Origin of the sequence: Chryseobacterium geocarposphaerae (genome assembly GCF_002797535.1) — a bacterium.
In the GTDB taxonomy this organism is placed as follows: Bacteria; Bacteroidota; Bacteroidia; order Flavobacteriales; family Weeksellaceae; genus Chryseobacterium; species Chryseobacterium geocarposphaerae.
Map to the genome: position 1 here is coordinate 344330 of NZ_PGFD01000002.1, position 57671 is coordinate 402000.

The window sequence follows — 57671 nt, forward strand, 5'->3', positions numbered from 1 at the left end:
TCTTTTACTTTAGCCTTACTTTTACCCCCTTAATGTCTTAAAGTTTTCTTAAATGAGCCAATTATTCTATCTAAAAGAATGCTCTTCTACTAATGACGAAATATCAAAGTTTTTACTTTATGATCACTCAGATTTTATTTCGGTGCACACCTATAATCAGACTCAGGGTCGCGGACAGTACGGAAATACATGGGCTGCGACTGCAGGGAAAAATTTAGCTTATACACTGGCGGTAAAGATCCAAAACATTTTGGTTTCAGATTTTATGTTCAATTATTATACCGCAATTATCATTAGAGATTTTCTTGCCAATCTGACTGAAAATAAAGTAGAGATAAAATGGCCAAACGATATCATCCTTAAAAATAAAAAAATCGTTGGAATTTTAATAGAAAAGAAAAAAATTAATCAAAATAATTATTTCATCATTGGGGCCGGATTCAATATCCTGCAGGAAAAATTTGACGAAATATCCAATGCAGGCTCCCTTTTAACGCAGACAGGAAAGCATTTTGATATTAATCAATTTACTTTAAACTTACATGATTTTTTGGTTGAAAAACTTCAAAACATTCCTTCAGAACAAGAAATTTTGAATCAATTCAACGACTATTTGTTCCGAAAGGATCAGATTTCGGTTTTCGAGCTCGACCAGAAAAGACAAAATGGCATTATAAGACACGCCGATGAAAAAGGCGAACTCTGGATTGAACTTGAAAGCGGATTACAATCTTTTTACCACAAAGAAATAAAGCTTCTTTACTGATTAGCTCTTTTAAGATATAAATAGGCAGCAAGAGGGAAAAAGACAATATTGGGAAACCACATTGCCAGAATCGGCGACATACTTTTATTTTCAGACACCACTTTTAACGCTTCAAAGGAAAAAACAAAAACAAAGGCTAAAGAAATCCCGACGGCCAGGTTAATTCCTAACCCTCCTCTTTTTTTCTGGGAAGATAATGAAAGCGCTAAAAACGTAAGAATAATAATAGAAACAGGCATTGAAGTCCTCTGATAGAGCTCATTTAAATGGGTATTTAAATTACTGTTTCCTTTTTCTTTCTCTCTGGCAATAAATTTCAGAAGCTCAGGAGTTGTCTTATTCTGTCCTAAAAGTTCATTCGGAAAGAGCTCTTCCGGGCTATGTCCATAGCTTTTTCTTAATTCAGCACCATTTCCAAGCTTTTCTGAATTGTCTTTATTTATTGTTTTTTCAAGATAACTATTAAGAACAAACTGCTTTTTATCCTTATCCCAATATACATCTGAAGCTTTTAGTTCGTAAATCATTTTTCTGTCCTTATCGAACTTTTGAAAAATAAATCCGGAACCTCTTTGCTCTCTTTTATTCCAGGAATTAACGAAAATATATTCCGTACGGCTTATTTGTGCCGAAGCAGGTGCCGTTCCCAATACTTTTTCCTTATTTCTGGCATTGTAAGTATAAGCTTCGAGCTCATTTTTCTTAATATTTGCCCAGGGTAGTACGAAATGATTAATCACAAGGGAAATCCCTGCAATGAAAACAGAGGTCAATAAATAGGGTCTTGCAAAACGGTGAAAACTAGCCCCACTGCTTATTACGGCAACAATCTCTGTATTATTTGCCATTCTTGAGGTAAAGTAAATCACTGAAATAAAGACCAGAATAGACAGAAACGTCATGACCAGATTGATAATCCAGAACGGATAGAAATGGATCAAAAAATAAGTCACGTTTAGTTTAGGATCCAGTTCTGTCGCAGTCTGTATCCTGGGAATCTTTGACTGAACATCGATTACCAATACAACTATAGACAACAATATCAGCATGAAACTGAATGTCCCAAGATATTTTTTGATAATATATTTATCTATAATTGTAATCATCTCTCTTATAGTCTTTGTCTAAGAACCGGAACTACAGATTTTTTCCACTCATAGAAATCTCCGGCAATAATGTGTTCTCTGGCGACTTTTACCAGATCCAAATAAAATGCTAAGTTATGAATTGAGGCAATCTGTTTCCCTAAATATTCTTTAGAAACAAATAAATGTCTCACATATGATTTTGAATATTCTCTGTCTACGAAGCTGGTTCCGAACTCATCTAAAGGTGAAAAGTCTTTTTTCCACTTTTCATTTTTCATATTCATTACCCCTTTCCAGGTGAAAAGCATGGCATTTCTTGCATTTCGGGTAGGCATTACGCAATCCATCATATCAATCCCCAAGCCTATAGATTCCAAAATATTCCACGGAGTTCCTACTCCCATTAAATATCTTGGTTTTTCTTTGGGTAAAATATCAGTAACCTCATCGGTAATTCTGTACATTTCCTCTTCAGGTTCTCCTACAGAAAGTCCGCCAATTGCATTTCCTTCTGCCCCTGCTTCAGCAATAACTTCAGCAGAGATTTTTCTTAAATCTGAATAGGTAGAACCCTGGACAATTGGAAAAAGTCTTTGTTTGTGCCCGTACAATTCAGGATTATTTTCCGTCCATTCAATGCATCTTTTCAGCCAACGGTGCGTAAGCTCCATAGAGGTTTTTGCCTGGTTGTATTCGCAAGGATACGCAACACATTCATCAAAAGCCATGAAAATATCAGCTCCTATCTGTCTTTGGATTTCCATAGATTTTTCAGGAGAGAACATATGATAACTTCCGTCGATATGGGATTTAAACCTGGCTCCTTCCTCAGTCATTTTTCTGCTGCTCGCCAAAGAAAACACCTGAAACCCACCTGAATCAGTAAGAATGGGAAGATCCCAGTTCATGAATTTATGTAAACCTCCCGCTTCCTGCATAGTCTCCATTCCGGGGCGCAGGTATAAATGGTATGTGTTTCCCAAAATAATCTGGGCTTTTATATCTTCTTTTAATTCTCTTTGGTGAACTGTTTTTACACTAGCAACTGTTCCAACAGGCATGAAAATAGGAGTTTGAATTGTACCGTGATCTGTGGTAATTTCTCCCGCTCTTGCCTTCCCTTCCGAGGTTTTTTCTATATTAAAAAACTTTTGCATCTTAAACTATCTTGATAAAGTCGGAACATTCTGAGGATTTCCGTTTTTCTTCAATTTATCTTTTATGTATTGATCTGCTTTCGGATCTTTTTTTAATAAAATTCCCTGAGCATCTTCAGTTATTCCCTGCATCTTTTGCTTTACGACGTAATACTTAAAGCTTTCAACAAAATCTTCTGATTTCACATGATGTGATTTCAGAATATATCTTGTGCCTGCTTCCAGGTTGGTATTCGGGTACATATAAGTTGCCTGGTCATTAATCGCCAGATCCGCAATAATCTCCGCCATCTGGTCTTTGGGAATCAGATTCTTAGGTTTATCAATATAATCCTGACATGAAAACAGGCACATCAAAATAAAAATGAAGACTGCTTTTTTCATAATCTGCCGATAATTGATTTCCATTTTAAGTTTAAAACACCAAAAACCGCTTCATGAATAATTCCTCCATTCATTTTACTTTCGCCTAAAATTCTGTTGGTAAAAATAATAGGAACTTCTACAATTTTGAATCCTTTTTTGAAGGTTCTGAATTTCATTTCAATCTGAAACCCATATCCTTTCAATCTTACATTATCAACACCTATTTCTTCCAATACTTTTCTTGAAAAACAAACAAAACCTGCTGTTGTATCATGAATGGGAAGTCCCAAAACAAATCTTACATATTTTGAGGCAAAATAAGAAAGCAAAACTCTTCCCATTGGCCAATTGACCACATTTACTCCTTTCGAATACCGGGAACCGATGGCCATATCTGCATTTAAACAAGCTTCAAAAAGTTTTGGCAAATCGTTTGGGTTGTGGGAGAAATCAGCATCCATTTCGAAAATATAGTCATAATTATTCTCAATCGCCCATTTAAACCCATGAATGTATGCTTTTCCCAAACCATCTTTCACCTTTCGGACTGAGAGGTGCAAATAGTGTGGGAATTCTTTTTGTAAATCCTTTACGATCTCTGCAGTTCCATCTGGAGACGAATCATCCACAACCAAAATATGAAAGTCATCCTCCAATGCAAAAACCGCGGAAATAATATCTTGAATATTTTCCTTTTCGTTATAAGTTGGAATTATGACCAGTTTTTTCATTTCAGTTTGCAAAGATAGTTTATTTAACCTTTTTATTTTATACAAAATAATCTATAATTTTGCAAAAAACATTCCGTTGTTATTATCACAAAATTTTATAAACCATGTAAGAATACCTGAGAACAACGATTGGGTAATTTTTATATTGCTGGGCTGCATCTTTTTATTTATTTTTATGATGAATGTCATAGAAAGGGACGCCAATTTAAAGGATTTTCTGCTTCAGAAATATTTTGATGCCAGTAACAATTTACCCAGTTGGGTCATTACTTCATGCGTAACCGCACTCACTTTGTCGGTTTTAGCATCTCAATATATCCCAGTTGTTCCTAAATTTGTTTCCGATCTCCAGATTTTGGGATATCAACTCAATAAATTCGGATTTACTTTCATTGCCATCATACTTTTTTATGCTGTTAAATCTGTTTTAGGCTTTTTATTTTACCAAAGTATAGGTGATGGAAAAAAATGGTCAGTTTTTTATTTTACTGCCACAAAATTCTACTTTGTTTTATCATTTTTATTAATAATTCTCTGTGTTACCCACTATTATTTCCCGATAGACAGAAATAAATCTTTTTTGTATTATTTATACTTCTTTTGTTTTGTCTTTATTTTCAAGGTTTTTTTCTATTTATTTCACAGAAACAACGTTTTGCCGGAAAAATGGTATTATAAATTTTTGTATATTTGCACCCTCCAAATCGCACCAATATTATTGCTTTGGAAGGTATTATTTTTATAAACAGTCAATGATGAGAATAAAGTCTATATTGGTTTCACAACCTGCGCCTAGTGAATCTTCTCCATACTTGGATATAGCGAAGAAGGAAAAAATAAAAATAGATTTCCGACCTTTCATCCACGTCGAAGGAGTTGACAACAAAGAATTAAGAACACAAAAGATAGATCTAACGCAATATACCGGTATTATCTTTACCAGTAAAAATGCAATAGACCACTACTTCAGACTTGCCGAGGAACTTCGTTTTTCGGTCCCAGATACGATGAGATATATCTGTCAATCTGAAGCGATTGCCAATTATCTTCAAAAGCATATTGTCTATAGAAAAAGAAAGATCAGTTTCGGAGAGAAGAATTTCTCGGATCTTGCTCCTCTTTTCAAAAAATTCCCAACAGAAAAATACCTTTTGCCATCTTCGGATGTACTAAGTCCGGATATTGTAAAAACACTGGATGCGGCGAATATTGACTGGACAAGAGCCATCATGTACAGAACGGTTTGCAGTGATCTTACAGATATCAACATTAAAGATTATGAAATGTTGATTTTCTTCAGCCCGCAAGGAATTAAATCTTTACAGCAGAATTTCCCGGATTTCAAGCAAGATGAAACAAAAATCGGAGTATTCGGAAATACAACTTTGGCTGCAGCAGAAGAGGCAGGACTGAGGGTAGATTTAATGGCACCTACAAAAGAAACTCCTTCCATGACTATGGCATTGGAAAAATATATTAAAACACTTCACAAATAGTTTTTAATATCAAAAATAAATCAGCCGTCTTTTCATACAAGGAAAGATGGTTTTTTTTTAATTACATTTGAACAAGAATTAATATTGAATGGAAGCTCCACAGGCAAAAAAAATAGAAAAAATATTAGAAATACACGGCGACAAAAGAATAGACAACTATTTCTGGCTTAATGAAAGGGAAAATCCCGAAGTTATACAATATCTGGAAGAAGAAAATGCTTACGCAGATTTCATCATGAAGGATACGGAAAAACTGCAGGAAGATCTTTTTGAAGAGATGAAAGCCCGTTACAAAAAAGACGACGAATCCCTGCCTTATTTTTTTAATGAGTACTGGTATATCGTTCGTTATGAAGAAGGAAAAGAATATCCCATTTTTTGCCGAAAGTATAAAAGTTTAGAGAACGAAGAAGAAATCATTCTTGATGTTAATATTTTAGCAGAAGGCGAAAGCTATTTTGAAGTAGGAAGCGTTGCGGTTTCCCCGAATAATAAACTTGCGTCTTTCTCCACGGATAATGTAAGCAGAAGAATCTACTCTATCAACTTTAAAGATTTACAAACAGGAGAAATTCTTGCTGATAAAATCCCAAATACAACAGGAAAAGCCGTTTGGGCAAATGATAACGAGCACATTTTTTACATCAGAAAAGACGACAGCTTACGTGCGTTTCAGGTATACAGACACAAGCTGGGAACCGATACCTCAGAAGATGTTTTAATTTTCCATGAAAAAGATGATACGTTTGATGTGAATGTTTTTAAAACGAAATCTTTAGAATACATTTTTATCGCAAGTTCGAGTACGATTTCTGATGAGCACAGATTTATTCCTTCTGACAATGTTTTTGCAGACTGGACTATTATTCAGCCAAGAATTGATGATTTAGAATATTCTGTCGAGCATTATGAAGATGAGTTCTATATCATTACCAATGCAGACGATGCTATCAATTTCAAAATTGTAAAAACAAAGATTGACAATTGTGGAATGGAAAACTGGATAGATGTTATTCCCCATCGCGAAAAAGTTTTGCTGGAAGGTTTTGAAATCTTTAAAAACTATCTGGTTCTGGAAGAACGGGAAGAAGGTTTACTGCAAATAAAGATTATTGATGAAAAAACTCAGGAGTCTCATTATTTACCTTTCTCTGATCCTACTTATACTGCCTATATAGGAATCAATTTAGAATTTGATACAGAAGTTTTACGTTACGGTTATACTTCACTCACACAGCCGGGTTCCACATACGAGTATAATATGAAAGGGAAGACCACCAAACTTCTGAAACAGCAGGAAGTATTAGGCGGAAAATTCTTTGCTGAAAATTACATTTCTGAAAGAATCTGGGCAGAGTCAAGAGATGGGGAAGCGAAAGTTCCGATTTCTTTGGTTTACCATAAAGACACGAAAAAATCAACGGACACTCCCCTGCTTTTATACGGTTATGGAAGTTATGGTCATACGGTTGACGCCAGTTTCTCGAATGTAAGATTATCTCTTCTGGACAGAGGGTTTATCTATGCAATTGCCCACATCAGAGGTGGTGAATACTTAGGAAGAGAGTGGTATGAAGACGGAAAAATGCTTTTTAAGAAAAATACGTTCTTCGACTTTATTGATGCAGGGAAATTTTTGATCAAAGAAAACTATACCTCATCAAAGCATTTATATGCAATGGGGGGAAGCGCAGGAGGCTTGCTTGTTGGAGCAGTTGTAAATTACGAGCCTAATTTATTCAACGGAATTGTAGCACAGGTTCCTTTTGTAGATGTCGTTTCAACGATGTTGGATGAAACCATTCCTTTGACAACCGGGGAATACGACGAGTGGGGAAATCCTAATGATGAAGAATATTATCATTACATGAAATCTTACTCTCCTTACGATAATGTAGAAGCGAAAGATTATCCGAATATGCTCATAACAACCGGACTACACGATTCTCAGGTTCAATATTGGGAGCCAGCAAAATGGACCGCTAAATTGAGAGAATTGAAAACGGATCATAACATTTTGATTTTCAAAACAGACATGAGCGCAGGACACGGAGGTGCAAGCGGAAGATTTGAATCATTAAAAGAAGACGCGTTGGAATATGCCTTCTTATTAAAACTAGAAAACAAAAATGATTAACGAAGCAGAATATTGGCAAAAGATAGAACAATTTTTCATTGAAAATTTTGACACTGAAAAAAATGCTCCGATTGAAACTTATTTGTTTTTAATTGGACTCCAGGAATTGGGAAGCGGCCAGCAAAAATACACTAAAGACGATAAAGTAAATTTAATCCATATTGCAGTTTGCAGATTATTAGAACCTTTTGGATATTATAAATTTTCACATTATGACGATGACGGATATCCGCACTTTGAAAAACTGGAAGAGCTTCCGGAACTGAAACCAAATGAGCAGCAGATTCTCATGAAAAAAGCAATCATCCAATATTTCCAGGATGAAGAATTGATATAAATAAAGCTTGGAGTCTTCCAAGCTTTTTTATTTAAATTTAATTCCGACTTTGAAATTAGTCGAGAATTTCCTCCAATTGGTTCAGTCCTGTTTTAAAACCTTCTTCAAAGCCCATTTCTAGCAGTTGCTTTAAAGCGTCCTGCGAGGCAAAGTGAATATTAACGGTTACTTTCGTGCCCTCCTCTACTCCGGTAAAACCAAGCAGCCATTTTGCCTGGGGAAAATCTTCATTAATTGTTCCGTTTTCATCACAAAAAGCATCCATACCGTCAAAACTCCTGTGTTCTCTAATTTCCCCGTACTTCAATAAGGAATAATGTCTTTCTCCTTCCGGACCCACCATTGAGTACAGCCACGTTCCCCCCTCTTTAAAGTCCTGATTTTTAGTCTCACATTTCCAAGGCTTTGGAGCCCACCATTGATCCAAGAGTTCGGATTTGGTAAAATAATCCCACACTTTTGACACCTCTGCGTTGTAAATTTTCATGACATAAACAGAGTTTGAATCAAAATCTTCGTTAAAAGTGATCATAGATTTCATAATAATATTTTGGTTTAAACAAAGCTAGTTTTTTTATGGTCAACCGGAAACCAATTCTATAAAAATGATTAAATATTTATAAATAAATGTTAAAAAACGCTCTTTTAAGAAAAATTATACAATTTTTTGGCTCGTATTTTGTTTATCAAATCTTAAAATGATTAATTTTAACATTCACAATTATAAAAAACTATTAAAATTAAATAATGAATAACAAATTCATCCCAATAATTTCAGTGTTTATGACGATTTCACTGATCGTTTTTGTCACACTCCAATTTTATTGGCTGAAAGGTTATTATGGAGCCTTAGAACAGGAATTCACCAATAAAGTCTATTCTGCTCTGGAAAGTACCTCAAAAACTATTGGCGAAATTGAAGTTGAAAAATATCTGAATGAAGATTTTAAAAATTTCAGAAAAAATATTTTAGCCAACAGCGACCAACCTTCTTTAACAACAATACAGCAAGTAGAAGATTCCGGAACACAACGGCAGATCATCTACTCTAAAAATATTATTGAAAAAACGCAATTGCCCATTTCTCCAAAAGGCGACTCCATTAAACTTACTACTTTATACACTGATGAGGCAGCATACAAGCTGAAAAGAGACACCACCAACCGGGAGCCTCTTACCGCGGATATCAATCAGGATATTGAAACGGGTGATTATTCTATGAAAGAATATGTAAAAGTCTATGGAAATAATCTTCCGATTACGAAAAGAGTAGATCAAAAAGTTCTTGACTCTGTGATTACCAAAGAGCTTAAAATCAGAGGGATCACTGCTAGTTTTGGGTACGGAATCGTAGACAAAAACAACAAACTAACGAGTATCGCCAACAAAATATATAAAGAGAAAAAAGACAATAATTTCTACAACTACCCTCTTTTCACCGATAAAAAGGACAGAACCATTTATGGCTTAACTTTAGTTTTCCCGAAAAAGGAATATTCTTTAGCCATGAACAACTGGCCGATGCTTTTAGGAACCTTTCTTTCACTGCTAACGATTTTAGGAATTTATATTATTTCCATCAATTATATGATGAGGCAGAAAAAACTGGCAGAAGTGAAAACGGACTTCATCAACAATATGTCTCATGAGTTTAAAACTCCATTGGCAACGATTTCGGTGGCAACAGATTCATTAGCTAATGATAAAATTGCGACCAATCCTGATAAGGTAAAATACTATTCTGAATTGATCAAACAGGAGAACCTGAGGATGAAAAAGCAGGTGGAAAATGTCTTGAATATGTCGAAGCTTGAACGGAATGAAGTCAAATTATTCTTAAAGGAAACCAATGTAAGAGAGCTGATTAAAAAGACAACAGAATCTTTCAACCTGATCGTTCAGCAAAGAAACGGAACCCTTAATCAAGAATTTAATGCTACAAACTACACGTTTAAAATAGATGAATTCCACATTTCCAATATGCTGGTGAACCTTTTGGATAATGCCAATAAATACTCACCGGAGACGCCGGAAATTACAATTAAAACAAGAAACGAGGGACATTTCTATGTGATTGAAGTTTCAGACAAAGGAATGGGAATGGAAACCCAGAATAAAACGAAGATTTTCGAAAAGTTCTTCAGAGAAGAAACCGGAAATATTCATAATGTGAAAGGACAAGGTTTGGGACTTTCTTATGTAAAGAAAATTGTAGAGCTTCATAAAGGACAAATCATTGTAGATTCTCACAAAGGAAGCGGAAGTACATTTACCATTAAACTTCCGATGAGCTAAAAAGAAAAGATTTAATAAATATAAACCAAATAACAAATTATAAGAAGAGAAGAGTGACCCGTTCATTCTTAAATATTAATTATTAATTATTTTAAAACTATGAGCAACAGAATATTATTAGTAGAGGACGATCAGAGTTTCGGGGCAGTGTTGAAGGATTATTTGACAATAAATAATTTCGAAGTTACTCTTGCCACAGATGGTGAACAAGGCTTGAAAGAATTTACAGAAAACGAATTCGACATCTGTATCTTCGACGTGATGATGCCTAAAAAAGACGGTTTTTCATTGGCGGAAGACGTTAAAAAGATAGATAAAAATACCCCGATCATTTTCCTGACTGCAAGAAATATGAGAGAAGATATTTTAAAAGGATACCAATTGGGAGCTGATGATTATATTACAAAACCATTTGATACCGAACTTCTTTTATACAAAATCAAAGCTATCCTTCAAAGAAGCTCTACGCTAGAAAATGAAGAGCAGGAACAGTTTAAGATCAGCAATATTTTCTTTGATTCTATGTTGAGACAGCTAAGAGTTGGAGATAATGAATATAAACTATCTCCAAAAGAGAACGAGCTTCTGAAACTTCTTTGCCTTCACAGAAATGATTTCATGCCAAGAGATCTTGCCTTGAGAAAAATCTGGAAAAAAGAGAACTACTTCACGGCAAGAAGTATGGACGTTTATATTGCAAAGCTTCGTAAACTTTTAAAAGATGACGAAGGATTGGAAATTATCAACGTACATGGGGAAGGATTTAGACTACTGGTAAAAAACTAGAAGTTTTTTAACCCAAAACAATATACCCTTCAAATTAGCAAGACATTTCAAAATGTTTTGCTAATTTTGTTTTAAACGATTGAATTTGATATGAGAAATTTACTTTTAGGACTTACAGTGACCGGATTTTTAATCATCTCTTGCAAAAAAGATGAAAGGCCTACTTATATAAAAGACGAAAATGGCAGCCAGCCAGTTTCTACTGTAAATAACACTCCAAAAGCATCTCTAATGGCACAAGCCGGAATTCAAACCGCTCAACCCAACCAAATGGTTACTGCCCCGGGAATGAATCCTCCTCACGGACAGCCGGGACACCGTTGTGATATTCCTGTAGGGCAGCCTTTAAACGCTGCACCAACTCAAAATGCACAGCCCGGAGCTCAAAATATTACCGTAAATACCAACCAAGGTCAAACTATTCAGATTGATCCTAATTCATTAAAACAAGTCAACAACGCTAATAAACCGGGGAAGACCGCTCCGGGAATGAATCCTCCGCACGGAGAGCCGGGTCACAGATGTGATATCCCGGTAGGTCAGCCTTTGAATAGTAAACCTGCAGCTGCCCAGCAATCCGTTCAGACAATTGCCCAAAATACACCGGCTCCGGCTCCAGCTCCTGCACCAACAGGGCCAAAACCGGAATTAAACCCTCCTCACGGAGAACCTTGGCATGACTGTGCTAAAAAAGTAGGAGATCCTCTTTAATTTTTTGTAAATTTGCTGTTGTGAAATGGAGTCAGATTATAGCAATTATTTTCTGTTTGGGAATTTTTCTAATTCCTAAAGATAATTTCTATGCTCAAATTTCACAGGAAAACTGTTGCAAATCCGAATCAGGAATGGATTGCTGCAAAAATGATCATCAACAACATTCTCGAGATGACCATAACAAAAAAGAGCAAAAATCTTCCTGCACTGACAATTGCTGCTCAACTTGTTTAGCTTGTTACACTTATATAGAGACTCCCTTTTCAAAGAGTTTACAGCTAGAATATTCATATTACAAATCCAATAAAAATTTACAGTTCGAATATTCTGATCCGTATATTTCAGACCGTTTAAAAGAAATTTGGCAACCGCCGAAAATAGCTTAATTCAATCAGCAGAAGTTCATTATCACTTTAATGAACCGTTTTTTAATTAATCTAAATTTTAAACAAAATGAAATCATATATTTCCAGGATTATTCTTGGTGTATTCTTACTATCTACACAATTTATATTTGCTCAACATCTTTCTAAAAGCCAGTTTAAAGTTAAAGGAAACTGTGATATGTGCAAGGAAAGAATTGAAACCACCGCCAGAAAAGCCGGTGCTAAAACAGCAGTATATTCTATTGATCTTCAGACATTAACCTTAGAGACAGATAATACCGCTTCCACTGACAACATCATAAAAAAAGTAGCTGAGGCAGGTCATGACAATGAAAAATTTAAAGCCACAGATGCTACATATGAAGCACTCCCCGGATGTTGCCATTACGAAAGAGATTTACATGCAAAACCGCTTGAAAATCACGATCATCATTCAAAAAAAGAGAATGAATTCTATGTAAAAGGAAACTGCGAATCATGCAAAGCAAGAATTGAAAAAGCAGCGAAAGACGCAGGAGCAGACTCTGCCGAATGGAATGCAGAAACACAAACTGTTATTTTGAATTTTAATTCTGAAAAAACTTCCTCAGATACAATTTTAAAGAAAATTGCAGAAGTTGGCCACGATAATGAAAAGTATAAATCCAACGACAATACCTACAAAAATCTGCCTGCGTGTTGCCTTTATGACAGAAACATTCCTTTTGGAGAAACGAACCCGAAGGTTCACACAGAAGAAGGTACAGCATCTGAGCATGCCGATCACAACCAGAATAATATCACAAACGAGAATCATGACAATCAAGAAAAACAGATCGAAGGAGTTATCGTTACCGGATCAAAAGCAGCAACTTCTTTAAGCAAAAAAGAAGCTGGATTGGTTTTTAATATTGATAAAAAAGAATTATTAAAAGCCGCTTGCTGTAATTTATCCGAAAGCTTTGAAACCAATGCTACCGTTGATGTTTCTTTCAGCAACGCTGTGACCGGAACAAAACAATTGAAAATGTTAGGTTTAGATCAAAAATACACGAGCCTAACGAAAGAATTATTACCCGAAATCAGAGGGCTAGCTTCTGCTTACGGATTGAATTTCATCCCCGGAAGATGGATTGAAAGCATTCAGCTTACCAAAGGCGGAAGTACAGTAACCAACGGCTACGAAAGCATTACAGGACAAATCAATACAGAGTTGTTGAAAAATGCAGAAAAACCCGAGACTTCATTAAATCTTTTTGCCGATTTCAACGGAAGAGCAGAAGCCAACATCACAAGCGTTTCACCCATCAACGATAAATGGTCACAAACATTCCTGCTTCACGGAAACGGAACTTTCGGAGATACAGACATGAATGACGATGGATTTCTGGACAGACCCAAAGGAACTCAATTAAATGCAGCTTATTTATTAAATTACAATGATTTAGAGAAATCAGGTTTAGGTTCGCATTTTGGAATTAATTTCATTAAAGACGAAAGAACTTCCGGGCAAATAGGGTTTGACAAAAAAATCCCTCAAGAAAAACAATCGCTTTATGGTGTTGGAATCGATATTTCAAGATTTCAGGTTTGGAATAAAACAGGATATGTTTTTAAAGGAAAACCTTACCAAAGTTTAGGCTGGATGAACCAATATACGTATCATCAGCAAGACAGCTTCTTTGGATTAAGAAACTACTCAGGAAAGCAGCACACATATTATTCAAACTTGATTTTTGAAAGTATTTTAGGAAATACGAACCATAAATATAAAGCCGGAGCAAGTTTTCTATACGATGGTTACGATGAAACGTATTTAACCAACAATTTTAAAAGAAACGAAATCGTTCCCGGAGCTTTTGCAGAATATACGTTGACAGGCTTAAAATATACTTTGGTAGCAGGAGCAAGAATTGATTTCCACAATCTGGCGGGAACACAATTCACACCCAGATTGAATTTTAAATATGATTTTACCCCTCAAACTATTTTGAGGCTTTCTGCGGGAAGAGGCTTCAGAACAGCAAATATTTTTGCGGAAAGCCAGCAATATTTTGCATCAAACAGAAACATTCAGATTTTACAGAATGGCGGAAATATTTACGGTTTAAAGCCGGAAATTGCCTGGAATTACGGAGCGAGTTTACAACAGGAATTTAAAATCTTCGGAAGAAAATCTACAATTGTGGCAGACTTTTTCAGAACCGATTTCCAGGATCAGGTGATGGTGGATTTGGATCGTTCGCCTCAGCAATTAACTTTTTATAATTTAGATGGAAAATCTTTCGCCAATTCGTTTCAGACGCAGTGGGATTTTACACCCTTTAAGAATTTTGATGTAAGATTAGCTTATAAATATTATGATGTTCAGGCTGATTATATAGACGGGAGACGCGAAGTTCCGTTCATGGCAAAACACAGAGGTTTTGTGAATCTGGCGTATTCAACCAACAAAAATAACAACGGTGGATTCTGGAGCTTTGATACAACATTAAACTGGGTTGGAAAGCAAAGGCTTCCAAATACCTCATCAAATCCTGAAGAGTTTCAGTTACCCTCCTATTCTGAATCCTATGCTGTTTTAAATGCACAGATTTCAAGGAATTTCAATAAAAAAATCAGAGCATATTTAGGTGGCGAGAACCTGACATCTTACTATCAAAAAAATGCGATTGTCGATTTTAAAAATCCTTTCGGGAATTATTTTGATGGCGGAATGGTGTATGCTCCGATTATGAAGGCAAATTTTTACGTCGGACTTGACGTAACATTTTAATCAAAATTAATTTCCCTCAGATTTTCACAGATTGCACGGATTTCCTGTGAGATTTGTGAAATCTGCGGGAAAATAAACAAGCATGGTTTCAATAATTTAATCATTAAGAAGCCATGCTTTTTTGTACCTTTATCTTAAAGAAAATCTATGTCACAGACACTTATCTTTGAAGACAACTACAAGAAGCTGGGTTTCGAAACTTTTTCCGAACATAATCTGCAAACGTTTAAAGACTCCAACTATAAATCTGAAATTAAAGTCTTCTATGTTCCTTCCGGCTACGAACTGACAGTAGATTTTAAACATTATGCAACAGAGAATCCCGTTTTATTTTTTTTGACCAACCAACATTTGAACGTTGAAAGTGGTATAGAAGAATCTCATCTTTTATATTACAACCGCGATTTCTACTGTATCCAGATTCATGACAAGGAAGTAGCCTGCGACGGAATTCTTTTTCACAATGTCTTTGAAATCCCTTTTGTTGAGTTGGATGAAAATGAAAACTTCATCATTCAAAATCTATTTCAAAACATTAAAGACGAACTGGAATGGAAAGATTCTTCTGCGGAAGAAATGATCCGGACTTACGTTAAACAAATTATCATCCGTGCCACCAGAAAATGGAAAAAGCAAAATCTTGATAACAACGAAATAAAAATTCCGAGCAACGAATTGGATGTGTTCCGTGATTTCAGCCGACATCTGGAAATTCATTTCAGGAAAAAACACAATGTAGCTGATTATGCAGATTTACTGCACATCGCACCGAAAACATTAACTCACAAATTCAAAAATTTAAACCTTGAATCTCCGAACCAGTTTATCATTAACAGGATTCTGTTGGAAGCCAAAAGACTTTTATTTTATACCGATAAACCCGTGAAAGAGATTGCCTATGATTTAGGCTATGAAGATCCGGCTTATTTTAATCGTCTTTTTACCAATAAAATCGGAAGCACTCCGGCAAACTTTAAGAAAAATTACACTTCGGGAAAAAAGTACAATATTTAAGTCGATTTGTGTATTTATCTGCAAGAATATCTCCTATATCTTTGTAACATCAAAAAATAACAATATTTAAAACAACAAAAAACAATTATTATGAGACGTAACGCAACAGCCGTTTGGAACGGTACCATCAAAGAAGGAAACGGACACATCACTACTCAAAGTACAACATTAAACCAAACTCAATATTCTTTCAACAGCCGTTTTGCTGACGGCGTGGGAACAAATCCTGAAGAATTATTGGCTGCAGCTCACGCAGGGTGTTTCACCATGAAATTGAGCGCAGAACTTTCTCAGGCAGGTTACACTCCTGAAGAATTGACTACAAAATCAGTCATCACTTTAGATCCGAATATCGGAAAAATCACAAAATCTGAATTGACCTTAACTGCAAAAGTTCCGGGAATTTCTGAAGAAGAATTCCAGAAATATGCTAAAATTGCAGAGGAAGGTTGTCCTGTAAGTGCGGCTTTCAACTTTGAAATTACTTTGGAAGCTACTTTGGCAAACTAAGATAATAAAGTTTAAGGCACAGAGTTTAATTTCAACATCAATAGGAACGGGCTTCAGCCCGTTTTCTCTTTTAAAACAATTATACGGCTTCAGCCAAAACTCAAAATTAAAGATTAATCTTGATTTCCTTAAATAAAATCTTAATATTTTAATTGATAGATTAAGCACACAACCTATAATTTTAAAATAAAATATACCCATCGGTATATTTTCGTATATTTGCATCATAATCAGTTGAAAATGTCAAAAGCAGAAAAGACCAAACAATTCATTATTGAAAAAACGGCATCTTTGTTTAACACCAAAGGCTATACTTCTACGTCCCTTTCGGATATCACGGAAGCAACGGGATTAACAAAAGGAAGCATTTATGGCAATTTCGAAAACAAGGATGAGGTAGCATTGGAAGTGTATAAATACAATGCAAATGTGCTGAAGAAAAATATGTCCCGTTCTTTCGGAGAAGAATTTCCGACGACAGTAGACAAACTGCATGCTTTTGTAGCCTTTTACAGGAAAAATTGGCGTTCGGTATTCTTAAACGGGGGTTGTCCCCTGATGAATGCAGCCACTGAAGCTGATGATACCTTCCCAAATTTAAAAAAACAAGTTACCCAATCTTTTGGAGAATGGATCTCTAAAATTTCACAGGTTATTGTCCAAGGTCAGAAAAATGGAGAGTTGAATGAAAAAGCTGACGCAGAAGAATATGCTTCCTTGTTTATTATGCTGATTGAAGGTGGAATCTTATTATCAAAAACTACCGGGAATCAGAAATTTTTAAATCAGGCTTTAGACAAGGTTCTCAATATTATAGACAACGAACTAAACAAACTTCCATCATAAACTTCACAATATGGAAACAAAAAAAGTGGCAATTGTAGGATATAACAGAATTCCGTTTGCCAGAATCAATACAGCATATGCAGACAAAGGAAATCAGGACTTACTGGTTTCAGCTTTGAATGGCCTTATCAATCGTTATAACCTTAAAGGGAAACTCTTGGGCGAAGTTGCCGGAGGTGCGGTGATTAAACATATATCTGAAAGCAACCTTATCAGAGAATCCGTTATGGAAACTTTTCTTGATCCTGCAACTCCTGCATGCGATCTTCAACAAGCTTGTGATACAGGAATTGAAGCGGCGGTCTATATCGGAAATAAGATTGCTTTAGGCCAGATTGAGAGCGGAATTGCTTGCGGTGTTGAAGCGATGAGCAACATTCCTTTTGAATCTTCTCCGAGATTGAGAAAAGCTTTATTAAAAGCCAATAAAGAAAAATCTGCCTTCGGAAAAATCAAGCAATTATTAAGTCCGAAACTGAAAGACTGGATGCCGATTCCTTACAAAGGTCAGGAGCCGAAAACCGGTTTGGTCATGGGCGGTCACACAGAAATTACCGCAAAATATTATGAAATTTCTCGCGAAGATCAGGATGAATTGGCATTTAAAAGTCACCAAAATATGGCAAAAGCCTATGACGAAGGCTTCTTCAATGATATGATTACACCTGCTTTTGGTTTAAATACGGACAATAACCTTCGCCGTGATACCAGCTTGGAAAAACTGGCTTCATTAAAACCAGCTTTTGACAAACAAAACGGAACGTTGACAGCCGGAAACTCAACGCCTTTTACCGATGGAGCTTCTGCGGTTTTATTGGCAAGCGAAGAATGGGCAAAGGAGAATAATTTACCAATTTTAGCCTATATCACCTTTTCGGAAGTTGCCGGAATTGAATATGTTGAGAATAAACAAAACCTTCTTCTTGCTCCAATTTTCGCAGCCGACAGAATGTTGAAAAAAGCAGGAATGAGCCTGGAAGATTTTGATTATTATGAAATTCATGAAGCGTTTGCGGCGCAGGTTTTGGCCACCTTAAAAATCTGGGAAAATGATGATCTGGCTAAAAAATTCGGACTGGAAAAAGCATTAGGTAAAATCGACAGAAATAAATTAAACGTAAAGGGCGGAAGCTTGGCTGTAGCCCACCCTTTCGCAGCAACAGGAGGAAGAATCATCGGGACATTGGCAAAATTACTCCATGAAAAAGGCAGCGGAAAAGGTTTTATTTCGATCTGTGCCGCTCGTGGACAGGGAGTAACAATGATCTTAGAAAAATAAAATATGGACAGAGTAGCACAATTAAAACAATTCATCGGAAAAGAATTTACAGCGTCCCCTTCTCCATTTATGAGGTGGCTTAATCCAATCGTGATTTCTGCCGAAGAAGGACAACTGGAATTTCAGTATACGGTAAGACCGGAATGGCTAAATCCAATGGGAAATCTTCACGGTGGAGTTACTGCGGCAATTTTTGATGATGTAATAGGCGCCACCATGTTTTCTTTAAATGAAAAAAACTTTATTGTAACCATAAATAACAGCATCGATTATTTTTCAACAGCAAAAGAAAATGATAATATTGTAGCTGAAACTAAAATCATCAAAAGAGGGAAGCAATTTGTAAACGCGCAGTGCGAAATATGGAACGCAGACAAAACGCGCTTAATTGCAAGAGGAACCTCTAATTTATTCAAAATCAGTAATTAAATGAAAAGAGTTGTCATTACAGGTCTTGGCGCAGTGACGCCTTTAGGAAATAATGTCGAAGAATTCTGGCAAAACAGTATCAACGGAGTAAGCGGGGCCAACAAAATCACCCATTTCGATACAGGAAAATTTAAAGTACACTTTGCTTGTGAGGTTAAAAATTTTGATCCGAAAGATCATTTAACACACCACGAAATCAAAAGAAGCGATCTTTTTTCACAATACGCTATGTATTCAACAGCGGAAGCACTGAAAGATTCAGGTCTTGAACTGGAAAACATGGATCCGTTTGACACAGGAGTAATCTGGGGAACAGGGCAAGGAGGAATGTGGACTTTTGAGAGTGAAGTGATGGAATTTACCAAAGGAGACGGAACACCACGTTTTAACCCTTTTTTCGTTCCTAAATTTATAGCCAACATGGCTTCGGGAATGATTTCCATGAAATTCGGACTTCAGGGAATCAATTACACAACAATTTCAGCTTGTGCTACAGGAAATACGGCATTAATGGATGCTTTCAACTATATCAGATTAGGAAAAGCAAAAGTGATTGTAAGCGGTGGTTCTGAAGCGGCCATTACACCTGCTTCAATCGGAGGTTTCTCCATTATGAAAGCAATGTCAACAAGAAATGATGATTTCTCAACAGCGAGTCGTCCTTATGATGCAGAAAGAGACGGATTCGTAATGGGAGAAGGCGCAGGAGCTTTAATCTTGGAAGAGTATGAACACGCCAAAGCAAGAGGCGCAAAAATCTATGCAGAACTGGTAGGAGCAGCAATGACTGCAGACGCCTATCATATGACAGCACCTCATCCGGACGGAGTTGGAGCCATAAAAGCGATGCAACTGGCATTACAGGAAGCGGGAATCAATACAGAAGATATTGATTATATTAATCCTCACGCAACTTCCACTCCAATGGGAGATCTGGTAGAATTGAACGGTATCAATAAACTATTTAAAGGAAGCAAGAACCTTGACATCAGTGCTACAAAATCAATGACGGGGCATTTATTGGGTGCAGCCGGAGCGGCGGAAGCTATTCTTTCGATTAAAGCCATTGAAAACGGAATTATTCCGCCAACAATTAATCTTCATAAGATCGATGAAAATATTCCGAAAGATATCAATATTGTTTTTGGGGAAGCTAAGGAGAAGAATATTAATTATGCACTAAGCAATGCTTTTGGATTTGGAGGACATAATGCAACGTTGATCTTTAAAAAGTTTTCATAATTTTTAAGATAAATCTCTTATAGATTTGGCAGATGGTGCAGATTTTTTTAAACGCAAACATCTGCTAAATTTTCTTAATCTGTGAGAGAAAAATTTAATCCTTGTGTTTTTAAGGCGCAGGGATTTTTTATGTAGTAAAGTTTTCGTATGTTAGCATTTACACTACAAAATATTTTCATGAAGAAACTACACTACATTTTATTAATTTTTATTTCCAGTTTCATTTATTCCCAAAATAATTTTGAGATTGATCTTACTTCTGATCCATATGTTAATGACAGTCTTATTCTGGGAGCTCCGATGACGAGAAAAGGATTTGGAGATCTGTACACATTCGATATAAAACCAAATAAAAATATTTCAAAATTTGGGTCGGATCATTCCCTGTATTTTATAAAAGTTAAAAAAGAAAATCTTATCAATGGCTTTATAGAATATCCTCAACCGGTAGCTTTTGTTTATCTGGATAAAAAGAATAAATCTGCTTTGGGAACAAAAATATTTTTTCTGGAAAAAGGAAAATATAAAATTGATGTGCCACAAGATATCAATTTCTTAGACTTAACTATAAACACTCCTACCAATAGAGAATATAGAGTTTTGCAGAAAGCATTGGAAAAATTTTATATAAAATCAAACAATCCCTATCAACAAGATAGTCTAACAAGTCTGGACAAAAAGCAGGAATTTCTTGCACAATACATCAAGAAAAATCCAAATTCGTATGTTGCGTTATGGGAAATTGTAAATGATTATACTCAGTACAATTATCACCCTGATTATTTGAAAAACATGAATTTATTTTCAGTAAAATTCAAACAAAACAAATTATACAAGGGCGTCGAATCTCATTTAAAGGCAGAGCAATCCACTTCTATCGGACAAAAGATTCCTGATATTTATTTTGATAAACAGAATAAACTGACTTCTGAAGATTTCAAGAAACATAAATTAACTTTTATCGATTATTGGTCTACCACCTGTGCTCCATGCATAAAAGGAATGCCAGAAATTGTCAATTTATACAATGATTATAAAGATAAAAACGTAAACTTCATTACCATTACGGACGAAAGCACCACCAAAAGAATGGAATTGGCTATATCTATTTTAAAGAAGAACAATGCCAATTGGGTCAATTTCTTTGATGTGAATAAAGACTTTCAAAAGAAGTTAAATGCAACAGGTTATCCTCTTCATTTAATTATTGACGAAAACGGAAAAATAATTGCAAGGATCAGAAACAATATTGAAGAAGCCAGAAGTATCATTAAAGAATATCTACAGTAGTATTTAAAATAAAAAAGCAGTCCCGTAACAGACTGCTTTTGTTTTATGCTTTCAACCATTCCGATTTGGAAAGGTAATTCTGATCAGGATAATAGATAAAGAGAAGATTCCTTCCTTTTATCGTATTAATGATCGGTTGAGTCAGATCTCTTGGAACAGCGGGGCACCCCCAGCTTCTTCCGATTCTTTTGTGCATTGCTGCAAATTCATCACTTACATAATCTGCACCGTGCATTACGATCGCCCTTCTGTAAGCCGCATCATTGAACCCTTTATCCATTCCCAGCAATCTCAGAGAAAACCCGTTGTCTCCGTTATACGTTGCATCGGTAATGTAAAATCCTAAGCTGCTTTGAAGCGAACTTTCCGTATTGGAAAAGTTCGTTGCAAACTCTTCACCCGTGTTTTTTCCGTGGGCAACCAGCGAATTGAATAATACTTTCTTTTCATTAATATCAATTACCCAAAGTCTTTTTGTATTGGAGGACATAGAAAAATCGCATACTGTAAGTAAATGCGACTCCGAATTAAGCAAACCAGCTTTCTTCAAATTCTCAAAACCTGTTAAAGCTTTAAAGAAAACTTCTTCGTTAAGTTCATGCCCTTGCTCAAATGATATAGACTTGTATAATTCTTCTGATGAAGATACTGCTTTTTCAACAGTTTTCTCAGATTTCGTGGCTACTCTTTCAATTTTTTTTGTACTTATTTCATTCTTTACAATTGCCTTTCTTGGAGACAAATAGAATGAAGTAGTTACCATGTAAACAATACTTAATAAACTAAAAAATCCTTTCATTCAATATTATGTTAAATCCAAATTAGTCAGCAAATGTATTAAAACATAATTACTTAACAGGAATAACTCCACAAAGTTTAACTCAATTTAAGAAAATTTAACTTCCTGATTCTGTGAATAAAAGCCTCTTATTTTTCAGAATCAGGAACAAATTCCAGACTTATAGAATTCATGCAATAGCGTAGTCCTGTAGGTTTCGGGCCATCATCAAATATATGTCCCAAATGCGAATCGCATCTCTTGCAAAGCACCTCTACTCGATCCATACCATACGTTAAATCTCTTTTATAATATACCCCTTCCTTATCAGCTTCAAAGAAACTCGGCCATCCGCAGCTGCTTGAAAATTTCGTCGTCGAACGGAATAAATGATTTCCGCAAACTGCACAATAATATTCTCCCAATTCATCAAAATCGTTGTATTTTCCGGTAAAAGCTCTTTCTGTTGCCGCTTCTCTTGAGATTGCGTATAAATCCGGAGCAAGGATCTTTTTCCATTCTTCATTGGGAATATCGAGTTTCGCAGTCTCGGTTCTGGAATAGTATGGATTGTTTTTTGCTTGGTTTTCCATAGGATTATTTTAACTGTTTTTGAAATTTAAATTAAACCACAAAAGTCACAGAAGCTTTAAGCCTTTTTAAAAGAAAAATCAAAGATTTAAAAAAAATGTATTTGATCTTTTGTGACTTTTGTGGTGAGAATAAATCATAAGTTCACAACCAAATTTACTAAATTTGAGCATATGAATGATGAAGCCAAAAGAAAACAATTAAGGAAATATAAAGCATTTGCCACCGGATTATTTCTTCTGATGGCGGTAATTTTCATTATAACCACTCTTTTACAGAAGACCATCGATTCTCATTGGATCGGCTATGTCAGAGCATTTTCCGAAGCCGCAATGGTTGGTGCTTTAGCAGACTGGTTTGCCGTTACTGCATTATTCCGCCATCCGCTCGGTTTACCCATTCCACATACCAACCTGATTGAAAACAGCAAACAGAGATTGGGTGACAACCTGGGAAGCTTTGTAGTCAATAATTTTCTATCGCCTCAAAATATCCGTCCTTACATCCAGAAATTAAAAATTTCGGGTTTTGTAGGTGAATGGCTGGTAAAGGAAAAAAATCAGGAGATTCTCATTAAAAATTTTTCGGATATTGTTCTAGATATTTTGAACAAACTAGATGATTCTGAAGTGAGTCATTTCATCAGCAAAAAGGTTTCAGAAATGACAGATACGATTAAACTAAATGTCATTCTCGGAAACGGGATCACTTATCTTTTGGACAAAAATGATCATCAGAAAATGATCACCAATCTTTCTTCTCAGATTAAGAATTATATCCTTGAAAATGATGAAATGATCCAGGAACGTGTAAAAAAGGGAAGTTATTCCTTTATTCCTGCTTTTGTTGACAATAAAATTGCTGATAAAATTGCAAGTGGACTTTCAGATTTTTTCAAAGAAGTTGAAGAAGACGCCAACCACGAAATCAGAGCTTTGGTTACCCGGAAAATTTATGAGTTCTCCAACGAACTAAAACAGGATCCGAAATGGGAAGATGAATTTAAAAATATTAAAAATGATCTTTTAAAGGGTAATAAACTTGATGAATATTCAAGTGATATCTGGATTTCCATAAAAAATACATTGAAAAAAGAATTACAGGAAGATCAGTCTTCTTTAAAAAATTATATTTCAAAAAACCTGAACGAATTTTCACAAAACCTGAAAACCGATGAAGTCCTTCAACATAAAATTGATCACTGGATTCGCGTAACGGCTTATAAGTATATCCTGAAAAACACCCATCAGTTCGGAAACCTTATTAGTTCAACCGTTGGAAACTGGCAGGGAAAAGAATTAAGCGAAAAACTGGAACTGGAGGTGGGGAAAGACCTTCAATTCATCAGAGTTAACGGAACTTTGGTCGGTGGATTGGTAGGGTTGATTATTTATACTATTTCCCATTTTTTCCTTTAAAAAAGAATATCTGTTTTTGTAACAATATGACTTGTCATTCTGAATATAAACTGAAGGTTTACGAACGATGTTCAGAAGTGTAATGAAGAATCTATTAATAATGACTTAGATTTCTCCTTTCATCGAAATGACAATCTCTAACGTTTTTGCAATAAAAAAGAGAGTAAAAACCCTCTTCTGATTTATTTTGGTAAACGACTTGCTCTCGTTAAAATCGCTTTATTAATATTATTAATCAATTCAGGACCTTCGTAGATAAAACCTGTATACAACTGAACCAAAGTTGCTCCCGCATCCAGTTTCTCCAACGCATCTTTTGCAGAATGAATTCCCCCGACTCCGATGATCGGGAACGCTCTGTTACTTTTATCCGAAAGATATTTGATCATTTTTGTACTTCGTTCACGGATGGGTTTTCCGCTTAAACCTCCATTTCCGATTTGTGCTAAAACTTCAGGAGAAGTTTTCAGCCCTTCTCTGTTAACTGATGTATTGGAAACTACAATTCCGTCGATCTTTGTTTCAGCAATCAATTCAATAATTTCATCAAGCTGATTGTTATTCAAATCCGGAGCAATTTTCAATAAAATTGGTTTTTGCACAGCTTTTAACTGGTTGATTTTCTTAACTTCAGTAATCAGTTCACGAAGATATTCCACATCTTCCAGTTTGGCGTGGCTTCCTACATTCGGACAGCTCACATTCAGTACAAAATAATCTACATAGGGATGCAGTCCTTCAAAACAGTCAAGATAATCCTGCGTGTAGTTTTCCGGAGCGGTATCTGTATTTTTCCCGATGTTTCCACCGATGATTATTTTTCCTTTATTACATTTCAGTTTTTCGATGGCAGCTTGTAGCCCATCATTGTTGAAGCCCATTCTGTTGATAATTCCACCATCTTCAATGAGTCTGAACAATCTTTTCTTTGGATTTCCTGCTTGAGCTCTTGGAGTTACCGTTCCGATTTCTACAAACCCGAAACCTAAATCTCCCAATTCGTTAAATAAAACTGCATTTTTATCAAAACCGGCAGCCAATCCTACAGGATTTTTAAATTTTAATCCGAAAACTTCCCTTTCCAGACGTTTGTCTTGAATAGGTTTTGGGAAAAATAATTTAGTGAGAAATCCAAAATTCTTTAGCATTGAAAAAGTAAAGTGATGTACTTCTTCAGGATCGAATTTGAAAAGAATTGGACGAATGAGCGATTTGTACATTGAAAAAAAGTTTTACAAAAATACTCATTTTAAAATTAATGTTTGGTTACTACATGATATTTTATGGAAAAATGTATTATAAATACTGTCTATATTCCAATATAATTGATTACCTAATCATTTGTAAAGGAAGACTTTGTTTAAACGCAAAGGCCGCAAAGATTTTTTTGACTACTATTCGTTTTTAAGTTCGCAAAGGCGTTTCACTTAACTAAGATCTCAGAGGAAGAATTAAGAATATGCGCTTAAATCTAAATTCAAAATGTTCCCTACTCTTTTGAATTCGTCATCAATAGTAGCATTTACAGTAATTCTTTCATTAGAAATCGGATGATTAAAAATCAATTGATGAGCATGAAGTGTCATTTTGTTAATCCCAAATGTTTGAAGCCACAATTTGTTTTGTTTATTACAGCCATGTTTTCGACATCCTAAAATCGGATGTAAGATATGTTTAAAATGTTTTCTCAACTGATGAAACCGCCCTGTTTCAGGAATCGCTTCTACCAGACAATACCTTGAAGTCTGATGCTTTAAAAAAGGTAAATCGATTTCCGAAGTCTGTAAACGATGATAATATGTAACGGCGTTTTGTTTGACTTCATTTTCGTTAACTAAATCGTAATCGATTGTTTCTTCTTCTTTTGCCCAACCTCTGAGAATGGCGATGTATTTCTTTTCAACTACCTTTTCCTCAAATTGAGAACTCATCATTCTCAGTGTGTCTTTATCTAAAGTAAACAATAATACGCCCGAAGTTTTTCTATCTAACCGATGTACAGGATAAACTTTTTGTCCAATCTGCTTTTTCAACTCCTGAATTGCGTAAGTATCTGCATCTCCCGAATAAAAAGACTTGTGAACCAACAATCCGCTGGGTTTGTTGATGGCAATAAGATGTTCGTCTCGATAAAGAATTTCTAACATGGGGCAAAAGTAGAGATTTTTCAGTTGATATTTTTAGCTCTGATTGAATGGCATGTTTGAGTTCATTTCTTTGATTTGGTTGCGGCGGCGGAGCCGCCGCAACCAAATCATAAAAATAGCGAGTAGCGAAAGCAGGTTCCCAGCTCCTGGGAATTTAAATTTTAGATTTCAACTAAAATTCTTTACATTGGTAAATACAAGAAAGTTAAAATTATGAAAGAATATTCTAATTTTTTCACAGCATTAATAATTATTTCGATTGTTATGGCTACCATCACATTGGCAGTCACAGATCCAAAAAAACATAAAATAATAAGAATAACTTTACTTGTCATTGCTGCTGTTTTTTTGATCGCCGGATTAAACGGGTATTTTTTAATAATGGTATCTAATGTAGGTTCTTCCTGAGATTCATATTTTCCCGATAAAAAACATTATTTTTGCACTTTAGACGATTAAAAAATTATGGCAAAGCAAGAAGATGTTTTCAAGAAAGTGATTTCTCACGCGAAAGAATATGGTTTTATTTTTCCTTCGAGTGAGATCTATGACGGTTTATCGGCTGTTTATGATTATGGACAAAACGGTGCTGAATTAAAAAATAATATCAAACAATATTGGTGGAAAGCGATGGTACAGCTTAACGAAAATATTGTCGGCATTGATTCAGCAATTCTGATGCACCCCACAACATGGAAGGCATCGGGCCATGTAGACGCTTTCAACGATCCTCTGATTGATAATAAAGATTCTAAAAAACGTTTCAGAGCAGACGTTTTGGTGGAAGATTACTGTGCTAAAATTGAAGATAAAGAGAACAAGGAAATCGAAAAGGCAGCAAAAAGATTCGGAGAGTCTTTTGATAAAGATCAGTTTGTTGCGACGAATCCAAAAGTATTGGAATACAGAGCAAAAAGAGAAGCTATTCTTTCAAGGCTGGCAAAATCTCTGGAAAATGAAGATCTTGCTGATGTAAAAGCTTTAATTGAAGAATTGGAAATTGCTGATCCGGATACGGGCTCTAAAAACTGGACAGAAGTAAGACAATTCAATTTGATGTTCGGAACTAAACTGGGAGCCTCTGCAGATTCGGCGATGGATCTTTATTTAAGACCGGAAACCGCTCAGGGGATTTTCGTTAATTTTTTGAATGTTCAGAAAACTTCACGTCATAGGCTTCCTTTTGGTATTGCCCAAATCGGAAAAGCATTTAGAAATGAGATCGTTGCAAGACAATTCATTTTCAGAATGCGTGAATTTGAACAAATGGAAATGCAGTTTTTCGTTGCTCCGGGAACAGAGTTGGAATTCTACGAACAGTGGAAACAAAAACGTCTCAACTGGCACTTGGCTTTAGGTTTAGGTAATGAAAATTACAGATTCCATGATCATGAGAAACTGGCTCACTATGCCAATGCTGCAGCAGATATTGAATTTAATTTCCCATTCGGATTTAAAGAACTGGAAGGTATTCACTCAAGAACGGATTTCGATTTAAAAGCTCACGAAGAATTTTCGGGAAGAAAACTTCAGTTCTTTGATCCTGAAAGAAATGAAAATTATGTTCCTTATGTTGTGGAAACTTCGGTTGGTTTAGACCGATTATTCCTTGCTATATTCTCTCATTGTTTAAGAGACGAAGTATTGGAAGACGGTTCAGAAAGAACAGTTTTATCTTTACCACCGGCTTTAGCGCCCATAAAAGCTGCCATTCTTCCATTAATGAAGAAAGACGGTTTAGCAGAATATGCAGAGCAAATCTTCAACGACCTGAAATACGATTTCAACTTATTCTACGAAGAAAAAGACGCGATCGGAAAACGCTACAGAAGACAGGATGCGATCGGTACGCCTTACTGTATCACCATAGATCACGATTCTTTAACAGACCACACCGTGACGATCAGAGACAGAGACACGATGGAACAGGAAAGAGTTCCGGTTTCTGAACTGAGAAGAATCATCGACGAGAAAACGAATTTCAGAAATTTACTTTCAAAAATATAAATGTATAAAGCCCTGATTTCTCAGGGCTTTACTTTTTATCGCCTATGTCTTATTTTGTTATTCTCATGTAATTTGAATCATAACCATAATTCTAAAAACAGATAAAACAAAAATTTGAATTTGGAACCCTTAGAAAATAAATCATTTCATTCCATGTTTTTAAAATTATTTTAAATTTGTTAAAGATCAAATGATATGATAATCTTCTTCTACTTCATTACGGGTATTATTGCTTTGGTAGGCATCATGTACCTTTCAGGGTATGCCTATCTTTTTAACGGGATTTCAAAAACCTATCTGCGCGGGAAATCCAGTGCCAATATTGATGATGGTAAGTTATTCTCCAGTAACCCCGTCACTACGCAAATGCCCAAACTCTGGGAAGAAGCTGCTGAATATAATAAAACAGAATTACCGAAAAATATAGTTGATGATTTAACTCAGTCCAATACCGCTTCTTTTCTTGTTGTAAAAAACGGAAAACTGGTTCATGAACAATACTGGAACGGCTATAATCAACTCTCAAAAACCAATTCTTTTTCTATGGCAAAGGCGGTTACCGTAATGCTTTTGGGAAAGGCTCTGGAAGAAGGTAAAATAAAAAGTATTGATGATAAATTTTCCGATTATTTTGAAGAATTTAAGAATAAAGAATTCGGAAATCAATTGACACTTAGAAATTTAGCGCAGATGGAAGCCGGCCTGAACTGGGATGAAGACTATAAAAATCCTTTTTTACCCAATGCAAAAGCGTATTATGGAAAAAGCCTTATCGACGCTACTTTTTCAAGGAAATTCAAAGAAAATCCAGGTGAAAGGTTTGAGTACCAAAGCGGATCTACACAGCTCCTCGGTTTTGCTGTGAGAAAAGCCATCGGTCAATCATTAGCAAGCTATTTATCAGAAAAATTCTGGATTCCTTTGGGAATGGAACAACATGCGGAATGGAGCACCGATGAAAGCGGGATGGAAAAAACATACTGCTGTATTCATTCTAATGCACGAGATTTTGCCAAACTGGGACAATTATTTTTGGATGACGGAAAAGCAGATAACCAGCAGATTTTGAATCTTGATTTCATTAATCAGATGAGAACACCAACTAAAAAATCTGAGGATATTTACGGAATGGGGTTCTGGATCAATAATGATAATCCCATAAAACATTATTATTTCCTAGGACTTCAAGGACAATACATTATCATGATCCCTGAGCACAATATGGTCATCGTAAGAACAGGAAGCTACAACAATCTTCCAAAAACAGACAGGGGAAGACCGGATCAGGTGAAATTTCTCGTGAATGAAACCGTATCATTATTTCAGTAGTATCTATGGAAAAATACAATACAAAAGTCGATGAATATATTGAGAAATCCCAGGATTTTGCAAAACCTATTTTAAACTATATCCGGGAAACCGTTCATGAGGCATGCCCTCATACGGAAGAAGCCATCAAATGGAAGTTCCCCACTTTTATGTATCAAAATAAAATCCTTTGTTCGATGGTTTCATTTAAGCAGTATTGCAGCCTGGGATTTTGGCTGCATGACTCCATGAAAACACTTAAGAACATTGAAACCGATGTCGAAAAAACCAATATGTTCAGCTTGGGAAAAATCACTAAAGTGGAAGATCTCCCTGCAAAATCTCTACTGAAAGAAATGATTTTGGAAGCCATGGAACTTACGGATATGGGAGTTACCCTGAAAAAGGCACCTCCTTCCAAAACGGAAACCGAAGTTCCTGATTACTTCCAGGCTGCCCTGAAACAAAATAAAAAAGCTTTAGAAGTATTTACAAAAGGTTCACCGTCTTTCCGTAAAGAATACATCAACTGGCTCACAGAGGCTAAAACGGAGGCTACCAGAAATAAGCGAATGGAGCAGGCTATAGAATGGCTTTCTGAGGGAAAAGCAAGAAACTGGAAGTATATGAAAAAATAATTTAGGAAAGTAAATAGAACCATTCATATAATATCTCAAAACACGAATCTCGCATTTCTCTAACTAAATTCTTAGTGGAACCTAAAATTCGCTTCAGGAAGGGTATTATTTTTTAAAAATGCTTCATACTCCGGAGATAATTTTGCACGTCCGAAAGTATTTTGTCCGCTCATGCTTCCGAGGCGTACTTTATCTTTTCCGAATTTTTTATTCATCGCATCCATTGCTTTCATTACCGGCAAATGCTGATTTTGGGTATCCTCTTCAAAAAAACTGATCTGCCTTTGATCTTCAGGAACAAAATCATTGACAAAAACTCCCGCTCTTTTGTAATGAAAACCTTCTTTATAAATGGCTTCAAATAATTCATTCACCACTCTCCCTATCAGAATTGATGAATTTGTAGGATTAGGAAGAATTTGGGTCATAGCCTTTCTATATTCGGGGAGGTCTTTCCTGAAACGGTTGGTTTGCACAAAAACCGTTACCATTTTACAGCAGGTATTTTGTTTTCTTAAACGTTCCGAACAATACATTCCAAAAGTTTCTACACGCTCCCGAACCTCTTCTTTTGTTGTCAGCATTTCCATAAAACTTCTGGTCACTGCAATTGATTTTTTCGGAGATGGAACATCCAGCTCTAATTGACGGATTCCTTTTAGTTCATTCACCATTCTTACACCATGGATTCCCATAATTTTACGAACCCACATTTCCGGTTTCTGTAATAAATCCCAGGCTTTGAAAACTCCATTGTCCTGCATTTTTACAGCCAATCGTCTTCCGATTCCCCAAACATCTCCTATATTAAGCCATTTTAAAGCTTTTTCAATTTTTTCAGGAGTATCTAAAGCAAAAACTCCATTAAATCTTTCAGGATCTTTCTTCACAATTCTATTGGCGACCTTACAAAGTGTTTTTGTAGGAGCAATTCCAATACTTACAGGAATTTTTTCTTTATCATAAATTTCATTTTTTATGTCAATACAGTAGTCGTAAATATTAATGTATTTAAAACTTTTAAGATCCAGAAACAGCTCATCGATAGAATACACTTCAAAATCAGTTTTGTCAACATACGCTTTCGAAATTTCAATAACACGCTGGCTTTTAAAATTATACAACTCAAATTTTGCAGAAAAACACTGTACATCATGCTTTTTGAAGAGTTCTTTATATTTAAAAGCAGGAGCCGCCATTGGAATTCCCAGGTCTTTTGCTTCTTTACTTCTGGATACAACACATCCGTCGTTGTTGGAAAGTACCACAACGGGTTTATTATTGAGTTCCGGATTCAAGGTTCTCTCACATGAAACAAAAAAATTGTTGCAATCGACTAAAGCATACATGATTCAAAACTGCATTTCAATACACAAAATTATGATTTTTAAAACAGAAAAACTGTAATTATTTAAAATTTTAAAACTAAATTAAACAACTGATTTACAAAATATTAATTTATTTTAAACACGTCAAGTTTTGTCGCTATACAGGCTTAATTTTGTTTTCCAAAAACGCTAAAAATTTGATACTATGGATAAAGTAACGCTACAGAGGATTGAAAAACTTCACCCCTACGTAAGAGATGAAGTGAAACAAATTATTAAGGAATGTGGTGAAGCCTTAACCGGAAGGGCCAAAGTAAGAATTACACAGGGCTTAAGAAGCTTTGAAGAACAGGAAAAGCTATATGCTATCGGAAGAATTACCTCTGGGAAAAAAGTGACCAATGCCAAAGCCGGTCAAAGTATTCACAATTATGGGCTTGCTGTTGATATCTGTCTGATCATCGACGGAAAAATCGCAAGTTGGGACACCGTAAAAGACTGGGATAATGATCGGGTCGCGGACTGGTACGAATGTGTGAAAATTTTTGCAAAACACGGCTGGGATTGGGGCGGAAACTGGAAGACCTTTAAAGACCTTCCTCATTTTGAAAAGAAGAATATTCCCACCAAGAAAGGACTGGTGAAAACAAACTGGAGAACATTAATGAAAATGCCTATTGATAAAGAAAATTATGTGATTTTTTAAGTCTATTTTATTTTAAATTATTTTTAATACGACACGTTCTGTCGCCTTCCCGAACTATTTTTACTGTATAGAAAAACAACAAAATATCCTTGTATAATAAGTTAAAACCAATAATTATTTTTAAAAAAGTTATTGGTTTTACTTGCCTAAAGGACAAAAGTGTTTCTAGAAAAAGTAAAAAATCATATGAAAAAGACAACCATTCTTTCTTTAGACGGCGGCGGAATCAGAGGAATTGTCACCTGTATTATTCTGCGCTACATGGAAGAACAGCTGCAATTGCTTGACCATCCCACTGCAAAGCTCGGCGATTATTTCGATCTTGTTGCGGGAAGCAGTACCGGAGGATTAATTGCATCCATTATTCTATGTCCCGATGAACACCGGAAGGCAAAATATTCTATCCAAAAAGGACTGGAATTATATGCTGAAAAAGGGGGAGACATATTTCAGGTATCTTTTTGGGAGCGTTTAGTAAATCCTTTCGGATTACTGAATGAAAAAATATCGCAGGAAGCCCTTGAAAAGAATTTAAATGACTTTTTTGGAAATCTAGAACTTAAAGAATTGATAAAACCCTGCTTAATCACAAGTTATGATATCGAAAACAGAAGGGCAAAATTATTTAACTCGTGGAACGCCTATTTAAGCACCGATAATTTTTATGTAAAAGATGTCTGCAGGGCTACTTCTGCAGCACCGACTTATTTTACGCCGGTTCAGATCAGATCCATGTACGGACAGATCTTCAGCCTTATCGATGGAGGAATGTTTGCCAATAATCCGGCACTTTGCGCGTATGCCGAAGCGAGAAAAATTCCTTTTGCGGAAGTGTTGAAAAATCATCAGAAAGCCAATCACCCGACTGTAAATGATATGATTATTGTTTCGATCGGGACCGGAATTGAATCAAAGTCTTATTCTTTCAAAAAGCTTCAAAAAGCCGGCAAAATCGGTTGGGTAAATCCTATTATTGATATCCTAATGTCAGCAAATGCTGAAACTGTAGATTATCAGCTTTGTCAGATGTTTCAAACATTAGGATCAAGAAATCAGAAAAATTATTATAGAATTAATCCGTCTTTAAAAAATGCTTCTCCGGCAATGGATAATGTAAGAAGATCCAATATTGAAAACCTGATACAAGCGGGACTAAGCTATATTGACGACAACAGAGATATTTTAAATCAAATTGTTCAGAAATTAATTAAAAGCAAAACATAAGCTTTTTAGCTTATAAAATATTAATATAAGCTATTTTGATTATATTTATTACAGTAGCTTATATATTTTATTCTGATTTAGAAGCACTTAAAAAAGATAATTATTTTTTCTCAAATATTTAATCACGTCAAGTTTTGTCGCTTCTCACCTCTACTTTTGAGGTATAAATAAAAACACAAAAATTCATTATTAAAAACTAAAACATAACTTTTTGAATTCAACATTCCCTAATGATGAACAGCCAAAATTCTGTTCAAACCTTAATGAAAAGCTCAAACAACAAGGCATGGAAATATCAAAATCTGATTCGCATATCTCTTTAGATGAAAATCTTTACACCATAGAATGGAACGACATTGAAAATATGGAGATCGATTACGACAATTATCTTAATGACATCGAAAACTTTTTCCGAGAAGATTTTGAGAAAGATATCCTTGAAGAAGATATGTAAATCTTGTTTTTAAAGCACAGTTCAGAAGCTTCCAACAATTTCTTTTGATACTTACGTAGTACACCAATCCATTCAATAATATCTCAAATACCCTTTGAATTAACCATTCACACCATGTTGGACAGCCTGAACTGTGTTTAAAATCAAACTAAAAGAATACCATGAAACAAAAACTATAAATAAAGTGGATGTCAAACCACTCAAGAAATAGAAGTGATCTTAATGAACAAGACCCTCAATATTAACTTTTAAAACCCAAAAATTACAAAATGGCAGAAAACGAAACTCCTGCAACGCCGATTGCAGAAAACACACCAACACAAACTCTTTTCAGATTTGTAAGTTTGAGAAGTCCGCAACTTTCTGATGATAAGGAGCAAGACAAAAGATTTATTTTAATTCCGGATGCTTTAAAAACAGATAACCATTTTTACATCCCCGTTACAACAGGAACAGGAGCTAAAAAAGATCTTTTAAAGAGATATGCAGCAGATTACAAAGTGACATCTGAATGTATCAATGATGTAAATTATCTAAAAAATGACTTTGGTGATCTTTACAATTTTGCCACATGGTTGGCAAGAAATAAAAGTACCTCTACTTATGCAAAATTTGTTGCCAAGAAAGAAGAAATATTCCCTCCTATTTATGCACTTCCAGAGCTCACTCAACTGTGGAATAATTTAATCTATCAGGTGGTTACCCAGAAAGATTTCTACATTAAGGAAGTTGTTATGCAAATGTTATTGGCTCTGCATACTTTATCTGTAACTAATGAAGCAGATTTCAAATTGGCCGTAACGGCAAGAGTAGTCCTTCCAAAAGAACTAATGGTAGATGAAAGTCCTTCTTTATCTCCAATTGCTTCAAGAATTGCTGACGGTGCAGTAAAAGAAAGCTTTCCAACTGAGGAAATGAAGCAACAACAGGCAATTTCAGCTGCGAAAACAAAACTTAGCAGGATTGAAGGCTTAAAAAGGAATCTTACTACTGTTGAAAAGCAATATCAAAAAGAATATCAGGCAGAGTATAAAATCCAAAATGAAGCCCATCAAACAAGAATAGAACCTCTTATTCAGGAATATAATGAAGCTGTTGAAGCAGCAAGGGCAGAATATTGCGGAGTAAGACCGCCCGGAACAGAATACAATCCGGAAGACCCTTGCCAACAACCGAGAGAAATCCCATTCCCTAAACTTCCAACCTTTGAATTTAATTTCAGAGATGAAGTTGCTGCAGAATCTTTAGCCAACTCATTAAAACCGGAAAATATTGAATCATTACTGGATGTCTTAGGCTATAAATTTGAGCAAACAGCATCACCTACCGAACGTTCTTCAGAGCAGGATATTGCTGATCTTGAGGCATCATTGGAAGGCAGAAATACATTTGCAGAAATCACTTCAGCAATCAATGAAGCTGTAGAAAAGCTTAACAATACAATCCTTGAAAATACACAAGGAAGTGAAGAAACCTACACAAGTATCGGAGGTATAATTGTTCCTGTCGCAAGAACAATTTCTGTTCCTTTCACCTATCAGGTTTGTCCAAAATTTGTTTATAAAGCGTATACTCAAGACTTAGCTTTAACTGTTCCTGATTCATCGTGGGATGTAAGCTACATTTCTTATAATTTGATTCCCAAGAATTCACCAACAAGTATTGATAGCGATTACTTTGTGAAATCAAGAAGCGGAAATACCATTTTCTTAAGTGATATGCATTACCCTGGTGTAGATTTTTACAGTATTCAGGATGCTACTTTGAGAGTAAAAATTGTTTTTTCTAACGGGAGAAGTACAGAAATTCTAGTTCCAGGAATTCAGGCAAGAGCATGTAGCTCAGGCTCATTTGAACTAGAGGTTGAGGAAGGACAACCACCAGTAGCTATTGAGGATGAAAATACTTTCATTCCTTCCGGATTTGGATTCAAAAATATTGGGGTTGCAGATTATTTGAAAGTCGAACAAAGTACTCATGCTTACGTAGAGGGTGAAGTTGCCCATATCGAAAACGTAATGGCCAGAGAATATCGCGAGAAATCAACCAGAAGATTACGAAGAAGTGAAAATACTACAACCTCATCTACCGATACGGAAAGAGAACAACTTACCGATACAACGACTGCCAATCGTTTCGAAATGCAAAGTGAGGTTTCAAAAATTTTACAAGAATCAAAAGATGTCAATGTACAGGCTCATTTCGATGCCAGCTGGAAAACAGGGGCTGGTCCTATGGCCGCAAATATAAATACAGGCATAGCCGGAGGTTATTCCAGTCATTCATCAAAAGAAGAAAGCACAAGACAAGCAGTTACACAAGCTCAGGATATTACTTCTAGAGCAATGGACAGAATCGTTACAAAAGTTCACGAAGAAAGGATTGAAAAAATCATTGATGAATTTGAAGAAACAAATTCTCATGGCCTAGACAACAGAAAAGGAGATAAACATGTAGTAGGCGTTTACAGATGGGTTGATAAGTTGATGAAAAATCAGATTTATAACTATGGTAAACGTATGATGTTTGAATTCATGATTCCCGAGCCTGCCAAGCTTCATTTGCTAGGAATGGATAACATTAAAAGTACTGATCAAACAGACTTGATAAAACCTATCGATCCACGTGCTGCCGGAAATATGCAAATTAATAATTACAGTGAATTAACTGAAATAAAGTTAAAATACTGGGTAGGAAAATATAATGTTGAATTGGATGAAAAACAGGCTGATGTTTATTATTTAAGTAAATCATTTAGCGATAGAGATCCTTCATTTGGAGGTTCTGATGATAGTAAAATTCAAATTGTCTCAGGTGCTGGCGAAATGGAAATCCCTCAAGGATATGAAGTTCAAGAAGTTGATTACAAATTCAACACATATCCTCACGGTTTTAACGGAAGCCACCAAGCATTTATGACAATTGCTGGAAAAAGTACTTCTTGGATTACTTCTATCTACAGCACACAAATTGGGGGAACTTTAAAAGACTTTAATGTCAGAGAAAAACTTGCTTATTCTTTCACAACTGGTGAAAGTCCAATTATAAACGGTAGTATCAATGCTAAATGTGTATTAACTCCTGAAGCTAAAACAGCTTGGCTACAAAAAGCATTCAATGCAATTATTAATGCATATGAAGAAGCTCTTGTTGAATATAACAATGCTATTTCCGAAGAAAATAACAAAGCTGTACAAATCAAAGATTCAAATCCTAATTTCTACAGACAGCTTGAAAATACTGTATTGCGTAAAAACTGTATTTCGTATATGGCAGACAGAGCCACAGATTCTACGCATGGCTATGGTTTATCGGGATTAACCCAAGGAAGTACTTTTAAAGACTATGAAACTAAACTTTCGTCAAACTTAGATAAATATACTGCTTTCGTAAAATTTATGGAACAGGCTTTTGAATGGGATAATCTTTCTTATTACCTGTATCCTTATTATTGGGGAAACAAACAAAACTGGACAGATCTTTACCAGGCGGAAAATACAGATCCTTTATTCAGAGCTTTTTTACAAAGTGGAATGGCAAGAGTGATTGTAACGGTTCGTCCGGGGTTTGAAGATGTCGTACAGTTCTATTTAGCAACCGGAAAAATCTGGAACGGTGGTGAAGTTCCTGTAATCGGTGATGAACTTTATCTTTCAATCGTTGACGAAATGAAGCAGCCAAAAGGAGAAAAACAAGGAAAAGCCTGGTTAACAAGACTTCCTACAACATTGAATATCCTTCAGGCAGAAAGTATCGGATTGAAAGTAGCACATGCATTACCATTTACAGCCGAAAATCCGGATGATTTTGAAGTTCCTTCTGAAGTCATTACTGAAGAAAAATTCAATTTTGATACGAATGAGAATCTTTTGGGAGGTGAAAACGGTGGAGATGAGAAAATCATTTCAGGAGACTGGATCTAATTATCAATAATCTTTTAAAAGGCAGAGCCTTAACTCTGCCGTTATTAAAAAATTCATTAACACAAAAAAATAAAAATATGTCCGATATAGGAAGAATTATAAGAGTAAATGCATTGCCTCCTGCCGGAGCAAGAGAAACAAATGTTATTTATCAGGTAGCTGCAGTTGGAGGAGCTACTTATACAGACTACGCCATTGATGCCAATGGAGATTTAAAAGTACATGCAGTCGTTGACGGATCAATTCCGGTAGAAATTTCTGATGATCATGTAAACATTTCTGACCTTGATCTTATCTCAGAGGGAATTTCAACTCAAGCAGAATACAATTCATCCAGCCGAGAAAAAATTAATCAAAAATTAGATAAACCAACTAATGACGGGAATGTTCAGGATTACAACAAAATTGTGGGCCTAAATGCGAATGGTGAAGTTGCAAAATTACCAGCAGGAGATCTGGGAAAAAATGTCGCCAATTCATCTTTAACATCGATTGGCGGAGCAGGACTTACATTAGGAGATGACTGGGAAATGAAAACTGCCGGTAAAAGCTATATTATTTCTGGATTGTCTGATGTTTCTAACAACCCATCTTTCAACACTTTTTTATCACAAAATGCAGAAGGAAAAATTGGCAAAACCAATGGAAAACAACCTTTTTTAAGTTTACCATCAACACTTTCCAATGCAGAAAAGACAGCATGGAAAACTTCCATGAATGGAGGATGGACAACAAATACAATGAGTGTAGGGATAATTACTCCACCAATTGTAGACAAACAAGATAAAAATTATTGGCTTTCTTTAAAAGGAGCAAATCTAAATCTGGAACCAACTTCTTTTTCCATAGATATTATGGCTATAGATGGTGTCACTAAACTAGCTACTATTCCTAATTCACAAGTTCAGCTGTATAGCAATGGTGTTGATTTAAGTTTTTATTATAATTTTAAAAATCTACCGACAGGACAATACAAACTAAGATTATGGAATGGAATAGCTTATTATGTGACTCCAATGACTATAAAAGTAGTTGATGTTCTGAATAACTATAACCTAAACAATCTTACTTGGGAAACAAAACTTTACACTCCGGGAACCCCCAATATAGTAACAGTTTCCGGAGGCACAATGAATTATAACGCAAGTGCAGCCAATAAACCTTTTGCAAGAGAAAGCACAGTAGTTGCAGCTTTAAAAAGTAGTGAATTTGCTGCAGCAGGACAAAATTTTGTCATGTCCGGAACTATAAAATTAAGAGAAACTTATAACTCAATGATGAATATTTCATTTGGAGTAATGGATAAAAATAATATTTTGGCTCTAAGCAATAATGCAAGCTTTCAGGTAAGTATTGAATGTAATAATATCGGTAATTACACAAAAACAATCAAAGGTGACAGTCTTCTTGAAACATTGAGTATAAATCAGATCCTGACTACCGTAGATTGGAGCATTGCTCGTAATGGCAATATATTCACCGTTATCATTCAGTATGCAGGAAATACTTATATCAATACTAAAACAGGCATTCAGGATGCATTATCATTAGTTTGTTATATTAGTAATTCGCTTAATATAGAAAATTCAGGATCTGATGCTGGATTTAATATTCAATCGGCTTATTTATTTTAATAAACTATATGAATCATTTGGCAGAGCCTAAAAAACTCTGCCTTTTTAACCTTAAAAATCACAAAATGAGTTTAGAAATATTAAATAATCCACTTATTGGAAATTCATTCGATAAAATTATGGGTGGAAATAGTCCTAATCCAATACAAGAAACTCCGGCTTTAAAAACACCTGTTGAACTAAAACAAAAAACGGTAAAACAAATAGCCAATACTTATTACAATGGTAAGCCAGTTGCAGAGAGTAAAGGATTTCAAATCTATTCCGATGAGCCAATATTCACAAAAGAGATTGAAGAAGTAACAATATATAGAAACCGTTTCGCAGAAACTATTGGAGGTATTGATGTGGTTCTTTTTGCCAGTAAAAATGGAGCTTTTCTTCTTCAACGCTATATGGAAGCATTACCACAAAGTAATGAACTTATTCTTTTTTTAGAAATAGATGATAAGTATAATTACAATACAGTTTTAAGAGCAGTTGCAGGAGCCAACCTTACCAACAAAAAAGATATTCCTTTTGCTGAACTTCTAACTTTTACCCGAAAACATGAAATAACCATAACACCTGATAAACTCAAAGAGTTAATTGAAGATGGGATCTACAGAAATAAAGTCGATTTTATAAGTTGGTTTTTAGGATTAAAAGATGTAGCAGTTGCAAAAGTATTTAATTTTTTCACAAAACAGATCTTTCAAGAGGCGGAAAAGTTTTTTGCAGGTATTGCAACTGGTATAGAAGGGTTAAAGATCTCCGAAAAAGGATGGAATCCTAATCCTAAAGAAGGAGAATATAACCCGACTTTTATTCCCGATGTTCTTTACAATGAACTGAGAAAATTCTATGAGCATGAATCTTCTAAAAATCCATATGAAAATCTTAACGGACAAAAGCAAGTGATTTCAAAAGTGGTAAAAGCTCTCTTTGAAAAAATTGATGCTGTAAAAATGTATTTCAAAAACTTGCTTAGAGCAGCTTCTCCTCTTTTTCCTGATTATATCTATAACAGAGTAGATAAAGCATTGGATCTTTTTTTTAAACAAATTGATAGTATTGAAGATTACCTGACTGATCCATTAACCGGAATGCAGCATATTATTTATAAAAGCTTCCAAATTGCTAATGCTTTTTTATGTGGAATCTATAGTAGCATTATTGATATTATTGCCGGTATTTTCTCATTGATTGGTTTTGTATTTAAAGCCGTTTATGAAATGAGAAACATCTCAGATAACAAAGTTGAATATGGAGAAATGTTCTTGGAGTTAATTGAAGATGTAATTGGAGGGATTATGAATTTTGATTATAAAGATTTTCTATATCAATCCATCACTTTTCAACTTAGAACCATAATACGTTTGGTTAAATGGATCGAGAATACAGCAGCCGGCTTTTCTTTAGAAAAAGCAGCTTATTATTATGGTTATATCATAGGAATCATCATTGACATTATCATTGAAACACTCCTCACCGGAGGAACCGCTGCGTTAGCAAAATTGGCTAAAAGTGTAGAATCTTTCATACTAAAGCCTTTAGAAAAAATTACTCAGAGTATTGAAAAAACTTTTACTTTTACCAAAGACTTGATAACAAAAGTCCTGGATTTTATCCAAATGATTCTTCGTGAATTTAAAAAGGGAGTAAAAGAACTTTTTGCAAAAATGAACAAGCTTGTGGATGAAGTTTTCGGCTTGGGAGAAGAAGCTGCAAGTACGCCTAAAACGAGGGCTGAGGAAAGATGGAGAGATAGACAGCAGAGAATACAAAAAAAGATTGATAAAAAATACAGCGAATTTATTAGTAAATGGGAAAATCTTTCTTTATTAACATTAACTAAATCTGAAATTATCGACATTTTAACTGGATTTACTAAACATAGTGATGAAGTAGCCGAACTTTTAAGAACCAATAAAATGCAATATGAGTTTTTAGATGATGTTGATTTTGAGGATTTATTGCGTGATTATGATTTCGATAACGAATTGACAGATGAAATAATTATGGGAACTAGAGCTGCAACTTTAGATGGAAAAACATTTTATCGTTCATCAGCTTCTGTTGATCAATTCTTAACAGAAATAATTCATGAAGGATCCCATGTTATTGATAATTTACTAAAGAAAGAACTAAAAAAACAAGGAAAAACCCAGAAAGAAATTAATAAAATTATAGGAAATAATTGGGATCAGGAAATTAAAGCTTTTTCACACGAAAGAGATTGGCAACTAAAAATTGGTGTATCTCCTGAATACGAATCTTTAAAAGAAATTGAGACACATGTTCAAGCCAAATATCCTAAATACTAAAAATAATTTTTAAATATGAAAAATTTTAATATAATAACACAATTAGTCGATTTTAATGAAACTGAATATCCTAACAGCTTTTTGATTAATGCGGTTGAAACGATAGGAAAAGATAAATTAATTATTTTGATACGAAACTTATTGTTTTGGCAAAAAATAGTTTTTACTTCTCCTACAATGGCAAAAAGAGGAAAGATAACCAATTTGCAATATTATCTTTTAGAAGATGATTTAATAATTTCTGATTATAATAAACTATTTAAAGCCTGCATTGAATTAAACGACTTTTTTGTTTTAAAACAAAACAAAATTGTACTTAATGAAGGTTTGTCTATTAAAGATATTTATAAATTAAGAAAAATAATTGATGAGGGCTATGAGTTAGAATTGAAAATAAATATTGGTAAAGGGTTAAAATAATTTATAATAAATTGTTCAAAAAATAAAACACGACACCTTTTGTCGCATTAAGCCCATATATTTGTCTTACAAAATTAGATCATGAAAAAAGATTTTTACCTGACGAGATATGCCTTAATTATAAAAAGATTGGAAAGTTCTCCGGCTACCTATTCTCAGCTGGAGGACTATCTTCTCAACTCTTTCGAATTTCAGGATGCGGATATCAAGAGCTACTCTATCCGTACTTTGCAGAGGGATATCCGGGAGATTTCTGATCTTTTCAATCTTTCCATTCACAATAAAAAGAAAGGGGACAATCGTTATTATATCGAGAGTCGCCCGATCATGGAGGTGGATGAATACAACCAGAAACTACTCGAGTCTTTTCAGGTAAGTAACGCCATGAATACGCATCCGGATTTTGCTGATTTTATCTTTTTTGAAAGCAGGAAACCAACCGGAGTTGAAAATTTCTATGATTTATTTTTCGCGATCCGGAACAAAAGAATCGTCTCTTTCGAGCATTACAACTACAAAAACAAACTGATGACTTCCAGAAAAGTTCATCCATTGGCTTTAAAAGAATCCAAAGACAGATGGTACCTGATTGCTATTGATACGAAAGACAAAATGCTGAAATCTTTTGGATTGGACCGAATCAATTATTTGGATGTGAGTGAAAAACAATTCAGGGAAAAGTATAAGTATAATTTCAGGGAACATTTTAAAAATGCATTTGGTGTAATGAATCTTTCCGAACAGAATCCTGAAAAAATCGTCCTGAAATGCAGCAGGCATCAGGGAGAATACATCAAAAGTTTTCCGCTTCATCAGTCTCAGAAAGAGCTGAAAGAAACTCCCGAAGAGATTTATTTTGAATTCTTCCTCCACCCTACTTACGACTTTATGCAGGAAATTCTTTCCTATGGAAAAGAAGTACGCGTTTTAGAACCTAAAAATTTAGTTGATGAGATCCGTAATCATCTGCAGCAGTCTTTGAACAGCTACCTCAGTGAATAAAAAAGAATGAAGAATTTCGGTTATTTTTGATTACATTTACATAAATATTTCAATTTGAAACCTATATTCTTTTGTCTGTTTTGCCTTATTTCTTCTTTTTGTTTTTCGCAACAGACGGAAGAATTTAAAAATGTAAAAAACTTTTACAATCAACATCGCGGTATGCTTAATACTGAGTTTAAAAAGAAATTCGACGCGGAAACCAATACATTGACCAAAGCAGCCATAAAACAGGATTACCTTTTGTTTATGAAGAAAATGGACAGCATTGAAAATGTTGCCATGATCGGAGCTTTATTAAAAGTTAAAAATCTGGAGGATTTAAAAAAAATCAACCATCGAGGCGACAAAGTAGAATTATCCAACACCCAATCCAAAGGAGGTTCAGCAGTAAGTAAAAATGCCGATTACCCAGGTGGAATCAATGCATTGAGACAGGAGATTGCTCAGATTTTTTATACACCGGGAGTCTATTCCGAAAGCAAAACAATCAAAGCCAATGTTGATTTTATTGTCGAAAAAGATGGAAGCATCAGCAATGTGAATGCTCAGGGAGATAATTTTACCTTCAACAGGCAGGCTGAAATTGCGCTATACTCTATTCCTGAGAAATTCTCTCCGGCGACAGTCAATGGGGAATCGGTGAGATTCAGCTTCAAGCTTCCTTTAACAATGAATATTGAATAAATGTTTACGGACGAATATTACATGAAAATGGCTTTACAGGAAGCCGAAATTGCCTTAGAAAAAAATGAGGTTCCCATTGGATGTGTCATTGTTTCTAACAACAGAGTTATTGCAAGAGCCCATAATCTCACAGAGACGTTAAATGATGTAACCGCGCATGCAGAAATGCAGGCCATTACTTCTGCTGCTAATTTTTTAGGCGGAAAATACTTGAAAGACTGCACGCTTTACGTGACACTAGAACCGTGCGTAATGTGTTCAGGAGCGCTTTCGTGGTCACAGATTTCAAAAGTAGTGATCGGAGCACGGGACGAACACAGAGGGTTTATCAATAAGCATCTTTCTCTTCATCCAAAAACGGAAATCATTACCGGAATTATGGAAAACGAATGTTCATCAATAGTAAAGGAGTTTTTCAAATCTAAAAGATAACGTCTTACTTTCTATGGGATAACAGAGTATCTCTTAATGAAAATTTTATCACTTTGTATTGAATTATTTATTATATTTGATCGATTTCAAATTAAAAAATAATTACTATGAGAAAATTATCAAGAAAAGAGACAGCCAAAATCAATGGTGGAATTCGCCCGGATCAATGTTTTTACATCGACGACAATGGCGTAAGAAAAATTGGATGTAGAATTCTTCCTGTTGATGATGGAAATGGAGGCTGGATCTATCCATTAAAAGAATGCGATTCTTGTACAGGAGGTCTATAAAATAAAGGAAGCAGCTTTACAGCTGCTTCCTGTTTTATTTATCTTTTCCTAAAAAATAAAGTCCTTTCAGGGTATGCAGTCTGTCTGCAATATGAATTTTATTCGTCAAAGGCTTGTAAACATGGGAAACACCGCCTGTTGCCACCACAAAACAATCATCATTTACCTCATCATTAATTCGGTCTATAAATCCTTCTACCATTCCTAAAAAACCATATACCATTCCGCTTTGCATACAGGTTACCGTATCTAAGCCCAAAACTGATTTGGGTTTCTTCAATTCAATTTCCGGAAGTTGCGCCGTTTGACTGATTAACGAATTAAGAGAAGTAACAATTCCCGGAGCAATAATAACTCCCATCGTTTCCCCATCTTCAGCAACGCAGCTTGCAGTAAGCGCAGTGCCAAAATCCAGAATGATCTTTTTTCTGCCTGGATACAGATTATGCGCCGCTACAAGATTCGCATAAATATCCGTTCCCATTTGTTTCGATTTCGCCTGAACTCCCGAAGGTGTGTTTCTGTCAACAATAACAGGAGTAATATCATGTATTTTCTTGATCGCAGAACTCATCACTTTGGTAAGCTGCGGCACAACAGAACCAATAATTACTTTACTGATTTCTTTAGGTTCAATTTTATAGGTTTGATACAACATACTCATTTGAACGTATAGCTCGTCTGTTGTTCTGTAAGGTTTTGTATTGATTACCCATGAAAGATCACAGTTATCACCATTAAAAAGACCAAACCTGATATTGCTGTTCCCAACATTTATGACAATTGAATTCATTGATTTATGTTTCAACCTGGCTTATTTAGTAATAGAAAAGCCATGTTAATTTTAAGGCTCAAAATTAATGATTTTTGATAAAAACAAGATGCTGGAACGTTTTAAATTATTTTGAAATTTTCATTTTTTAAAACAATTAATTATATTTAAAGTCACAACCACTCAAATTTTATCCTACCGATATGAAAAAATTCGTTCTGATATTTTTTATAATGATCAATCTGTCTCTTTATGCACAAAAAACTTCCATTAAAGACATCTATCCTGACCTAAAGAAAAAATCCCAAATTGATAAATCCGATAAAACGATTTACAATCTCTTAACGACTTTTTATGAAAAAAACCTTCAGGCAGATCAAGAAGAAATGACTCCCGAAGACATCCAGCAAATAGAAAAACTGGTTTCCGATCCCAACACTAAAAATCTTCATATCCTTATGCTTTTTCTGATGTATCAGCAGCATATCAGCAAAACAGCTGCGGTAGGAAAAGAACCGGATGCAGACTTTCAGATTGAGACCATGAGCATTCTTGAAAATGAAACAAAGGACATTTTCGGAAAAATTCCTGCTATTATTTATATTTATAAAGCAGAAGCATTAGAAAGCGGCCATAAAAAAGAAGAATCTCAAAATACCGTAGCACAAGGCTTAAAAGAATATCCGGATTCTATTCCGCTTAAAGTATACAGCTATCTGAATACCAAAGACACCACCATAAAAAATGATTTGATTAAAAATCATTCGAAGCATTGGATGGTACAGCAGTTTGAAATACAGTAAGTATTTATTTTCTTTAAGTAACCTTTTATTAGAAATGATTAAGAATCTAATTATCAAACGAAATTTTTTAAAATGATTTTATCACACAAATTAAATTCACTACTTTAGGATAAATTTAAAGCGGAATCCGAAAAGCTTAACAAAGAGTAGGAAACACAAACAAACTATTAATCGCTATGAAAAATCTTAAAAAAATTTCAAGAGAAAATCTAAAAACAGTAAAAGGAGGATATATACAGGAATGCGTAGATAATATGTATGCTATGGGATGCCAACTAAATCCAGGACCTGATTTAACTTACACGTCTATTCCAGGTTGTCCAAGTTCTGTAAAAAGATATTGCCTTATATAGTAAAATTTAAACTTACTGAAAAACCACTCATCAAAATTGATGGGTGGTTTTATTTTATAGTTATCCATTTAAACAAGTAGATTTATAAAAAAAACCACAGAGTATCTGCAGGATTTTTATTTTATATTTTTATAATTCTATTTCACTTCAACAAAATTATCCTGCAAATTGATATCTGCCATTCTTTGGCTAAAATCAATTCCTACTGCAGACAGTTGAGATTTTGTATACGGTACCGTAATTGAATACTCTTTCTGTGTCCAAGGCCAGTAAGCCATTGTTTTAAAATCTCCGTAAATATCCTTTTCTTTCCACGTATGAGTCATATTCATGGGAATCTGGTAATTCACAATCTTTTTATCTGTTGTTATAATGCTAAAATCAATAGGCATGGGAACTTGTCCATTATTTACCAAAGTGATGGTTGTTGATTTTGCCTCGTATTTTACGTCTTTAATTCCGTAATCAATCGTTTTTGTAGTATTGATCCAGTAATTCTGAAACCATTTCAAATCCATTCCGGAAACTTTCTGAGCAATGTGTAGGAAATCCCTGTCTGAAGGATGTTTCATGCTCCACTGGTCATAATATTGTTTCAGTGTTTCTACCAGATTCTGTTCTCCCATAATATAACCTAACTGCACCAGATACAATTCTCCTTTTACGTAAGAAGCGTATGTATAAGCAGTTCCATTATCATGATGATCTCCTAACCAAACGGCAGGTTCTTCAATTCCTTTTTTAATAAAATTCCTGTAAGCATCCAAAGAATGCGCGAACGGATTGGGAAGATCTTCCGGAAATAACTGATACATTACATAGTTTTCTGCATAGCTTGTAAACCCTTCATCCATCCAAGGACGCATCGATTCATTGGTGGCGAGCATTTGCTGATACCAGGAATGAGCACCTTCGTGAGCCATTAATCCCATCAATCCTTTAATATCTTTTGCTTCCCCTAAAATCATCGTACACATTCCGTATTCCATTCCACCGTCTCCTCCCTGAATGAAAGCATAAGTCGGATAAATATATTTTCCGAAGTGAGAATTCATCAATTGGAAATATTTTGTAATATAAGGCTGCGCTTCTTCCCAAACCTTTGTCTTTTCATTATTCTGATACACCAAAAATACTTTCGGACCTTGCGGAACATCAAAACTTTTTACCACATAATCTCTATCTGCGCTCCATGCAAAATCAAGCATATTTTTCGCTGTCCATTTCCAGGTGGCTTTATTTTTATCGGCTTTGATTTTTGCATTAGTATCATACCCTTTCACTTCTGCCGGGTTTTCAAGAATTCCTCCTGCTCCGATAACGTAATCTTTATTGATTTTAATCGTCACATCAAAATCTGAAAACGGCGCGTGAAATTCTCTTCCGATATAATCGAATGTTGCCCAGCCATCGTAATCATATTCTGCGATTTTAGGGTACCACTGTGTCATGGTCATATCAACGCCTTCCTTATTATTTCTTCCGCTTCTTCTGATTTGTTGAGGGATTACTGCATCCCAATCCATCGTGAATGTTGTGGTTGAATTTGGCTTAATCGGTTCTGCCAGATAGACTTTCATGATGGTTTCCTGAATTTCAAACTTCAATGTTTTTCCATTTTGCTTGATCCAGTGAATATTTTGTGCTCCTTCCTGATCTTTCGGAATAGATGCCAATCTTGAAACCCCGTCTTTCTGCAATCTTGAATCTCCGTTTTTTCCTTGCCCGGCAACTCTTTGATCCATCATGGAATTGGGTTTAAAAGCATTCCAATACAAATGGAAATAAACAACATGAAGCTCGTCCGGTGAATTATTGGTGTATTCTAAAGTCTGATTTCCCTGATAAGTAAATTTTTCAGCGTTCACATCAATATCCATCTTGTACTTTGCACTCTGCTGATAATAAGCTCCCTGCTGAGCATGAAATTGTGAAATTATAAACGCAAATAGGATTGCAGCCGATTTCTTCATTTAAAATTTTTTAGTTTTCTAAAGATATGTATTTTAAGTAAGAACCTCAAACGTGGAGGTATTGATGAGGTTTTATTCTATATTATAGTGTTAGATTAAATTTATTCTAAATGTTAAATACATCCGCAGATTTCACGGATTTCACAGAAAATTGTTTTGAAATTAATCCGCGGGATTTATGTAATCTGTGGGAATATGATTTACTAGTTTTTCAATATTTTTTTGATCAAAGTAACCTGCCCAAGATGGTAATACGCATGCTCAATCATTCCGTCAATATTCCTTAAATATGTTCCGTATTTTTCATCGACAAAAACTTCATTCATTTTAGAATCGGGCATTTGTTCCAATAGATTAGCAAACTTTTCAGAATCATTCCAAAGTTTATTTAAAAGCTCTTCCCAATGTTTCTGAGATTCAATTGGTGGAAGATCAAAGCTATATTCATCCCTGATTTCCAGATTCCCGCCTTCAAAAACATTCACCAAACCTGCAATATAATAATCAATATGAAAAGTAAGCATAGCAATGGTGTTCAAAGAGCCGACTTTCGTTGTGGCCTGTTCCCATGAAACGTCTTTTAATTGATCTTTAAAATTGGTGTTGGCGATCCATAAACCATCCAGCATTACTTCTCTGAATCTTTTAGCTAATTGTGATGTTGAGCTCATTGATTTTAATTTTCTTAAAGATAAATATTTTTCATGCAATTTATTTCTCCCACAGATTACACAGATGTTTATTATATAGTTTATTGTAAATATAAAGACATAACTATCTGCGCTATCTGTGTGATCTGCGGGAAATAAAAATCCTTCAAGTTTTGAAATCTTGAAGGATTATATTCTTAATTATAGTTAAAAATTATTTTTTAGCAGAAACTTCTTTCTTTCCGCTTTGTAAGATCTTTTCTAAGATTCTTAAGGTAATCAGATAGGTTGGCTTTACTCCTGTTAATCCCAAACCACCTGAAGAAAGTGTACTTCCCGTTTCCAAAGGATTATCCGAAGCGTAATACGCGTACATCACAAATAAATCAGGTGAAATATGGTGTCTGATCTTAGATGCCACCTGAATAGCTTTTTGATAATGTGCCCCTTCCATTTCAAGTCCGATAGCTTTCCAGGAAGTATTCATAAAGTATGATAAAATATCCCTGTTTTGAAGTGAAGTTCCTAAAACGGTAATCATCGGACCTTCAAACGCTTTCAGTTCATCATCGTGGAAATCAGCCAGCTTCAAAGTATTTTCAAAAGGATAGTTATCTGCCGTTCCTTCAAAAATATGTGAAGTAGGAATCATAATATCTCCTTTTCCACCAGCAAGAATTCCTGCTTTACCCATAATAGAAACGGATTTTACTTTCATCATATACACTTCTCCTTTGTGCTCGTAAGGTCTCAATAATTCGTCCATTACTTCATAAGCCTGTTCACCGAAAGCATAATCAAAAACCATAATCACATCGTCTCCGCCAAATTTAATATCGTGGAAAGGAGTGTTTTTAAGATTGGTTTTGCTTAGATCAATGATCTGAACATCAATATTACTGCCGCTCTTATCATTAATATAGATCATTCCTTCTTCCAAAGCATATTTGGAAACCTTATCACGAAGCTCTTTTTTATCGGAAATTTCTCCGTATAATTTATAGTCTACTTCCTTGTGATCTTTTTTCTTCAATGCATCATTGGCATACAGCATATTTTTCACAGAGTGCATATTGGCGGAAATAATATGTAGCGGACGCATATGAAGATTGTTTTCAAATAAAACCTCTTTCACTTTATCTGCCCACTTCTCACCAAAATAGTGATGTCCTACTCTTTCTCTTAAAATAGCACTGAAATGAATTTCTCTTTCTCTTGTCTGTTTTGCATCCTCTAAACTTACTTTCGCTAAATTGTAGATGATCTTAAATAACCGGTCAGGATTATGATCGTCCCCGAAAGTATTGTAAGCCGTTAATGTTTCATCAAACGTTCTTCCGATTAAAGAAGATAAATGAATCAGGGCAACTTCTTTTTCCTTTCTACTGAATTTCTTTTCGCCTTTTACGACTTCTTCAATAATTTTAAAAGCACGCGTCGGTTTCCAGTTTTCATCCTGGATGAAAGCCAGATTTCTAACCTTATCCGCTTCTATAAATAAGAAGGTTAAGTGAGTAAGAATATCATAAATCTCGGAACGTCCCAAAAGAACTTCAATATTCATTTGGTGCTCATCAATTCTGTAACAGTTTCTTCTTCTCTTTTTAGGTACAATTGGTTCGAAACTTCCTTTATCAAAACCCTCATCTGATGTAAGATGAATAAAAGCACATTCTTCAATTCCTTCCGGAAGTCTGTCTAAAACATACATCAAGCCATCCAGTTCCAATTTACTCGGAATATTCATACTCCCATAAATCTCCGGATTGATGGTCTTCAACAAACTTCTGATACTCTCCCCTGAAACACCGGCGGGTTTAAAAAAACCTCTGTAAAAGAGGTGTCTCATAGAAATATACAATCTTTCAATTGCTTCCGTTGTTTCTCTTGCTCTAGAATTTGTCATAAAATAAATTTCACACAAATATACTACATTCAAAAATTATTATTTAAAAATCCTATTAATTATTATTTATTTTTTCATTACATTTGGTAAACAACAAATAATTTACTATGAAAAATCTAAAAAAATTAACACGAGAGCAGTTACGCTCAGTATCAGGAAAGGGTAATTCTTGTCCTGCAGAACCAGCTTCTGTTTGTGGTCAATGGTGCAATATGTCTTTATGGCAACAACGAAATTGTCCCGTAGAATTTGATCCGTCAACCTGTGATTGCTTATGTCTTATTGGAGGAATCTGCCCAGAAAACCCCTAAAGATTGAAAACAAAATAAAAAAAAATAAAAACACCCCACATTTTTTAGGGGTGTTTTTATTTTATCTTATATTTTTTTGTAAATTTGCCCCGTAAAAATTAACCTATATGTCAACTTTAAGATTCAAAGCGTTAGAAACTTTACCATTTAAGGACTTTAGAAGAGATAACTCTGTGGAAGTTCCTGTGAAATTGTCAGAATTATTCTGTCAAAATGTTTTCTCAGAAGAAACGATGAGAGAATATTTAACAAAAGAAGCATTCCAGTCTATTATGGATGCGGTAAAAAAAGGAACTAAAATCCAGAGACACATTGCAGACCAGGTAGCAGTAGCTATGAAAGACTGGGCAATGAGCAAAGGAGTAACTCACTACACACACTGGTTTCAGCCTTTGACAGGAAGTACTGCAGAAAAGCACGATTCTTTCTTCACTCCTATCGAAGGAGGCAGAGCCATTGAAAGATTCAGCGGAAACTTATTGATCCAGCAGGAACCGGACGCGTCTTCTTTCCCGAATGGTGGTATCAGAAACACTTTCGAAGCAAGAGGTTATACCGCTTGGGATCCTACATCTCCGGCATTCATTATGGGTACTACATTATGCATCCCTTCTATCTTCATCTCTTATACAGGAGAAACTTTAGATTATAAAGCTCCTCTTTTAAGAGCATTGAATGCAGTAGACGAAGCTGCAACCAACGTAATGCAATATTTTGACAAAAACGTAACAAAAGTAACTCCTACTTTAGGTTGGGAGCAAGAATATTTCTTAGTTGACTCAGCATTATACCAATCCCGTCCGGATTTAGTTTTAACAGGTAAAACTTTATTGGGACATTCTCCTGCAAAAGGACAGCAATTGGATGACCACTATTTCGGTTCTATTCCTACAAGAGTAATGAACTTCATGAAAGAGTTGGAAATCGAATGTATGAAATTGGGTATTCCTGTAACGACTAGACACAACGAGGTAGCTCCAAACCAATTTGAGCTGGCTCCAATGTTTGAAGAAGTAAACGTAGCCGTAGATCACAACTCTTTGTTGATGGACGTAATGGCAAGAATTGCTCACAGACACCATTTCCACATTTTATTCCACGAAAAGCCATTCGCAGGCGTAAACGGAAGCGGAAAACACAACAATTGGTCTTTGGCAACTGATACAGGGGAAAACTTATTAAGCCCGGGAAAAAACCCTAAGAAAAACTTACAGTTCTTAACGTTCTTTGTTAACACAATCAAAGCAGTTCACGAATATGCTGATCTTTTAAGAGCAAGTATCGCTTCTGCAAGTAACGACCACAGATTAGGGGCAAACGAAGCTCCACCGGCAATTATTTCTGTATTCATCGGAAGCCAGTTGTTCAGAGTTTTGGAAGAGCTTGAAAAAGTAACGGAAGGAAAACTTTCACCGGACGAAAAAACAGATTTAAAATTAAATGTTGTTGGAAAAATTCCTGAAATCTTGTTGGATAACACTGACAGAAACAGAACTTCTCCATTTGCATTTACAGGAAATAAATTCGAGATCAGAGCGGTAGGTTCTGCGGCAAACTGTGCTGAATCTATGACCGTAATGAATACCATCGCAGCAAAACAATTAAACGATTTCAAAAAAGAAGTTGATGCTTTAATTGAAACAGGTCTTAAAAAAGACGAAGCAATCTTCAACGTATTGAGAGAATACATCAAGCAGTGTAAAAACATTATGTTTGAAGGTGACGGATATTCTGATGACTGGGCAAAAGAAGCTAAAAAGAGAGGGTTGAACAACTTAAAGACTACTCCGGAAGCTCTTAAACAGGAAATGGATAAAAAATTCTTAGCGCTTTACGAAGAAATGGGAATTTTCACGCACAGAGAAGTTGAAGCGAGAAACGAAATCAAATTAGAAAAATATTCTACAGTAATCGACATTGAAGCGAGAGTTCTAAGTGATATCGCAAGAAACCACATTATTCCTTCAGCTTTAAATTATCAGAACAGACTGATCGAGAACGTAAAAGGTCTTAAAGAAATCTTCGGAGACAAAGAGTTCAAATCGTTAGCAAAAGAACAAATGAGCTTAATTACCAGCATCTCTGAAAACGTTTCTAAAATCAAGGTTGGCGTTGAAGATCTGATCAAAGCGAGAGAAGCTGCAAAAGCGGTTTCCGACAGTCAAAAACAGGCAGAAACTTACTGCAACAAAGTAAAACCTTTATTCGACGTTATCAGAGAAGCTTCTGATGACTTAGAAATGATGGTGGATGATGAGCTTTGGCCAATGACGAAATACAGAGAAATGTTATTTACAAAGTAACATTTGTAAAGTTCCATATTAGTGAAACTCCTCGATTAATCGGGGAGTTTTTGTTTTGTTTAATCTGATTTCAATATGAAATTTTCGCCAGTTCAAGTGTTTTTCATCGTGATATTAAGAAAAATGTATCGAGAACTTAATTAAATGAACTTCTCGATACAAGTTTTTTCAAAAATTTATTCGAAGTGACGACCGATCTTTTATCTAAATTAAAATTTAATTTAAAACACTAATAGACAAAGACTTCCATAACTTCAAAATTCATACAAAATTTAATTTTAATTTTGCTTCAATTATGAAAATCCTGATCATAGAAGACAACAGAGAACTCGCCCAAAGTATGGAATTTTACCTCGAAGGTGAGAGCTATATCTGTGAATGTGCTTATAATTACAACGAGGCATTGGAACGATTAAATTTCAATTCTTACGACTGTATTTTGCTGGATATTATGTTGCCCGACGGAAACGGATTGAATATTTTAAATCATATCAAAAGTGAAAAAATCAACAGCGGAATTCTCATTATTTCTGCAAAAAACGCCTTAGACGACAAAATCAACGGATTGGAAAAAGGCGCCGATGATTATATCACAAAACCTTTCCACTTACCGGAACTACATGCCAGATTGAGGGCCGTTTACCGAAGAAATAAAATGGATGGTTACAACGAAGTAAAGTTCAATGAAATCATTTTAAATACTGATACTTACGAAGTTGCCATTAATGAAACAAGACTTGAAGTCACCCAGAAAGAATTTGAATTGCTTCTTTACTTTCTCGTCAACAAAAACCGGGTATTATCCAAACAGTCTATTGCCAATCATCTTTGGGGTGATTATACCGATAATTTGGCTAATTTTGATTTTGTTTATCAGCACGTTAAAAATCTCAGAAAAAAAATCGGCGCTGCAAAAGGTAACGATTATATCGAAACGATCTACGGCTTGGGGTACAAGTTTAATGCTTTAAAATATAGTGGTTCATGAATTTAGTGAATAAAATATCAGTCTGGTTTATCGCCATTATTTTACTGGTCACCCCCGTGAGCATGTACATTTCGTACACAAGCATTAAAAAGCGGCTGGATAATGTTGAAATTGAAAGATTGAAAACCGTCAACAATTATGTGATCAATCAATTAAGAAATGGAGAAACTCCTGCGAATTCAACACAAGGACTTCCTATTTCCATTAATGTCTTAAACGGCAAAAACCTTCCTGCGGAACCGGAAATTCTTCACACCTGCCTTAAAGACAATGGCATTTCTAAGAATGAATGTAAAATCCAGATCAATTCTTTTGCAAATATTGATAATAGAATTTATAAAATCTCTTCCTACACCTACATTACCGCTACCAAAGAAATTATGGGCGGAATGCTGATTGCTCTCTTCTGGAAATTATTATTAATTACAGCTATTGTTTTTATCACCGCAAGGATTTTATCTAAATTCATATTAAAACCTTTCCACCACGCGATTGACGGAATTCAAAAATTCAGTATTCAGAAAAAAGAAAGACTTGAACTTTTACCGACAAGCACAAAAGAGTTCAAAAAATTAAATGAATTCCTAAAAACCATGACCGACAAGGCATTGGAAGACTATGCTTCTGTGAAGGAATTCTCCGAAAACGCTTCTCATGAAGTTCAGACGCCTTTAGCCATTATTCAAAGTAAAATTGAATTGTTAGCAGAAACGGAAATCAATGAAAATCAAGCGATTTTATTGACAGATATTCAAAATTCTATTGATAAATTAAGCCGCATCAACCGCTCTTTAATTCTTTTAACTAAATTAAATAACAATGAGTTTTTAACAAACAAAGAATTGAAATTCTGCAGGGTTGAAAAAGAAACGCTATGTATGTACGAGGATCATTTGGCGTTGAAAAACATTACGTTAAACAGAAATTGTGAAAAGAATGTTTATATTAAAATTCACCCGACCTTAGCCGAAATTCTGTTAAGCAATCTTCTTTCCAACGCAATCCGGCATAATCTGGAAGGCGGAAAAATTGAAATTAATCTTACCAAAAACTACTTCCAGATCAGCAATACCGGACTTCCGCCTGATGTTCCGCCCAATGAATTATTTAAAAGGTTTAAAAAAAGTAACCAGTCCCAGGAAAGTATCGGCCTTGGCCTTTCTATTGTGAAACAAATCTGTGAAGTCAATAAATTTGCTGTTCATTACGATTTTGCCGACGGATGGCACAACATTACAATTTATTTTGATCAAACCGCGCTTTATGAACCATCAATTTCTGACAAGATCTTAAATGAAAACAATTTAGAATTCGAAAGTGTTGAACAAGTTGTAAACTTTGCTGAATAAAGCGATTTACATTATTTTTCAAACTTCAAATTTGCTTCAAAATGTATTTTTTACTTTGAAAAAAGAAAAATACGTTAGATGCTTTCAAGAATTTTTATTCTCGCCTTATCATCCGTTTTTTTTGCCAACACAGCGAAAGCACAGGAAATTCTCACGCTGAAATCTGCACTGCAAACCGCTGTTCAAAATTACGGAACCATTAAAGCCAAAGAATCTTACCGATTGTCTTCACAGGAATCGATAGAACTGGCAAAACGGCAATATCTGCCCAACCTCAACATCAGCCTGCAACAGGATTACGGGACAGTGAACGGACAAAACGGGCCATTGTACGGTTTCGGGGGCTACGGAGTCGCTTCTTCGGGACTCCCCCTTCCCGATCAAAACTGGAATGCCTCTTTCGGAGCATTGTATTTAGCCAATATCAGCTGGGAATTCTTCTCTTTCGGGAAAGCCAAGCAAAGGGTAAAAGTTGCAGAATCTAAAAACCTCAGGGATACCAAAGACTTGTCTGATGAGATTTTCCAGCACAAAGTGAAAGTTGCTGCGGCTTATTTAAACGTTTTAGCGGCTAAAAAATTAAAACTTTCCTATGCCCGAAACCTCGGAAGAACAGATACGATCAGAAGAATTGTTGAGGTAAAAGAAAGAAACGGAATCGTTCCCGGAGTTGATTTATCCCTTGCTAAAGCCGATTACGCCAACGCGATGATTACTTACACCAAAGCAAAAGACAACGAACAGGAACAGGAAAACAAACTGGCTCAATTGTTAGGAATTCCAGCCCAGGAATTTGTGCTGGACAGTACTTTATTAAAAAGAGTTCCGACCGATTTTCCGACCGAAGCCAATTCTTCTTTGGAAAGTCATCCTTTATTGGCTCTATTTAAAAGCAGAATCAATGTAAGCGAACAGGAAAAACAACTTCTGAAAACACAGTATTATCCGTCATTTTCGATGGTTGGAATTTTCCAGACGAGAGGTTCAGGATTTGGAAGTGGCTACGCTCAAAATCAAAATGATTATTCAACATCTTATTGGGACGGAATTCATCCAACGAGAAGCAATTATTTGGTTGGGCTTGGCGTTTCTTGGAATTTCACTCAGACCTATCGATTATCAAAAGAAATCAGCGCGCAGGATTATGTAAGTCAAGGGTTAAAACATGAATATGACCTCGCCGAACAGCAATTAAAAGCTCAATTGGATTTATCCGAAAACAAATGGAAGAATGCCATCACAGTGTACGACCAGGTTCCTGTTCAGTTAAAATCTGCCAATGACGCATACATCCAAAGATCGGTTTTATACAAAAACGGATTGACGGATCTGGTGGATTTATCGCA

Annotated in this window: 54 protein-coding genes (1 of these 54 cut by a window edge); 40 read left to right on the forward strand and 14 right to left on the reverse strand. The window is 35.2% G+C overall.

Translation table 11 applies throughout. The features are described 5' to 3' along the window. Nucleotides 1-52 precede the first annotated feature (52 nt). On the forward strand, nucleotides 53-766 hold the full coding sequence (locus CLV73_RS13145; RefSeq protein ID WP_100377341.1) for a biotin--[acetyl-CoA-carboxylase] ligase: 714 nt from the start codon (nucleotides 53-55) through the stop codon (nucleotides 764-766). On the opposite strand, the gene CLV73_RS13150 is transcribed toward CLV73_RS13145, so the two are convergent. Genes CLV73_RS13150 through CLV73_RS13165 form a run of 4 tightly spaced genes read right to left on the reverse strand, consistent with a single transcriptional unit; the run spans nucleotide 760 to nucleotide 4108 of the window. Continuing rightward, on the reverse strand, nucleotides 760-1869 hold the full coding sequence (locus CLV73_RS13150; protein ID WP_100377863.1) for an LptF/LptG family permease: 1110 nt from the start codon (nucleotides 1867-1869) through the stop codon (nucleotides 760-762). The two genes, CLV73_RS13145 and CLV73_RS13150, sit on opposite strands and share 7 nt — an antisense overlap. 8 nt (nucleotides 1870-1877) lie before the next feature. Next, the gene (gene tgt, locus CLV73_RS13155) at nucleotides 1878-3011 is read right to left on the reverse strand and encodes a tRNA guanosine(34) transglycosylase Tgt (RefSeq protein ID WP_100377342.1); all 1134 of its coding nucleotides are present in this window, start codon (nucleotides 3009-3011) and stop codon (nucleotides 1878-1880) included. Nucleotides 3012-3017: 6 nt separating this feature from the next. Further along, the gene (locus tag CLV73_RS13160) at nucleotides 3018-3395 is read right to left on the reverse strand and encodes a DUF4296 domain-containing protein (RefSeq protein ID WP_100377343.1); all 378 of its coding nucleotides are present in this window, start codon (nucleotides 3393-3395) and stop codon (nucleotides 3018-3020) included. Beyond that, complete coding sequence (locus CLV73_RS13165) at nucleotides 3392-4108, reverse strand: polyprenol monophosphomannose synthase (protein WP_100377344.1); 717 nt, start codon at nucleotides 4106-4108, stop codon at nucleotides 3392-3394. Before CLV73_RS13165 ends, CLV73_RS13160 begins: the two co-directional genes overlap by 4 nt. Nucleotides 4109-4286: 178 nt before the next feature. Here CLV73_RS13165 and CLV73_RS13170 point away from each other — a divergent pair, with 178 nt between their 5' ends. The 4 genes from CLV73_RS13170 (at nucleotide 4287) to CLV73_RS13185 (ending at nucleotide 8078) form a co-directional block, all read left to right on the forward strand. After that, complete coding sequence (locus tag CLV73_RS13170; protein WP_394336979.1) at nucleotides 4287-4853, forward strand: DUF4271 domain-containing protein; 567 nt, start codon at nucleotides 4287-4289, stop codon at nucleotides 4851-4853. A gap of 10 nt (nucleotides 4854-4863) precedes the next feature. After that, complete coding sequence (locus CLV73_RS13175) at nucleotides 4864-5604, forward strand: uroporphyrinogen-III synthase (protein ID WP_100377346.1); 741 nt, start codon at nucleotides 4864-4866, stop codon at nucleotides 5602-5604. 88 nt (nucleotides 5605-5692) lie between these two features. Next, nucleotides 5693-7741 (forward strand): S9 family peptidase, encoded by a 2049-nt coding sequence (locus CLV73_RS13180; RefSeq protein WP_100377347.1) that lies wholly within the window; start codon nucleotides 5693-5695, stop codon nucleotides 7739-7741. Then, nucleotides 7734-8078: a hypothetical protein gene (locus CLV73_RS13185; RefSeq protein ID WP_100377348.1), complete on the forward strand. Its 345-nt coding sequence runs from the start codon at nucleotides 7734-7736 to the stop codon at nucleotides 8076-8078. The genes CLV73_RS13180 and CLV73_RS13185 overlap by 8 nt, the downstream gene beginning before the upstream one ends. 55 nt (nucleotides 8079-8133) lie before the next feature. On the opposite strand, the gene CLV73_RS13190 is transcribed toward CLV73_RS13185, so the two are convergent. Further along, nucleotides 8134-8619, reverse strand: a complete 486-nt coding sequence (locus CLV73_RS13190; protein WP_100377349.1) for an SRPBCC family protein — start codon at nucleotides 8617-8619, stop codon at nucleotides 8134-8136. Nucleotides 8620-8825: 206 nt separating this feature from the next. Between CLV73_RS13190 and CLV73_RS13195 the strand changes: the two genes are divergently transcribed. The 12 genes from CLV73_RS13195 to CLV73_RS13250 all read left to right on the forward strand — a co-directional run bounded on the left by CLV73_RS13195 (nucleotide 8826) and on the right by CLV73_RS13250 (nucleotide 21624). Continuing rightward, nucleotides 8826-10373, forward strand: coding sequence for a sensor histidine kinase (locus tag CLV73_RS13195; RefSeq protein ID WP_100377350.1), 1548 nt, complete (start codon nucleotides 8826-8828; stop codon nucleotides 10371-10373). 99 nt (nucleotides 10374-10472) lie between these two features. Continuing rightward, the gene (locus CLV73_RS13200) at nucleotides 10473-11159 is read left to right on the forward strand and encodes a response regulator transcription factor (protein WP_039363658.1); all 687 of its coding nucleotides are present in this window, start codon (nucleotides 10473-10475) and stop codon (nucleotides 11157-11159) included. 90 nt (nucleotides 11160-11249) lie between these two features. Then, nucleotides 11250-11870, forward strand: coding sequence for a hypothetical protein (locus CLV73_RS13205; RefSeq protein WP_100377351.1), 621 nt, complete (start codon nucleotides 11250-11252; stop codon nucleotides 11868-11870). Between the two features lie 90 nt (nucleotides 11871-11960). Then, the gene (locus CLV73_RS18935) at nucleotides 11961-12107 is read left to right on the forward strand and encodes a hypothetical protein (RefSeq protein ID WP_157798795.1); all 147 of its coding nucleotides are present in this window, start codon (nucleotides 11961-11963) and stop codon (nucleotides 12105-12107) included. Nucleotides 12108-12326: 219 nt separating this feature from the next. Continuing rightward, nucleotides 12327-15014 carry a TonB-dependent receptor domain-containing protein gene (locus CLV73_RS13215; RefSeq protein ID WP_100377353.1) on the forward strand — a complete coding sequence of 896 codons (2688 nt, stop codon included), beginning with the start codon at nucleotides 12327-12329 and terminating at the stop codon, nucleotides 15012-15014. Nucleotides 15015-15161: 147 nt separating this feature from the next. Beyond that, nucleotides 15162-16028: a helix-turn-helix domain-containing protein gene (locus CLV73_RS13220; protein ID WP_100377354.1), complete on the forward strand. Its 867-nt coding sequence runs from the start codon at nucleotides 15162-15164 to the stop codon at nucleotides 16026-16028. Between the two features lie 90 nt (nucleotides 16029-16118). Beyond that, nucleotides 16119-16538: an OsmC family protein gene (locus tag CLV73_RS13225; protein WP_072953912.1), complete on the forward strand. Its 420-nt coding sequence runs from the start codon at nucleotides 16119-16121 to the stop codon at nucleotides 16536-16538. A 240-nt stretch (nucleotides 16539-16778) separates the two neighbouring features. Then, nucleotides 16779-17384 (forward strand): TetR/AcrR family transcriptional regulator, encoded by a 606-nt coding sequence (locus CLV73_RS13230; RefSeq protein ID WP_100377355.1) that lies wholly within the window; start codon nucleotides 16779-16781, stop codon nucleotides 17382-17384. A 10-nt stretch (nucleotides 17385-17394) separates the two neighbouring features. Continuing rightward, nucleotides 17395-18663 (forward strand): acetyl-CoA C-acetyltransferase, encoded by a 1269-nt coding sequence (locus CLV73_RS13235; protein WP_100377356.1) that lies wholly within the window; start codon nucleotides 17395-17397, stop codon nucleotides 18661-18663. 3 nt (nucleotides 18664-18666) lie between these two features. Next, nucleotides 18667-19092, forward strand: a complete 426-nt coding sequence (locus CLV73_RS13240) for a PaaI family thioesterase (protein WP_100377357.1) — start codon at nucleotides 18667-18669, stop codon at nucleotides 19090-19092. Next, nucleotides 19093-20334: a beta-ketoacyl-ACP synthase II gene (gene fabF, locus CLV73_RS13245; protein ID WP_100377358.1), complete on the forward strand. Its 1242-nt coding sequence runs from the start codon at nucleotides 19093-19095 to the stop codon at nucleotides 20332-20334. It abuts the gene before it with no gap. A gap of 177 nt (nucleotides 20335-20511) precedes the next feature. Beyond that, the gene (locus tag CLV73_RS13250) at nucleotides 20512-21624 is read left to right on the forward strand and encodes a TlpA family protein disulfide reductase (RefSeq protein WP_157798796.1); all 1113 of its coding nucleotides are present in this window, start codon (nucleotides 20512-20514) and stop codon (nucleotides 21622-21624) included. A gap of 43 nt (nucleotides 21625-21667) precedes the next feature. Here CLV73_RS13250 and CLV73_RS13255 read toward each other — a convergent pair whose 3' ends face one another. Both CLV73_RS13255 and msrB read right to left on the reverse strand, forming a co-directional pair. Further along, nucleotides 21668-22423 (reverse strand): murein L,D-transpeptidase catalytic domain family protein, encoded by a 756-nt coding sequence (locus CLV73_RS13255; RefSeq protein WP_100377360.1) that lies wholly within the window; start codon nucleotides 22421-22423, stop codon nucleotides 21668-21670. 128 nt (nucleotides 22424-22551) lie between these two features. Next, the gene (gene msrB, locus CLV73_RS13260) at nucleotides 22552-22995 is read right to left on the reverse strand and encodes a peptide-methionine (R)-S-oxide reductase MsrB (protein ID WP_100377361.1); all 444 of its coding nucleotides are present in this window, start codon (nucleotides 22993-22995) and stop codon (nucleotides 22552-22554) included. 171 nt (nucleotides 22996-23166) lie between these two features. Between msrB and CLV73_RS13265 the strand changes: the two genes are divergently transcribed. Beyond that, nucleotides 23167-24411: a DUF445 domain-containing protein gene (locus tag CLV73_RS13265; RefSeq protein WP_100377362.1), complete on the forward strand. Its 1245-nt coding sequence runs from the start codon at nucleotides 23167-23169 to the stop codon at nucleotides 24409-24411. A gap of 182 nt (nucleotides 24412-24593) precedes the next feature. Here CLV73_RS13265 and CLV73_RS13270 read toward each other — a convergent pair whose 3' ends face one another. Both CLV73_RS13270 and CLV73_RS13275 read right to left on the reverse strand, forming a co-directional pair. Then, nucleotides 24594-25631: a quinone-dependent dihydroorotate dehydrogenase gene (locus CLV73_RS13270; RefSeq protein ID WP_100377363.1), complete on the reverse strand. Its 1038-nt coding sequence runs from the start codon at nucleotides 25629-25631 to the stop codon at nucleotides 24594-24596. A 231-nt stretch (nucleotides 25632-25862) separates the two neighbouring features. Beyond that, complete coding sequence (locus tag CLV73_RS13275; RefSeq protein ID WP_100377364.1) at nucleotides 25863-26558, reverse strand: pseudouridine synthase; 696 nt, start codon at nucleotides 26556-26558, stop codon at nucleotides 25863-25865. 213 nt (nucleotides 26559-26771) lie between these two features. Here CLV73_RS13275 and CLV73_RS13280 point away from each other — a divergent pair, with 213 nt between their 5' ends. The 4 genes from CLV73_RS13280 to CLV73_RS13295 all read left to right on the forward strand — a co-directional run bounded on the left by CLV73_RS13280 (nucleotide 26772) and on the right by CLV73_RS13295 (nucleotide 30511). Then, nucleotides 26772-26966: a hypothetical protein gene (locus CLV73_RS13280; RefSeq protein WP_100377365.1), complete on the forward strand. Its 195-nt coding sequence runs from the start codon at nucleotides 26772-26774 to the stop codon at nucleotides 26964-26966. A 57-nt stretch (nucleotides 26967-27023) separates the two neighbouring features. Further along, nucleotides 27024-28565, forward strand: coding sequence for a glycine--tRNA ligase (locus tag CLV73_RS13285; RefSeq protein ID WP_100377366.1), 1542 nt, complete (start codon nucleotides 27024-27026; stop codon nucleotides 28563-28565). 195 nt (nucleotides 28566-28760) lie between these two features. Further along, nucleotides 28761-29894: a serine hydrolase domain-containing protein gene (locus tag CLV73_RS13290; protein WP_100377367.1), complete on the forward strand. Its 1134-nt coding sequence runs from the start codon at nucleotides 28761-28763 to the stop codon at nucleotides 29892-29894. Nucleotides 29895-29899: 5 nt separating this feature from the next. After that, nucleotides 29900-30511, forward strand: a complete 612-nt coding sequence (locus CLV73_RS13295; RefSeq protein WP_100377368.1) for a YdeI/OmpD-associated family protein — start codon at nucleotides 29900-29902, stop codon at nucleotides 30509-30511. A 71-nt stretch (nucleotides 30512-30582) separates the two neighbouring features. On the opposite strand, the gene CLV73_RS13300 is transcribed toward CLV73_RS13295, so the two are convergent. Beyond that, complete coding sequence (locus CLV73_RS13300) at nucleotides 30583-31860, reverse strand: Y-family DNA polymerase (protein ID WP_100377369.1); 1278 nt, start codon at nucleotides 31858-31860, stop codon at nucleotides 30583-30585. A gap of 184 nt (nucleotides 31861-32044) precedes the next feature. Between CLV73_RS13300 and CLV73_RS13305 the strand changes: the two genes are divergently transcribed. From CLV73_RS13305 to CLV73_RS13355, 11 genes are all read left to right on the forward strand, one after another. Beyond that, complete coding sequence (locus CLV73_RS13305; protein ID WP_100377370.1) at nucleotides 32045-32545, forward strand: M15 family metallopeptidase; 501 nt, start codon at nucleotides 32045-32047, stop codon at nucleotides 32543-32545. A 186-nt stretch (nucleotides 32546-32731) separates the two neighbouring features. Next, nucleotides 32732-33769: a patatin-like phospholipase family protein gene (locus tag CLV73_RS13310; RefSeq protein WP_100377864.1), complete on the forward strand. Its 1038-nt coding sequence runs from the start codon at nucleotides 32732-32734 to the stop codon at nucleotides 33767-33769. A 211-nt stretch (nucleotides 33770-33980) separates the two neighbouring features. After that, entirely contained in the window at nucleotides 33981-34223 is a 243-nt protein-coding gene (locus CLV73_RS13315) for a hypothetical protein (RefSeq protein ID WP_100377371.1), read from the forward strand. A 269-nt stretch (nucleotides 34224-34492) separates the two neighbouring features. Then, on the forward strand, nucleotides 34493-38146 hold the full coding sequence (locus CLV73_RS19040) for a hypothetical protein (protein ID WP_185116776.1): 3654 nt from the start codon (nucleotides 34493-34495) through the stop codon (nucleotides 38144-38146). A 77-nt stretch (nucleotides 38147-38223) separates the two neighbouring features. Further along, nucleotides 38224-39780, forward strand: a complete 1557-nt coding sequence (locus tag CLV73_RS13325) for a hypothetical protein (RefSeq protein ID WP_100377372.1) — start codon at nucleotides 38224-38226, stop codon at nucleotides 39778-39780. Between the two features lie 65 nt (nucleotides 39781-39845). Beyond that, nucleotides 39846-42086, forward strand: coding sequence for a hypothetical protein (locus tag CLV73_RS13330; RefSeq protein WP_157798797.1), 2241 nt, complete (start codon nucleotides 39846-39848; stop codon nucleotides 42084-42086). 15 nt (nucleotides 42087-42101) lie between these two features. Beyond that, the gene (locus tag CLV73_RS13335; protein ID WP_100377374.1) at nucleotides 42102-42506 is read left to right on the forward strand and encodes a hypothetical protein; all 405 of its coding nucleotides are present in this window, start codon (nucleotides 42102-42104) and stop codon (nucleotides 42504-42506) included. A gap of 81 nt (nucleotides 42507-42587) precedes the next feature. After that, nucleotides 42588-43508 carry a helix-turn-helix transcriptional regulator gene (locus CLV73_RS13340; RefSeq protein ID WP_100377375.1) on the forward strand — a complete coding sequence of 307 codons (921 nt, stop codon included), beginning with the start codon at nucleotides 42588-42590 and terminating at the stop codon, nucleotides 43506-43508. 162 nt (nucleotides 43509-43670) lie between these two features. Next, nucleotides 43671-44195 carry an energy transducer TonB gene (locus CLV73_RS13345; RefSeq protein ID WP_100377376.1) on the forward strand — a complete coding sequence of 175 codons (525 nt, stop codon included), beginning with the start codon at nucleotides 43671-43673 and terminating at the stop codon, nucleotides 44193-44195. After that, complete coding sequence (locus tag CLV73_RS13350) at nucleotides 44196-44627, forward strand: nucleoside deaminase (RefSeq protein ID WP_100377377.1); 432 nt, start codon at nucleotides 44196-44198, stop codon at nucleotides 44625-44627. Between the two features lie 107 nt (nucleotides 44628-44734). Next, a complete protein-coding gene (locus CLV73_RS13355; protein WP_100377378.1) occupies nucleotides 44735-44917 on the forward strand; it encodes a hypothetical protein in 183 nt (60 codons plus the stop codon). A 34-nt stretch (nucleotides 44918-44951) separates the two neighbouring features. On the opposite strand, the gene CLV73_RS13360 is transcribed toward CLV73_RS13355, so the two are convergent. Next, nucleotides 44952-45710 carry a type III pantothenate kinase gene (locus CLV73_RS13360; protein WP_100377379.1) on the reverse strand — a complete coding sequence of 253 codons (759 nt, stop codon included), beginning with the start codon at nucleotides 45708-45710 and terminating at the stop codon, nucleotides 44952-44954. A gap of 182 nt (nucleotides 45711-45892) precedes the next feature. On the opposite strand from CLV73_RS13360, the gene CLV73_RS13365 reads away from it, so the two are divergent. Then, nucleotides 45893-46492, forward strand: a complete 600-nt coding sequence (locus CLV73_RS13365; protein ID WP_157798798.1) for a hypothetical protein — start codon at nucleotides 45893-45895, stop codon at nucleotides 46490-46492. A 176-nt stretch (nucleotides 46493-46668) separates the two neighbouring features. Beyond that, nucleotides 46669-46845, forward strand: a complete 177-nt coding sequence (locus CLV73_RS19275; protein WP_449384841.1) for a bacteriocin-like protein — start codon at nucleotides 46669-46671, stop codon at nucleotides 46843-46845. Nucleotides 46846-46982: 137 nt separating this feature from the next. Here the strand turns inward: CLV73_RS19275 and CLV73_RS13370 are convergent, their stop codons facing one another. The 3 genes from CLV73_RS13370 to CLV73_RS13380 all read right to left on the reverse strand — a co-directional run bounded on the left by CLV73_RS13370 (nucleotide 46983) and on the right by CLV73_RS13380 (nucleotide 51374). Continuing rightward, the gene (locus CLV73_RS13370; protein WP_100377381.1) at nucleotides 46983-48818 is read right to left on the reverse strand and encodes a M1 family metallopeptidase; all 1836 of its coding nucleotides are present in this window, start codon (nucleotides 48816-48818) and stop codon (nucleotides 46983-46985) included. A 203-nt stretch (nucleotides 48819-49021) separates the two neighbouring features. Then, nucleotides 49022-49489 (reverse strand): DUF1572 domain-containing protein, encoded by a 468-nt coding sequence (locus CLV73_RS13375; protein ID WP_100377382.1) that lies wholly within the window; start codon nucleotides 49487-49489, stop codon nucleotides 49022-49024. Nucleotides 49490-49682: 193 nt separating this feature from the next. Further along, nucleotides 49683-51374, reverse strand: a complete 1692-nt coding sequence (locus CLV73_RS13380; RefSeq protein ID WP_100377383.1) for a DUF6909 family protein — start codon at nucleotides 51372-51374, stop codon at nucleotides 49683-49685. A gap of 107 nt (nucleotides 51375-51481) precedes the next feature. Between CLV73_RS13380 and CLV73_RS19280 the strand changes: the two genes are divergently transcribed. The 5 genes from CLV73_RS19280 to CLV73_RS13400 form a co-directional block, all read left to right on the forward strand. Next, the gene (locus CLV73_RS19280) at nucleotides 51482-51685 is read left to right on the forward strand and encodes a bacteriocin-like protein (protein ID WP_410678604.1); all 204 of its coding nucleotides are present in this window, start codon (nucleotides 51482-51484) and stop codon (nucleotides 51683-51685) included. 107 nt (nucleotides 51686-51792) lie between these two features. Further along, nucleotides 51793-53988, forward strand: coding sequence for a glutamine synthetase III family protein (locus CLV73_RS13385; protein ID WP_100377384.1), 2196 nt, complete (start codon nucleotides 51793-51795; stop codon nucleotides 53986-53988). Nucleotides 53989-54283: 295 nt separating this feature from the next. Then, nucleotides 54284-54976: a response regulator transcription factor gene (locus CLV73_RS13390; protein WP_100377385.1), complete on the forward strand. Its 693-nt coding sequence runs from the start codon at nucleotides 54284-54286 to the stop codon at nucleotides 54974-54976. After that, a complete protein-coding gene (locus CLV73_RS13395) occupies nucleotides 54973-56325 on the forward strand; it encodes a sensor histidine kinase (protein ID WP_100377386.1) in 1353 nt (450 codons plus the stop codon). Before CLV73_RS13390 ends, CLV73_RS13395 begins: the two co-directional genes overlap by 4 nt. Before the next feature lie 78 nt (nucleotides 56326-56403). Beyond that, on the forward strand, nucleotides 56404-57671 hold the 5' portion of the coding sequence (locus CLV73_RS13400) for a TolC family protein (protein WP_100377387.1). 124 nt of this gene lie beyond the right edge of the window; only the first 1268 of its 1392 coding nucleotides appear in the window; it begins with the start codon at nucleotides 56404-56406; its stop codon lies off the right edge, out of view.

What these genes read in the sequence shown, in the direction of transcription:
- CLV73_RS13145 (WP_100377341.1), top strand. Translation starts at nt 53, where the DNA reads ATGAGCCAATTATTCTATCTAAAAGAATGCTCTTCTACTAATGACGAA.
- tgt (WP_100377342.1), bottom strand. Translation starts at nt 3,011, where the DNA reads ATGCAAAAGTTTTTTAATATAGAAAAAACCTCGGAAGGGAAGGCAAGA.
- CLV73_RS13160 (WP_100377343.1), bottom strand. Translation starts at nt 3,395, where the DNA reads ATGAAAAAAGCAGTCTTCATTTTTATTTTGATGTGCCTGTTTTCATGT.
- CLV73_RS13165 (WP_100377344.1), bottom strand. Translation starts at nt 4,108, where the DNA reads ATGAAAAAACTGGTCATAATTCCAACTTATAACGAAAAGGAAAATATT.
- CLV73_RS13170 (WP_394336979.1), top strand. Translation starts at nt 4,287, where the DNA reads ATGAATGTCATAGAAAGGGACGCCAATTTAAAGGATTTTCTGCTTCAG.
- CLV73_RS13175 (WP_100377346.1), top strand. Translation starts at nt 4,864, where the DNA reads ATGAGAATAAAGTCTATATTGGTTTCACAACCTGCGCCTAGTGAATCT.
- CLV73_RS13180 (WP_100377347.1), top strand. Translation starts at nt 5,693, where the DNA reads ATGGAAGCTCCACAGGCAAAAAAAATAGAAAAAATATTAGAAATACAC.
- CLV73_RS13185 (WP_100377348.1), top strand. Translation starts at nt 7,734, where the DNA reads ATGATTAACGAAGCAGAATATTGGCAAAAGATAGAACAATTTTTCATT.
- CLV73_RS13190 (WP_100377349.1), bottom strand. Translation starts at nt 8,619, where the DNA reads ATGAAATCTATGATCACTTTTAACGAAGATTTTGATTCAAACTCTGTT.
- CLV73_RS13195 (WP_100377350.1), top strand. Translation starts at nt 8,826, where the DNA reads ATGAATAACAAATTCATCCCAATAATTTCAGTGTTTATGACGATTTCA.
- CLV73_RS13200 (WP_039363658.1), top strand. Translation starts at nt 10,473, where the DNA reads ATGAGCAACAGAATATTATTAGTAGAGGACGATCAGAGTTTCGGGGCA.
- CLV73_RS13205 (WP_100377351.1), top strand. Translation starts at nt 11,250, where the DNA reads ATGAGAAATTTACTTTTAGGACTTACAGTGACCGGATTTTTAATCATC.
- CLV73_RS18935 (WP_157798795.1), top strand. Translation starts at nt 11,961, where the DNA reads ATGCTCAAATTTCACAGGAAAACTGTTGCAAATCCGAATCAGGAATGG.
- CLV73_RS13215 (WP_100377353.1), top strand. Translation starts at nt 12,327, where the DNA reads ATGAAATCATATATTTCCAGGATTATTCTTGGTGTATTCTTACTATCT.
- CLV73_RS13220 (WP_100377354.1), top strand. Translation starts at nt 15,162, where the DNA reads ATGTCACAGACACTTATCTTTGAAGACAACTACAAGAAGCTGGGTTTC.
- CLV73_RS13225 (WP_072953912.1), top strand. Translation starts at nt 16,119, where the DNA reads ATGAGACGTAACGCAACAGCCGTTTGGAACGGTACCATCAAAGAAGGA.
- CLV73_RS13230 (WP_100377355.1), top strand. Translation starts at nt 16,779, where the DNA reads ATGTCAAAAGCAGAAAAGACCAAACAATTCATTATTGAAAAAACGGCA.
- CLV73_RS13235 (WP_100377356.1), top strand. Translation starts at nt 17,395, where the DNA reads ATGGAAACAAAAAAAGTGGCAATTGTAGGATATAACAGAATTCCGTTT.
- CLV73_RS13240 (WP_100377357.1), top strand. Translation starts at nt 18,667, where the DNA reads ATGGACAGAGTAGCACAATTAAAACAATTCATCGGAAAAGAATTTACA.
- fabF (WP_100377358.1), top strand. Translation starts at nt 19,093, where the DNA reads ATGAAAAGAGTTGTCATTACAGGTCTTGGCGCAGTGACGCCTTTAGGA.
- CLV73_RS13250 (WP_157798796.1), top strand. Translation starts at nt 20,512, where the DNA reads ATGAAGAAACTACACTACATTTTATTAATTTTTATTTCCAGTTTCATT.
- CLV73_RS13255 (WP_100377360.1), bottom strand. Translation starts at nt 22,423, where the DNA reads ATGAAAGGATTTTTTAGTTTATTAAGTATTGTTTACATGGTAACTACT.
- msrB (WP_100377361.1), bottom strand. Translation starts at nt 22,995, where the DNA reads ATGGAAAACCAAGCAAAAAACAATCCATACTATTCCAGAACCGAGACT.
- CLV73_RS13265 (WP_100377362.1), top strand. Translation starts at nt 23,167, where the DNA reads ATGAATGATGAAGCCAAAAGAAAACAATTAAGGAAATATAAAGCATTT.
- CLV73_RS13270 (WP_100377363.1), bottom strand. Translation starts at nt 25,631, where the DNA reads ATGTACAAATCGCTCATTCGTCCAATTCTTTTCAAATTCGATCCTGAA.
- CLV73_RS13275 (WP_100377364.1), bottom strand. Translation starts at nt 26,558, where the DNA reads ATGTTAGAAATTCTTTATCGAGACGAACATCTTATTGCCATCAACAAA.
- CLV73_RS13280 (WP_100377365.1), top strand. Translation starts at nt 26,772, where the DNA reads ATGAAAGAATATTCTAATTTTTTCACAGCATTAATAATTATTTCGATT.
- CLV73_RS13285 (WP_100377366.1), top strand. Translation starts at nt 27,024, where the DNA reads ATGGCAAAGCAAGAAGATGTTTTCAAGAAAGTGATTTCTCACGCGAAA.
- CLV73_RS13290 (WP_100377367.1), top strand. Translation starts at nt 28,761, where the DNA reads ATGATAATCTTCTTCTACTTCATTACGGGTATTATTGCTTTGGTAGGC.
- CLV73_RS13295 (WP_100377368.1), top strand. Translation starts at nt 29,900, where the DNA reads ATGGAAAAATACAATACAAAAGTCGATGAATATATTGAGAAATCCCAG.
- CLV73_RS13300 (WP_100377369.1), bottom strand. Translation starts at nt 31,860, where the DNA reads ATGTATGCTTTAGTCGATTGCAACAATTTTTTTGTTTCATGTGAGAGA.
- CLV73_RS13305 (WP_100377370.1), top strand. Translation starts at nt 32,045, where the DNA reads ATGGATAAAGTAACGCTACAGAGGATTGAAAAACTTCACCCCTACGTA.
- CLV73_RS13310 (WP_100377864.1), top strand. Translation starts at nt 32,732, where the DNA reads ATGAAAAAGACAACCATTCTTTCTTTAGACGGCGGCGGAATCAGAGGA.
- CLV73_RS19040 (WP_185116776.1), top strand. Translation starts at nt 34,493, where the DNA reads ATGGCAGAAAACGAAACTCCTGCAACGCCGATTGCAGAAAACACACCA.
- CLV73_RS13325 (WP_100377372.1), top strand. Translation starts at nt 38,224, where the DNA reads ATGTCCGATATAGGAAGAATTATAAGAGTAAATGCATTGCCTCCTGCC.
- CLV73_RS13330 (WP_157798797.1), top strand. Translation starts at nt 39,846, where the DNA reads ATGAGTTTAGAAATATTAAATAATCCACTTATTGGAAATTCATTCGAT.
- CLV73_RS13335 (WP_100377374.1), top strand. Translation starts at nt 42,102, where the DNA reads ATGAAAAATTTTAATATAATAACACAATTAGTCGATTTTAATGAAACT.
- CLV73_RS13340 (WP_100377375.1), top strand. Translation starts at nt 42,588, where the DNA reads ATGAAAAAAGATTTTTACCTGACGAGATATGCCTTAATTATAAAAAGA.
- CLV73_RS13345 (WP_100377376.1), top strand. Translation starts at nt 43,671, where the DNA reads ATGCTTAATACTGAGTTTAAAAAGAAATTCGACGCGGAAACCAATACA.
- CLV73_RS13350 (WP_100377377.1), top strand. Translation starts at nt 44,196, where the DNA reads ATGTTTACGGACGAATATTACATGAAAATGGCTTTACAGGAAGCCGAA.
- CLV73_RS13355 (WP_100377378.1), top strand. Translation starts at nt 44,735, where the DNA reads ATGAGAAAATTATCAAGAAAAGAGACAGCCAAAATCAATGGTGGAATT.
- CLV73_RS13360 (WP_100377379.1), bottom strand. Translation starts at nt 45,710, where the DNA reads ATGAATTCAATTGTCATAAATGTTGGGAACAGCAATATCAGGTTTGGT.
- CLV73_RS13365 (WP_157798798.1), top strand. Translation starts at nt 45,893, where the DNA reads ATGAAAAAATTCGTTCTGATATTTTTTATAATGATCAATCTGTCTCTT.
- CLV73_RS19275 (WP_449384841.1), top strand. Translation starts at nt 46,669, where the DNA reads ATGAAAAATCTTAAAAAAATTTCAAGAGAAAATCTAAAAACAGTAAAA.
- CLV73_RS13370 (WP_100377381.1), bottom strand. Translation starts at nt 48,818, where the DNA reads ATGAAGAAATCGGCTGCAATCCTATTTGCGTTTATAATTTCACAATTT.
- CLV73_RS13375 (WP_100377382.1), bottom strand. Translation starts at nt 49,489, where the DNA reads ATGAGCTCAACATCACAATTAGCTAAAAGATTCAGAGAAGTAATGCTG.
- CLV73_RS13380 (WP_100377383.1), bottom strand. Translation starts at nt 51,374, where the DNA reads ATGACAAATTCTAGAGCAAGAGAAACAACGGAAGCAATTGAAAGATTG.
- CLV73_RS19280 (WP_410678604.1), top strand. Translation starts at nt 51,482, where the DNA reads ATGAAAAATCTAAAAAAATTAACACGAGAGCAGTTACGCTCAGTATCA.
- CLV73_RS13385 (WP_100377384.1), top strand. Translation starts at nt 51,793, where the DNA reads ATGTCAACTTTAAGATTCAAAGCGTTAGAAACTTTACCATTTAAGGAC.
- CLV73_RS13390 (WP_100377385.1), top strand. Translation starts at nt 54,284, where the DNA reads ATGAAAATCCTGATCATAGAAGACAACAGAGAACTCGCCCAAAGTATG.
- CLV73_RS13395 (WP_100377386.1), top strand. Translation starts at nt 54,973, where the DNA reads ATGAATTTAGTGAATAAAATATCAGTCTGGTTTATCGCCATTATTTTA.